Annotated in this window: 50 protein-coding genes and 3 tRNA genes (1 of these 53 only partly in view); 28 read left to right on the forward strand and 25 right to left on the reverse strand. The window is 66.0% G+C overall.

Annotated elements, in window-relative coordinates; genetic code table 11:
* Positions 1-687: 687 nt before the first annotated feature.
* Together AC1DQR_RS25355 and uraH are read right to left on the reverse strand one after the other, a co-directional pair.
* A complete protein-coding gene (locus AC1DQR_RS25355) occupies positions 688-1833 on the reverse strand; it encodes a urate hydroxylase PuuD (RefSeq protein WP_477134012.1) in 1146 nt (381 codons plus the stop codon).
* 31 nt (positions 1834-1864) lie between these two features.
* Complete coding sequence (gene uraH / locus AC1DQR_RS25360) at positions 1865-2218, reverse strand: hydroxyisourate hydrolase (protein WP_477134013.1); 354 nt, start codon at positions 2216-2218, stop codon at positions 1865-1867.
* 313 nt (positions 2219-2531) lie between these two features.
* Between uraH and AC1DQR_RS25365 the strand changes: the two genes are divergently transcribed.
* The 5 genes from AC1DQR_RS25365 (at position 2532) to AC1DQR_RS25385 (ending at position 7667) form a co-directional block, all read left to right on the forward strand.
* Positions 2532-3275, forward strand: a complete 744-nt coding sequence (locus tag AC1DQR_RS25365; protein WP_477134014.1) for a GntR family transcriptional regulator — start codon at positions 2532-2534, stop codon at positions 3273-3275.
* Positions 3276-3425: 150 nt separating this feature from the next.
* Complete coding sequence (locus AC1DQR_RS25370) at positions 3426-4832, forward strand: nucleobase:cation symporter-2 family protein (RefSeq protein ID WP_043344656.1); 1407 nt, start codon at positions 3426-3428, stop codon at positions 4830-4832.
* A 48-nt stretch (positions 4833-4880) separates the two neighbouring features.
* On the forward strand, positions 4881-5831 hold the full coding sequence (gene puuE / locus AC1DQR_RS25375) for an allantoinase PuuE (protein WP_477134038.1): 951 nt from the start codon (positions 4881-4883) through the stop codon (positions 5829-5831).
* A gap of 32 nt (positions 5832-5863) precedes the next feature.
* On the forward strand, positions 5864-6382 hold the full coding sequence (uraD, locus tag AC1DQR_RS25380; RefSeq protein ID WP_309408741.1) for a 2-oxo-4-hydroxy-4-carboxy-5-ureidoimidazoline decarboxylase: 519 nt from the start codon (positions 5864-5866) through the stop codon (positions 6380-6382).
* Positions 6383-6581: 199 nt separating this feature from the next.
* Positions 6582-7667, forward strand: a complete 1086-nt coding sequence (locus tag AC1DQR_RS25385) for a porin (RefSeq protein ID WP_477134015.1) — start codon at positions 6582-6584, stop codon at positions 7665-7667.
* 93 nt (positions 7668-7760) lie between these two features.
* Here the strand turns inward: AC1DQR_RS25385 and AC1DQR_RS25390 are convergent, their stop codons facing one another.
* Positions 7761-8654, reverse strand: a complete 894-nt coding sequence (locus AC1DQR_RS25390; protein ID WP_416047956.1) for a LysR family transcriptional regulator — start codon at positions 8652-8654, stop codon at positions 7761-7763.
* Positions 8655-8832: 178 nt separating this feature from the next.
* Here AC1DQR_RS25390 and AC1DQR_RS25395 point away from each other — a divergent pair, with 178 nt between their 5' ends.
* Positions 8833-10029 carry an MFS transporter gene (locus tag AC1DQR_RS25395; RefSeq protein ID WP_477134016.1) on the forward strand — a complete coding sequence of 399 codons (1197 nt, stop codon included), beginning with the start codon at positions 8833-8835 and terminating at the stop codon, positions 10027-10029.
* A gap of 18 nt (positions 10030-10047) precedes the next feature.
* Here AC1DQR_RS25395 and AC1DQR_RS25400 read toward each other — a convergent pair whose 3' ends face one another.
* Entirely contained in the window at positions 10048-10929 is an 882-nt protein-coding gene (locus tag AC1DQR_RS25400) for a LysR substrate-binding domain-containing protein (protein ID WP_477134017.1), read from the reverse strand.
* Positions 10930-11109: 180 nt separating this feature from the next.
* On the opposite strand from AC1DQR_RS25400, the gene AC1DQR_RS25405 reads away from it, so the two are divergent.
* Positions 11110-12639 carry an MFS transporter gene (locus tag AC1DQR_RS25405; RefSeq protein WP_416047953.1) on the forward strand — a complete coding sequence of 510 codons (1530 nt, stop codon included), beginning with the start codon at positions 11110-11112 and terminating at the stop codon, positions 12637-12639.
* 47 nt (positions 12640-12686) lie between these two features.
* Here the strand turns inward: AC1DQR_RS25405 and AC1DQR_RS25410 are convergent, their stop codons facing one another.
* Positions 12687-13799 (reverse strand): aromatic ring-hydroxylating dioxygenase subunit alpha, encoded by a 1113-nt coding sequence (locus tag AC1DQR_RS25410; protein ID WP_477134018.1) that lies wholly within the window; start codon positions 13797-13799, stop codon positions 12687-12689.
* Positions 13800-14108: 309 nt separating this feature from the next.
* Here AC1DQR_RS25410 and AC1DQR_RS25415 point away from each other — a divergent pair, with 309 nt between their 5' ends.
* Complete coding sequence (locus tag AC1DQR_RS25415; RefSeq protein WP_043344643.1) at positions 14109-14354, forward strand: hypothetical protein; 246 nt, start codon at positions 14109-14111, stop codon at positions 14352-14354.
* A gap of 447 nt (positions 14355-14801) precedes the next feature.
* Here AC1DQR_RS25415 and AC1DQR_RS25420 read toward each other — a convergent pair whose 3' ends face one another.
* Both AC1DQR_RS25420 and AC1DQR_RS25425 read right to left on the reverse strand, forming a co-directional pair.
* Positions 14802-17123, reverse strand: a complete 2322-nt coding sequence (locus tag AC1DQR_RS25420) for an NADP-dependent malic enzyme (protein ID WP_416047951.1) — start codon at positions 17121-17123, stop codon at positions 14802-14804.
* A gap of 273 nt (positions 17124-17396) precedes the next feature.
* Positions 17397-18023 (reverse strand): DUF4136 domain-containing protein, encoded by a 627-nt coding sequence (locus AC1DQR_RS25425; RefSeq protein ID WP_416050450.1) that lies wholly within the window; start codon positions 18021-18023, stop codon positions 17397-17399.
* Between the two features lie 330 nt (positions 18024-18353).
* Between AC1DQR_RS25425 and pepN the strand changes: the two genes are divergently transcribed.
* The 5 genes from pepN (at position 18354) to AC1DQR_RS25450 (ending at position 25098) form a co-directional block, all read left to right on the forward strand.
* Positions 18354-21053, forward strand: coding sequence for an aminopeptidase N (gene pepN, locus AC1DQR_RS25430; RefSeq protein WP_477134019.1), 2700 nt, complete (start codon positions 18354-18356; stop codon positions 21051-21053).
* Between the two features lie 134 nt (positions 21054-21187).
* Positions 21188-22204 carry a class 1 fructose-bisphosphatase gene (locus tag AC1DQR_RS25435; protein WP_416047949.1) on the forward strand — a complete coding sequence of 339 codons (1017 nt, stop codon included), beginning with the start codon at positions 21188-21190 and terminating at the stop codon, positions 22202-22204.
* 311 nt (positions 22205-22515) lie between these two features.
* A tRNA-Thr gene (locus tag AC1DQR_RS25440) sits at positions 22516-22591 on the forward strand.
* Between the two features lie 579 nt (positions 22592-23170).
* Positions 23171-24040, forward strand: a complete 870-nt coding sequence (locus tag AC1DQR_RS25445) for a transcriptional regulator (RefSeq protein WP_416047920.1) — start codon at positions 23171-23173, stop codon at positions 24038-24040.
* 494 nt (positions 24041-24534) lie between these two features.
* Complete coding sequence (locus tag AC1DQR_RS25450) at positions 24535-25098, forward strand: hypothetical protein (RefSeq protein WP_416047919.1); 564 nt, start codon at positions 24535-24537, stop codon at positions 25096-25098.
* Between the two features lie 279 nt (positions 25099-25377).
* Here AC1DQR_RS25450 and AC1DQR_RS25455 read toward each other — a convergent pair whose 3' ends face one another.
* From AC1DQR_RS25455 to AC1DQR_RS25465, 3 genes are all read right to left on the reverse strand, one after another.
* Positions 25378-27402: a gamma-glutamyltransferase family protein gene (locus AC1DQR_RS25455; RefSeq protein ID WP_416050449.1), complete on the reverse strand. Its 2025-nt coding sequence runs from the start codon at positions 27400-27402 to the stop codon at positions 25378-25380.
* Positions 27403-27696: 294 nt separating this feature from the next.
* Positions 27697-28206 (reverse strand): response regulator, encoded by a 510-nt coding sequence (locus AC1DQR_RS25460; RefSeq protein WP_416047918.1) that lies wholly within the window; start codon positions 28204-28206, stop codon positions 27697-27699.
* 291 nt (positions 28207-28497) lie between these two features.
* On the reverse strand, positions 28498-30165 hold the full coding sequence (locus AC1DQR_RS25465; protein WP_477134020.1) for a DUF342 domain-containing protein: 1668 nt from the start codon (positions 30163-30165) through the stop codon (positions 28498-28500).
* Positions 30166-30486: 321 nt separating this feature from the next.
* Between AC1DQR_RS25465 and AC1DQR_RS25470 the strand changes: the two genes are divergently transcribed.
* Together AC1DQR_RS25470 and AC1DQR_RS25475 are read left to right on the forward strand one after the other, a co-directional pair.
* Complete coding sequence (locus AC1DQR_RS25470) at positions 30487-31440, forward strand: bestrophin family protein (RefSeq protein WP_477134021.1); 954 nt, start codon at positions 30487-30489, stop codon at positions 31438-31440.
* Positions 31441-31628: 188 nt separating this feature from the next.
* Positions 31629-32516: a class I SAM-dependent methyltransferase gene (locus AC1DQR_RS25475; RefSeq protein ID WP_416047915.1), complete on the forward strand. Its 888-nt coding sequence runs from the start codon at positions 31629-31631 to the stop codon at positions 32514-32516.
* 72 nt (positions 32517-32588) lie between these two features.
* On the opposite strand, the gene AC1DQR_RS25480 is transcribed toward AC1DQR_RS25475, so the two are convergent.
* Positions 32589-33155: a DUF1415 domain-containing protein gene (locus AC1DQR_RS25480; protein ID WP_416047914.1), complete on the reverse strand. Its 567-nt coding sequence runs from the start codon at positions 33153-33155 to the stop codon at positions 32589-32591.
* Positions 33156-33234: 79 nt separating this feature from the next.
* Complete coding sequence (locus tag AC1DQR_RS25485) at positions 33235-33618, reverse strand: hypothetical protein (protein WP_416047913.1); 384 nt, start codon at positions 33616-33618, stop codon at positions 33235-33237.
* Positions 33619-33751: 133 nt separating this feature from the next.
* Here AC1DQR_RS25485 and AC1DQR_RS25490 point away from each other — a divergent pair, with 133 nt between their 5' ends.
* Positions 33752-35020: a TIGR03862 family flavoprotein gene (locus AC1DQR_RS25490; RefSeq protein WP_416047912.1), complete on the forward strand. Its 1269-nt coding sequence runs from the start codon at positions 33752-33754 to the stop codon at positions 35018-35020.
* 16 nt (positions 35021-35036) lie between these two features.
* On the opposite strand, the gene AC1DQR_RS25495 is transcribed toward AC1DQR_RS25490, so the two are convergent.
* Positions 35037-36659, reverse strand: coding sequence for an NAD(P)/FAD-dependent oxidoreductase (locus tag AC1DQR_RS25495; RefSeq protein WP_416047911.1), 1623 nt, complete (start codon positions 36657-36659; stop codon positions 35037-35039).
* Positions 36660-36846: 187 nt separating this feature from the next.
* Between AC1DQR_RS25495 and AC1DQR_RS25500 the strand changes: the two genes are divergently transcribed.
* Positions 36847-37152, forward strand: coding sequence for a single-stranded DNA-binding protein (locus AC1DQR_RS25500; protein WP_416047910.1), 306 nt, complete (start codon positions 36847-36849; stop codon positions 37150-37152).
* Between the two features lie 34 nt (positions 37153-37186).
* On the opposite strand, the gene AC1DQR_RS25505 is transcribed toward AC1DQR_RS25500, so the two are convergent.
* Positions 37187-37552 carry a hypothetical protein gene (locus tag AC1DQR_RS25505; RefSeq protein WP_416047909.1) on the reverse strand — a complete coding sequence of 122 codons (366 nt, stop codon included), beginning with the start codon at positions 37550-37552 and terminating at the stop codon, positions 37187-37189.
* Positions 37553-37726: 174 nt separating this feature from the next.
* Between AC1DQR_RS25505 and AC1DQR_RS25510 the strand changes: the two genes are divergently transcribed.
* From AC1DQR_RS25510 to AC1DQR_RS25520, 3 genes are all read left to right on the forward strand, one after another.
* Positions 37727-39169, forward strand: coding sequence for an aminotransferase-like domain-containing protein (locus AC1DQR_RS25510; protein WP_477134022.1), 1443 nt, complete (start codon positions 37727-37729; stop codon positions 39167-39169).
* A 174-nt stretch (positions 39170-39343) separates the two neighbouring features.
* On the forward strand, positions 39344-39745 hold the full coding sequence (locus AC1DQR_RS25515; protein ID WP_416047907.1) for a hypothetical protein: 402 nt from the start codon (positions 39344-39346) through the stop codon (positions 39743-39745).
* 206 nt (positions 39746-39951) lie between these two features.
* Entirely contained in the window at positions 39952-41427 is a 1476-nt protein-coding gene (locus tag AC1DQR_RS25520) for a sensor domain-containing diguanylate cyclase (RefSeq protein ID WP_416047906.1), read from the forward strand.
* 82 nt (positions 41428-41509) lie between these two features.
* On the opposite strand, the gene lpxO is transcribed toward AC1DQR_RS25520, so the two are convergent.
* On the reverse strand, positions 41510-42412 hold the full coding sequence (gene lpxO / locus AC1DQR_RS25525; protein WP_416047905.1) for a lipid A hydroxylase LpxO: 903 nt from the start codon (positions 42410-42412) through the stop codon (positions 41510-41512).
* Between the two features lie 188 nt (positions 42413-42600).
* A complete protein-coding gene (locus tag AC1DQR_RS25530) occupies positions 42601-42912 on the reverse strand; it encodes a hypothetical protein (RefSeq protein ID WP_150986268.1) in 312 nt (103 codons plus the stop codon).
* Positions 42913-43179: 267 nt separating this feature from the next.
* Here AC1DQR_RS25530 and AC1DQR_RS25535 point away from each other — a divergent pair, with 267 nt between their 5' ends.
* A complete protein-coding gene (locus AC1DQR_RS25535) occupies positions 43180-43482 on the forward strand; it encodes a hypothetical protein (RefSeq protein WP_082054800.1) in 303 nt (100 codons plus the stop codon).
* A 146-nt stretch (positions 43483-43628) separates the two neighbouring features.
* Here AC1DQR_RS25535 and AC1DQR_RS25540 read toward each other — a convergent pair whose 3' ends face one another.
* Positions 43629-44312, reverse strand: a complete 684-nt coding sequence (locus AC1DQR_RS25540) for a Fe2+-dependent dioxygenase (RefSeq protein ID WP_416047904.1) — start codon at positions 44310-44312, stop codon at positions 43629-43631.
* Between the two features lie 239 nt (positions 44313-44551).
* Between AC1DQR_RS25540 and AC1DQR_RS25545 the strand changes: the two genes are divergently transcribed.
* Positions 44552-44839, forward strand: coding sequence for a hypothetical protein (locus AC1DQR_RS25545; RefSeq protein ID WP_183036083.1), 288 nt, complete (start codon positions 44552-44554; stop codon positions 44837-44839).
* Positions 44840-44962: 123 nt separating this feature from the next.
* A complete protein-coding gene (locus tag AC1DQR_RS25550) occupies positions 44963-45382 on the forward strand; it encodes a hypothetical protein (protein WP_416047903.1) in 420 nt (139 codons plus the stop codon).
* 129 nt (positions 45383-45511) lie between these two features.
* Here AC1DQR_RS25550 and AC1DQR_RS25555 read toward each other — a convergent pair.
* The 4 genes from AC1DQR_RS25555 to AC1DQR_RS25570 form a co-directional block, all read right to left on the reverse strand.
* A tRNA-Met gene (locus tag AC1DQR_RS25555) sits at positions 45512-45587 on the reverse strand.
* A 219-nt stretch (positions 45588-45806) separates the two neighbouring features.
* On the reverse strand, positions 45807-46088 hold the full coding sequence (locus tag AC1DQR_RS25560) for a hypothetical protein (RefSeq protein WP_174427993.1): 282 nt from the start codon (positions 46086-46088) through the stop codon (positions 45807-45809).
* Positions 46089-46196: 108 nt separating this feature from the next.
* On the reverse strand, positions 46197-47042 hold the full coding sequence (locus tag AC1DQR_RS25565; protein ID WP_416047902.1) for a DUF1266 domain-containing protein: 846 nt from the start codon (positions 47040-47042) through the stop codon (positions 46197-46199).
* Between the two features lie 274 nt (positions 47043-47316).
* Positions 47317-47393, reverse strand: a tRNA-Arg gene (locus AC1DQR_RS25570).
* Positions 47394-47516: 123 nt separating this feature from the next.
* Here AC1DQR_RS25570 and greB point away from each other — a divergent pair.
* Positions 47517-48113 (forward strand): transcription elongation factor GreB, encoded by a 597-nt coding sequence (gene greB / locus AC1DQR_RS25575; protein ID WP_416047901.1) that lies wholly within the window; start codon positions 47517-47519, stop codon positions 48111-48113.
* Between the two features lie 44 nt (positions 48114-48157).
* Here greB and AC1DQR_RS25580 read toward each other — a convergent pair whose 3' ends face one another.
* The 4 genes from AC1DQR_RS25580 to AC1DQR_RS25595 form a co-directional block, all read right to left on the reverse strand.
* Complete coding sequence (locus tag AC1DQR_RS25580; RefSeq protein ID WP_477134039.1) at positions 48158-50575, reverse strand: RelA/SpoT family protein; 2418 nt, start codon at positions 50573-50575, stop codon at positions 48158-48160.
* A gap of 257 nt (positions 50576-50832) precedes the next feature.
* Complete coding sequence (rpoZ, locus tag AC1DQR_RS25585; protein ID WP_006162413.1) at positions 50833-51036, reverse strand: DNA-directed RNA polymerase subunit omega; 204 nt, start codon at positions 51034-51036, stop codon at positions 50833-50835.
* An 84-nt stretch (positions 51037-51120) separates the two neighbouring features.
* A complete protein-coding gene (gene gmk, locus AC1DQR_RS25590) occupies positions 51121-51774 on the reverse strand; it encodes a guanylate kinase (RefSeq protein ID WP_043344606.1) in 654 nt (217 codons plus the stop codon).
* A 5-nt stretch (positions 51775-51779) separates the two neighbouring features.
* Complete coding sequence (locus AC1DQR_RS25595) at positions 51780-52721, reverse strand: YicC/YloC family endoribonuclease (protein WP_150986275.1); 942 nt, start codon at positions 52719-52721, stop codon at positions 51780-51782.
* Positions 52722-52900: 179 nt separating this feature from the next.
* Between AC1DQR_RS25595 and AC1DQR_RS25600 the strand changes: the two genes are divergently transcribed.
* The 4 genes from AC1DQR_RS25600 to rdgB form a co-directional block, all read left to right on the forward strand.
* Complete coding sequence (locus tag AC1DQR_RS25600; RefSeq protein ID WP_416047900.1) at positions 52901-53953, forward strand: serine/threonine protein kinase; 1053 nt, start codon at positions 52901-52903, stop codon at positions 53951-53953.
* Positions 53954-54125: 172 nt separating this feature from the next.
* The gene (locus AC1DQR_RS25605; protein WP_477134023.1) at positions 54126-55040 is read left to right on the forward strand and encodes a PP2C family protein-serine/threonine phosphatase; all 915 of its coding nucleotides are present in this window, start codon (positions 54126-54128) and stop codon (positions 55038-55040) included.
* A gap of 140 nt (positions 55041-55180) precedes the next feature.
* On the forward strand, positions 55181-55900 hold the full coding sequence (gene rph, locus AC1DQR_RS25610) for a ribonuclease PH (RefSeq protein WP_416047898.1): 720 nt from the start codon (positions 55181-55183) through the stop codon (positions 55898-55900).
* Positions 55901-55913: 13 nt separating this feature from the next.
* Positions 55914-56178 carry the start of an RdgB/HAM1 family non-canonical purine NTP pyrophosphatase gene (gene rdgB, locus AC1DQR_RS25615; RefSeq protein WP_416047897.1) on the forward strand. Its footprint extends 353 nt past the window's final position, so the window shows 265 of its 618 coding nt (coding positions 1-265); the start codon lies at positions 55914-55916; its stop codon lies beyond the right edge, outside the window.

Raw genomic sequence — 56178 nt, forward strand, 5'->3', positions numbered from 1 at the left:
ATACGACATCCCCCTGCGGGGGCTGCCGGTCACTCTTCTTTGCGTCGGCAAAGAAGACTAACGAGAAGAAAGCCGACCCTGCCGGGGGCAGAGCAATCAGGCTTATGTGGGGCGGTGGTTTCGTCGTACGGCCCGGAGTGTTGGCTAGCGTATCCTACCGGCCCGAAGGACATCACTTCTGCATGACCCATGGGTTACGTCGTGCAGCCCCTGACCTCGCTTGCGGTGCCCGTTCCCACATCTGCCGTTCGCGGGGCGAAGTGCTGCGCCGTTTCGGGTGTGGCTGGTTCCGTGGTTTTGTCTCGGAGGGCAAGCGTCGTGGGTGTGAGCACGGCCCTGCAAACCGGGCCACGGTGCCCACCACGAAGCCGGAGGAGTTGATAGCAAGGCGCCGCTCGCGCCGGTACGGCAGGGCATCAACTGGCCGGGCGCCCGCCGCCAGAGACAAAACCACGAAACCACCAAGGCAGGCGGGATCGTGGTGCTGCGCACCGCGAACGGCAGATGCCCGAACGCGCACCGCGCAAAGCGATCAGGGGCACCACCACGTGACCATCGGGTCATGCATTTACGATGCCCTCCAAGCCGGTATGGCAAAGGCTAGCCAACACTCCGGGCCGTACGACGAAACCACCGCCCCACATAAGCCTGATTGCTCTGCCCCCGGCAGGGTCGGCTTTCTTCTCGTTAGTCTTCTTTGCCGACGCAAAGAAGAGTGACCGGCAGCCCCCGCAGGGGGATGTCGTATATCTGCGCATGCGCCTTGATCTCGTCGGCGGTATCGAGCTTGATACCCTTGGCGGCGCTCGGCATCATCTTTGGCGCCGCGGCATGGCACTGGATGCAGCGCGAATTGATGACTTCCTGCACCTGGGTGAAGCTCACCTGCACGGGAGCCGCACCGTCCTTGCTGGCGACCACCTCACGCGGCACCGGCGCGATCATCACCGCGACCACCGCCAGCACGGCCACGCCGGCAGCCGGCCACGCGACGTTGATCTTGCCCTTGTGCTTGAGGATGAAGAACTGGCGAATCAGCACGCCGGCCAGCATGATCAGCACCAGCACGGCCCAGTTGTACTTGTAGCTGTAGGTCATGCTGTAGTGGTTCGACAGCATGGCGAACAGCACCGGCAGCGTGAAGTACGTGTTGTGCACGCTGCGCTGCTTGGCGTTCTTGCCATGCACCGGATCCACCGGATCGCCCGCGCGCAGCGCGGCAACCACCTTGCGCTGCCCCGGGATGATCCACACCAGCACGTTGGCGCTCATGATGGTCGCGATCATCGCGCCGGTCAGCAGGAATGCCGCGCGGCCCGAGAACACGTGGCAGGCCACGAACGCGGCCAGCGCCACGTAGATCGCCACCAGGATGCCGACGGTGCGGTCGCTCTTGCCGAACACGCGGCAGATGCAGTCGTACACCAGCCAGCCCACGCCAAGATACGACAGCGCAAACCCGATCGCCGCGCCCGGCGACATGTCCATCACGTTCTTGTCGATCAGGAACGTGCTGGCGTTGAACAGGTACAGCACCACCAGCAGGCCGAAGCCAGTCATCCAGGTGGAATACGACTCCCAGTAGAACCAGTGCAGGTTCTCCGGCAGCGTCTTGGGCGCGCTCAGGTATTTCTGCGGGTTGTAGAACCCGCCGCCATGCACCGCCCACAGTTCACCGCCCACGCCCTTCTCCTGCAGGTCGGGGTCGTCGGGACGGGTCAGGCTGTTGTCCAGCCAGACGAAATAGAACGAGGAACCGATCCACGCGATCGCTGTGATGACGTGCACCCAGCGCAGCAGCAGATTGGCCCAGTCGAGAATATAGCCTTCCATGTCTTGTCTCCTTTATTGCCCGTTGCCGCGCTTAGCTGCCACGGTAGGTCGAGTACGACCAGGGGGAGACCAGCAGCGGCACGTGGTAATGCGCGCTGGTGTCGGCAATGCCGAAACGCAGCGTCACCACGTCGAGGAAAGCCGGCTCGGGCAGCTTGGTGCCCTGGGTGCGGAAGTAATCGCCGGCGCCGAATTCGAGTTCGTACACCCCGACCGCCATGGTGTCGCCTTCCAGCAGGGGCTGGTCGCAACGGCCATCGTGGTTGGTGACGACTGTCTTCAGCGTCTCCTTACGATTGTCGACAATTTTATGCAGGGTAATCGACATGCCGGCGCCGGGCGTGCCGGCTGCGGTGTCGAGTACATGTGTGGTCAAGCGTCCCATCCTGTTATTCCTTAGGGCTTTGGGTTGTGAGAGGCGCCGCTGCCTTCACTAGCACCATTTGTGGGAATGGTGCCCGCTCGGTACGTATTTCTAACGCATCCCGGCGCTGGACTGATGCATGGCGACAATGCTTCGCACCACTCCGGATGGCAACTCAGGAATTACCCTGAGTTGTCGAAAACCTAGCTCGGTTTTGTTGACAATATTGCCGTGCTAACCAAATAATTGTCAACAATTTTTGGGGCGCGCCACCTTGCTTCACCCCGCTTACACGGCGCGCTGCTCCCCTCCTCACCGATACGCTGGTGCCAAGATGTCCAAGAGTCTCAAGCTGATCGCCGGTGCCGATGACACCGCCGCCCCGACCGAAATCAAGCCCGCGCGCAAGGGTTCCGTCGAGGAGCGCATGTATCACGAGATCTATGACGCGATCATGGAGCACCGTCTGCCCCCGCGCACCAAGCTGACCGAGCACTCGCTGTGCGAAATCTATGCCACCGCGCGCCACACAGTGCGCAAGGTGCTGGCGCACCTTGCCGCCGACGGCATGGTGGACCTGGAGCCTAACCGCGGCGCCTTCATCGCCAGCCCCTCCACCGACGAGGCGCACGACATGTTCGAGCTGCGCCAGATGCTGGAGCGCGCGGTGCTGGAGAAGCTCGCCGGCATGCGCGACGTCAAGCGCGTGATCGCGCCGCTGCGCAAGATGGTGCAGGCCGAGCGCCAGGCCTTCCTCACCAATGAGCGGCCCAAGTGGATCCGCCTGTCGGCCGAGTTCCATACCGCGCTGGCCGAGCTTTCGGGCAACGCGCTGCTGGTCACCATGATGCGCCGGCTGGTGTCGCGCACCACGCTGATGATCGCCAGCGTCGAGGCGCCGGGCAATAACGCCTGCTCCTTCGACGAACACGAAGAGATCCTCGACGCACTGGAACAGGGCGATGCCGCCCTGGCCCAGAGCCGCATGGCGCACCATCTCGGCGCTTGCGCCGACCGCGTGCAGCCCGATGAACYGGGCAATTTCGATCTTCGCAGCGTGCTGGGTCACTCCACCTAGCAGGTTGTTCCCGCTGCCAACCTGCGGCCAAGGCCCGATTCCTGCTCATGAGAAACGCGTCCCCGACGATGCGCGAAGCCGGAGTCACATACCGAGAGCCACCCCGCCCGGCAGCGTTCCCATCAAATCCAAAGGAGAGGAGACACATCCATGACTAGCGCTAGCACCACGGTCACAACGGACCAAACCAACGAGCGGCTGCCTTCGGGCCGGCTGCTTGCGCTCGGCCTGCAGCACGTGCTGGTGATGTATGCCGGTACCGTCGCGGTGCCGCTGATCATCGGCGGCGCGCTCAAGCTGCCCAAGGATCAGCTCGCCTTCCTGATCAATGCCGACCTGTTCGCGGCGGGCCTGGCCACGCTGATCCAGGCTTTCGGCTTCTGGAAGTTCGGCATCCGCATGCCGGTCATGATGGGAGTGACCTTTGCCTCGGTGGCGCCGATGATTGCCATCGGCTCCGACCCCAACGTGGGCCTGCTGGGCATCTACGGCGCGGTGATTGCCGCAGGGGTGTTCGGCATCCTGGTGGCGCCGCTGATGGGACGCATGCTGGGGCTGTTCCCGCCTGTCGTCACCGGCACGGTGATCACGCTGATCGGGGTGTCGCTGATGCGGGTGGGCATCAACTGGGCGGCCGGCGGCCAGCCCACCACCCGTGCCGTGATCGACGGCGTGGTCAAGGATGTGCCAAACCTCGCCTATGGCGACCTGGGCAACCTGGGCATCGCGGCGCTGGTGCTGGTGGCGATCCTGTTGCTGAGCAAGTATGGCCGCGGCCTGATCTCCAACTGCGCGGTGCTGCTTGGCATCGTGATCGGCACCCTGGTGGCGATGGCGCTGGGCAAGGTTTCCTTCGAAGGCCTTAGCGACGCCAGCGCGATCGCGCTGATCACGCCGCTGCACTTCGGCATCCCGACCTTCGACCTTCCGGCCATCCTGTCGATGTGCGTGGTGATGCTGATCACGCTGGTGGAATCCACCGGCATGTTCCTCGCGCTGGCCGACATCACCGGCAAGCGCCTGTCCAACGAGGACCTGACCCGCGGCCTGCGCGCGGACGGCCTTGGCACCGTGATCGGCGGCGTGTTCAACACCTTCCCCTACACCTCGTTCTCGCAGAACGTGGGCCTGGTGACGGTGACCGGCGTGCGCTCGCGCTATGTGGCGGTGGCCGGCGGCATCATCCTGATCGGGCTGGGCCTGTTCCCGAAGATGGCGCACATCGTGGCCTCGGTGCCGCAGTTCGTGCTCGGCGGCGCGGGCATCGTGATGTTCGGCATGGTGGCCGCCACCGGCATCCGCATCCTGGGCTCGTGCGATTTCAACCGCAACCGTTTCAACCTGTTCATCGTCGCCATCTCGATCGGCTTTGGCATGATCCCGACGCTGGCGCCGACCTTCTTCCAGTACCTGCCCAAGTGGACCGACCCGTTCACCCACAGCGGCATCGTGCTGGGCACCATCGTGGCAGTCGTGCTCAACGTCTTCTTCAACGGCATCCAGTCGCGTGAAGAAGCCATGCGCAACGCCGCGGCCAACTCGCACGGCACGGAATAAGTCCAGCCGGCGGCGGCCGGCGCAGTTTCCTGAAGAACCATGACCCTGATGACAAGCCACAACTATCCACGCGATCTGATCGGTTACGGCAGCCAGCCGCCGCACGCCCGCTGGCCGGGCGGCGCGCGCATTGCGCTGCAGTTCGTCCTCAACTACGAAGAGGGCGGCGAAAACAACGTGCTGCACGGCGATGCCGGCTCCGAGCAGTTCCTCTCCGAGATCATCGGCGCGGCGGCTTACCCCGACCGCCACATGAGCATGGAGGGCGTGTACGAGTACGGCTCGCGCGCCGGCGTCTGGCGCATCCTGCGCGAGTTCGAGCAGCGCGGGCTGCCGCTGACCATCTTCGGCGTGTCAATGGCGCTGCAGCGCCATCCCGAGCTGACCCGGGCGTTCGTCGAACTCGGCCATGAGATCGCCTGCCACGGCTGGCGCTGGATCCATTACCAAGGCATGGATGAAGCCACCGAGCGCGAGCACATGCGCATCGGCATGCAGATCATCAAGGAACTGACCGGCTCGCTGCCGCTGGGCTGGTACACCGGCCGCGACAGCCCCAACACGCGCCGCCTGGTGGTGGAGCACGGCGGGCTGCTGTACGACTCGGACTACTACGGCGACGACCTGCCCTTCTGGACCGAGGTGGAAGTCACCGGCGGCGAAAAGAAGCCCCACCTGGTGGTGCCCTATACGCTCGACTCCAACGACATGCGCTTTGCCACGCCGCAAGGCTTCAACACCGGCGAGCAGTTCTTCCAGTACCTCAAGGACGCCTTCGACGTGCTCTACGCCGAGGGCGATCCGCAGGGGCTGGACCGCCCCAAGATGCTGTCGGTCGGCATGCACTGCCGCCTGCTGGGCCGCCCGGGCCGCATGCGCGGGCTGCAGCGCTTTCTCGACTACGTGCAGGGACACGACAAGGTCTGGATCAGCCGGCGCGTGGATATCGCGCGCCACTGGGCCGAAACCCATCCCTACTCCGCACAGAACCACGCATAAGCCGAACGATAAGCCGAACCATAAGCCGAACCATGAGCCAGACCTACACCCTCGACCAACTCAACGCCATGCCGGCCGCCGACTTCATCCAGGCGCTCGGCGGCATCTATGAACACTCCGCGTGGGTGGCGCAAGCCGCCGCCACGCAGCGCCCCTTCGCCCATGCTGCCGCACTGGCCGACGCCATGCGCGCCATCGTGGACGGCGCGGGCGATGCCGCCCAGATCAAGCTGGTGCGCGCCCACCCGGAGCTGGCCGGCAAGGCCGCCGTGCGCGGCGAGCTGACCGCCGAATCCACCCGCGAGCAAAGCGGCGCCGGCCTGGACCAGTGCTCCGCGGCGCAGTTCGAGCAACTGCAGTCGCTCAACCGCCAGTACAACGAGAAATTCGGCTTCCCCTTCATCCTGGCGGTGCGCGGCTACGACCGCGCCGGCATCATCGGCGAGTTCGCAAGGCGCGTGAACAACGAACCGGCCGCAGAGTTGCAAACTTGCATCAACCAGATCCACCGCATTGCGCAATTCCGCCTGAACGACTTAGTATCCGGCTGAGCCAAAAAAGCAGCGGGTTCGTTAGCCCTGCCATACCTCTGATTTACCGCTGACTTACCCACGCTGCTGTAACGGGCATTGCCCGGACCGAGCCCAGGTCCGGCGCCTGCCCGGCACGAAAAAAACACCAGAGCTAATAGAACCCGTCAGGGACCCAGTACACAGAGAACGCAACGGATCAACCACGGAGAAACCCACAATGCATAAGCAGATCAAGCCGGCCCTCAAGCTGGCAGCGATGGCGGCAGCCCTTTTCAGCGGCGCGGCCATGGCGCAATCCAGCGTCACGCTGTACGGCCAGGCCGACATGTTCGTCGGCGGTGTCAAGAACGTCGGCGCTGCCAACCGCGCCTATGTCGCCAATTCGGGCGGCATGCAGACCTCGTACTGGGGCATCAAGGGCACCGAAGACCTCGGCGGCGGCACCAAGGCCATCTTCGACCTGAACGGCTTCTTCCGCACCGACAGTGGCTCCTCGGGCCGCTTCAACGGCGACTCGATGTTCAGCCGCAATGCATTCGTGGGCCTGCAGAACGACAAGCTGGGCACCATCAAGCTGGGCCGCAACACCACGCCTTACTTCGTGTCGACCATCCTGTTCAACCCGCTGGTCGACTCCTACGTGTTCTCGCCGATGGTGTTCCACACCTATTTCGGCGCCTCCACGGCCCGCGTGAACGACCCGGGCATCATCGGCGATTCGGGCTGGAACAACTCGCTGCTGTACTCCACGCCGAACTTCGGCGGCCTGACCGCCAACGTGATCTACTCGTTCGGCGAGAAAGCTGGCGCCACCGGCCAGAACAAGTGGGGCGGCAACCTGATGTACTTCAACGGCCCGTTCGCTGCCACGCTGGCCTTCCAGCAAGTCAAGTTCGACAGCACGCCGGGTGACGTGACCGCATCGACCAGCCCGCTGCTGGTCGGCTTCAGCAAGCAAAATGCGGTGCAGGGCGGCGTGAGCTACGACTTCAAGATCGTCAAGCTGTTCGCGCAAGGCCAGTACATCAAGTCGGACATCAACAACAACGTCAACGGCGACATCAAGCACACCAACGGCCAGGTCGGCGTTTCGGTGCCGGTCGGCAATGGCAATATCCTGGCGTCCTACGCCTACGACAAGACCAAGAACTCGGTCGCGGACTTCAAGCGCAACACGGTGGCGGTCGCTTACGACTACAACCTGTCCAAGCGCACCGACGTCTACGCCGCTTACTTCTACGACAAGATCACCGACCTGTCGCACGGCGACACCTTCGGTGTGGGCCTGCGCCACAAGTTCTGACGCTTTCCCCTTGTCAGCGGGAACGGCTACCCGCCCAACCCGCCCAACCCGCCCTTGTGGCGGGTTTTTTCATGCCCCGCCAACGCGCCGTGCTCAGGCGGCAAGCGGGCTCCCGGCGATGAAGTCCACAAAGGCCCGGAGCTTGGGTGACAGCTGGCGGCTGGACGGCCACAGCACCCGCAGCATCGTGCGGTCCTGGTTGTAGTCGTCCAGCACGCTGACAAGCGTGCCATCGTCGAGCTGGCGCCGGATGGAAATATCCGGCACGCAGGCGATGCCCAGGCCCTGCTCGGCGAAGCACACCTGCGGCTCCAGCGTGTTGGTCACCATGCTGGCCTGCCGCTCGACCCCGATCCCGGCCGGCTGCCCATCGCGGCACAGCGGCCACGGCTGCAGCTTGCCGGTGGTGGGGTAGCGATACAGCAGGCGGTCATGGCGGGCGAGATCCTCGGGCTCCCGCGGCAGCCCCGCTCGCCGGAAATAATCCGGCGAGCCGACCATCACCAGCCGGAACGAGCCGATGGTGCGCGACATCAAGCGGGAATCGTTGGGCTCTCCCGTGCGGATCACCGCATCGAAGCCCTCCTCGATCACCTCCACCAGCCGGTCCGTGCAATCGATCTCCAGTTCGACCTCGGGATAAAGCCGCTTGAATTCGGCGAGCCGGTTCATGAACGGGGTGCCGATCGACGGCAGGCTGATCCTCAGCTTGCCGCGCGGCGCGCTCTGCGTCTGCGAGAGTTCCATTTCCGCCGCCTCGACCTCGCCAAGGATGCGCCGGCAGCGCTCGAGAAACAGCGCGCCCTCCGGGGTCAGGCTGACGTTACGGGTGGAGCGATGGAACAGCCGCACGCCGAGGCGCGCCTCCAGCCGCACGATTGCCTTGCTGACCGCCGAGGACGAGATGCCCAGCTGCTGGCCCGCCACGGTGAAGCTGCGGGCTTCCCCGGCCCTGACGAACACGCCAAGCGAACCCAGGCTATCCATTGCCGACCTCCCGATGATGGCTTCGATGGCTTCGATGTCTTCGATGACTGACAGATTTGATTGCTGACTTATCTGTCAGATATGTTTGGAACTATAGCCCATTGTTCATTAGTCCCGCACAGACAATACTCGCCCCATTCTGTTGCCCGGGAAATGGGAAGAAATGAGAAGAATCAACATGCTGACAATGAACAACACCGCGGCCGCAGGCACGGACCGCCTGCCGCTGCCGGCCCTGCTTGCGCTTGCCATGGCGGGATKCCTGACGCTGCTCACGGARACCATCCCCGCCGGCATGCTCTCCCGCATCAGCGARGGGMTGGGSGTATCCGAGGCGCTCGCGGGCCAGTTCGTGAGCCTCTACGCCATCGGCTCGCTGGTGGCGGCCATCCCGCTCACGGCGGCCACGCAAGGCTGGCGCCGCCGGCCTTTGCTGCTGGCCGCGCTGGCCGGGCTGCTGGTCTTCAATACGCTCACCGCGCTGGCACCCGGCTACGTGGTGGCACTGGCGGCGCGCTTCCTGGCAGGCATGGCGGGCGGCCTGATCTGGGGCATGCTCGCGGGCTATGCGCGGCGCATGGTGCCGGATCACCTCAAGGGCCGCGCACTGGCCGTGGCCGGCGTCGGCGCGCCGCTGGCGCTGTGCCTGGGCATGCCGTTCGGCACGCTGCTGGGCAACACGCTGGGCTGGCGCGCCGCGTTTGGCGCGATGTCGGTCCTGGCGCTGGCCGTGATGGCGTGGGTCGCGCTGAGAGCGCCGGATTACCCTGGCCAGGCGGCGGGCAAGCGCATGCCGGTGCGCCGGGTGTTCTCGACCCCGGGCGTACGGCCAGTCCTGGCCGTACTGGCCTTGTGGGTAATGGCCCACAACATTCTCTACACCTATGTCATGCCCTTTCTTGTGCCAGCCGGGCTGGCCGGGCAGGTGGATATCGTGCTGCTGGTGTTCGGCGTGGCGTCGCTGGGCGGCGTGTGGGTCAGCGGCCTGCTGATCGACCGCATGCTGCGCGTGCTGGTGCTGGCAAGCCTTGCGCTGTTCGCCATGGCCTCGCTGGCGCTCGCCATCGGCGGCAGCCATCCGGTCGTGGTCTATCTGGCCGTCGTGACCTGGGGCCTGACCTTCGGCGGCGCCCCCGCCTTGCTGCAGACCGCATCCGCCGAGGCGGCAGGGCCCGGCGCCGATGTCGCGCAATCGATGCTCGTCACCACCTGGAACCTCGCCATCGCAGCCGGCGGCATCGTCGGCGGCGTCCTGCTGGAAACGCACGGCGTCGGCGCGTTCCCGTGGGCGCTGCTTGTCTTGCTGGTTGTGGGGCTGTTGATTGCGTGGGCCTCGCGCGGGCATGGGTTCCCGGCGCGGCCCGGCGTAGCCTAGCGCGCGGCGCTGAGAGCGCTAGGGATTCTTGAGCCGTCGCCCGGGCTTGGGCGGCGGCGCCTGCAGGCTCACCAGCAACCGCCCGAACTCGCGCGCGGCCGGCGTCTTCTCGCCGTCGCTCCAGATCAGCGCAAAATCCGCTGCCGGCAGCGCCGGCAAGCCGTACTGGCCATCGACCACCTTCATCCCCGGCTTCAGGTCGCCGCGGATTTGCACCGAGGCGCCGAGCCCCGCCAGTACCGCAGTGCGGATGCCCTCCTGGCTTGGCGACGTAAACGCCACGTGCCACGGTATGGAGGTGCCCTCCAGTGCCGCCACGCCCACCTGCCGGTTGACGCACGGCGAGGGCGACAGCGCGAGCGGCAACGACGCACCCGGGGCGATCTCGAAGGCCTGGGCGGCGGCCCACACGAACTGCGTGTGCTGCAACACCGTGCCGCCCTCCCCGCCTGGCGCCGCCAACACCACGGCAAGATCCAGTTCGCCGGCCTTGATCATCGCGCGCAAGTCCAGGTACGTGCCCACGTTCACATCGAGACGCACCGCGGGGAATGCCCGGGCGAACCGCGACAGCAGTTGCGGCAGCCGCTCGCCCAGGAAGGTTTCCGGCACGCCGAAGCGCACCACGCCGCAAACGGGAGAGGGCTGGAACCGGCGCGAAAGTGCATCGAGCGAGGCCAGGATCTGCTCCGCGTGCTGGAGAAAATCGTTGCCGTCCTCGGTCAGGGTCAGGGTGCGCGTCGTGCGGTGCAGCAGCGGCCGGCCCACCTGCTCTTCGAGCCGCCGGATCTGATGGCTGACCGCGGACTGCGTCAGGTGCAGCCGCTGCGCCGCGCGCGTGAAGCCGCCGGTTTCCTTGACGGCGACAAAGGCCCGCAGCAGTGTCGGATCGAAATCCATGGTCCCTTATTTATGATGAACGCTAATGAATTGGAAGAAATTAGATCATTTCTATCATAGCGAGGACTCGCCCACAATGTGCGCCAAGACCGGCGTCGAGCACGACGCCATCCGTTCCCCGCAACCGGATTCGCCTGGAAAGCACCCTCGATGCACCTCACTCATTCCCGTAAAAACCAAATGGCATTGGCCGCCGTCTGCCTGGCCGCGCTGATGTTCGGCCTGGAGATTTCCAGTGTGCCGGTCATTCTGCCCACCCTTGAGCACGTCCTGCACGGCGGCTTCGGGGACATGCAATGGATCATGAATGCCTACACCATCGCCTGCACCACGGTGCTGATGGCGGCCGGCACGCTGGCCGACCGCTTTGGCCGCAAGCGCATGTTCATCCTCGGCATTGCCTTGTTCGGCATCGCCTCCCTGATCTGCGGCCTGGCGCAAAGCGCCGCCTTGCTGATTGCCAGCCGGTTCCTCCAGGGCATGGCCGGCGGCGCGATGCTGATCTGCCTGGTGGCGATCCTGTCGCATCAGTTCCAGGAAGGCAAGGAGCGCAGCAAGGCCTTTGGCGCATGGGGCATCGTGTTCGGGATCGGCCTGGGTTTCGGGCCCATCGTGGGCGGCATGATCGTTGCCGTATCCAGCTGGCAATGGGTGTTTCTGGTTCACGTGCTGCTGGCCATCCTGACCCTGGCGCTGGTCTTCGCGGGCGTGGAAGAGTCGCGCGATCCGCAGGCGGGCAAGCTCGATATCGCGGGCATCGTCACGCTGTCGCTGGCCGTTTTCGGCCTGGCCTACCTGATCACGCAGGGGCCGGAGGCCGGGGTTTCCCGCGCCGCCGCGATCGGCATGACGGCCGCGACGGCGGCCAGCTTCGTGGCTTTCCTGATTGCGGAAAAACGCAATCCGCATCCGATGTTCGATGTTTCGGTGTTCCACAGCCGGGACTTCTCGGGCGCACTGCTTGGCTCCATGGGCATGAACTTCAGCTTCTGGCCGTTCATGATTTACCTGCCGCTTTATTTCCACGGCGGCCTGGGCTACGGCAGCGTGGCCGCCGGTTTGTCCTTGCTGGCTTACACGCTGCCCACGCTGTTGTTTCCGCCGCTGGGAGAGCGGCTTGCGTTGCGCTACGGGGCCGGCAGGGTCATTCCCCTGGGCTTGTTCACGATCGGGCTGGGCTTCATGCTGATGAAGCTCGGCAGCAGCCTGGCGCAGGCAAGCTGGCTGACCCTGCTGCCGGGTTCGCTGCTGGCCGGCATTGGCCTGGGCATCACCAACACGCCGGTGACCAACACCACCACCGGCTCGGTCCCCAGCAGCCGCGCCGGCATGGCCTCCGGCATCGACATGAGCGCGCGGATGATCTCGCTGGCGGTCAATATCGCGTTGATGGGATTCATCCTGATCGCAGGGATCTCTGCGTATCTGAAGCGTGCCTTTCCGGGGGCGTTCGATGCATTGCAGTTGCGCGTGCTGGCGCAGCGCATCGCCGCGGGCAACCTGGATGCGCCCGGTGACGCCTTCGCGCAACTGCCCGCCCTGGACGCGTCCGGCGCCGCGCTGCATGCGGCGCTGGTCCATGGCTTTGGCTGGGTGATGCTGTACGGCGGGATTGGCGCCTGGGTCCTCGCCTTGCTCAGCCTGATGATGTTCGCCCCCGGCAAACGAGGGCGTCAGGCGGTTGCCGATTCCGCGGGCCGCTGCGCCTAGAAGTCCCCCTGCGGCGGCTACCTGACGCAGGGGGATGCCCAGTACGCTCAGCCGCCGCCCCGGGTTGGCACGCCGGCGATGGCCCAGGCCGACGATTCACGCCGTGCCGGGCATGGAATCGCACACGCCTTGCGCCCCGCGAACTCGCTGGCCACGCGGGCCAGGTCGATCTCCCAGCCGCGCGCTTCGAGCGCCTTGAGCGTCTTGCGAAAGGCGATCTGCAAGCCGTCCGAGCGCACCGACACTTCCTCCTGCCAGTCGTCGGGCGTGTGCTGGGGGCAAACCCGGGACAGCACGGCATGGTCCTGCTCGAAGATGCGCAGATTGCTGCGGCGGGTGCGCGCGTCAAGCAGCGCGCTCTTCATGAAGGTACGTCCCATCATCCACAGGGTGCGCGTGCGTTTGGCGTCGACCGGCAGGTGCGCCGAGACGATGCGGATCTCCCAGCCGGGACGGGGCTCAAGCCGCAGCGTGGTGCACGGCCCGGAGAAGTGGTAGCCCGGCGTGGTGTAGACCGGCACCCGGCCACCCGCTGCCCCGCGGGCGAGCCACGCCGGCCATGAGCGGCGCCGCGGGCGGTACATGCGCATGCGCGCCTCGCCCTGCCACTCGCCTGCCTCCACCGTGAAGTCGTCGATCTCGGGATGCGCGGGGTCGCCGAAAGCCGTGCCATGCACGAATGGCGCGTGGGCAAAATCCAGGCCGTTCTCCATCACGCGGTCCCAGCTGGCTTCCCAGTCGAAATGCCCGCGCACCAGCCGGAAACGGGGATCCTCGGCCCAGGACAGATCCGGCAGCGGTGGCCGCTCCGCCGGCGGCAGGTCACCCAGGAAGGCCCAGACCCAGCCAAAACGCTCCACCGTCGGGTAAGCGTCCACCCGTGCCCGGGTGGGCACCCGCAGTCCCGGCTGGGCCGGGATATGCGTGCAGATGCCGTTGCCGTCGTAGCGCCAGCCGTGGTACGGGCACGCCACGTCGCCGGCCACCACGCGGCCATGGCTGAGCGAGCCCCCCCGGTGCGCGCAAACGTCGGACAGCACACAGGCCAGGCCGGCGCTATCGCGAAACAGCACCAGCTTCTGGCCAAGCGCGGTCACCATGACAGGCTCGGCACGCACATCCGTTGAATGGCCCAGCACATACCAGAGATTCTCTAGCATCGGGATTGCCTTGAGGATGGCATTGAGGATGGCCCCGGGGTCGCCAGGTTCGCGGGACTGCCCTGGCGCCGAGGGGAGCCTCGCCGCCGGATCGCGGCGCGCCGCACCATGGCGGTTCGACCGGATTGGGCGCCGCTGGTTTCGGCAGTGCCGCGACGCAGCATGGATTTGCTGCGGTGCGATAGAGGCAAACTACCGGAATTCGGGATCGAAAGCCGCTGCTTAATAGGGCGATTCAATTGGCGGGCTTGCGCCTGCGTGCCTAGATTTAGGTTCCAGGCAACAAGACGGCAACGGACGAGGTGACTCATGCGGCGTGATGCAAAGACCCGGTCGGAGTTGATGGCCATCCTGAACCAGTTCCTCAACAACAACCCGGAGTGCGGCGAGTGCGAACTGCATGCCATGCGAGTTCACCAGCCTGACCACACCGGTTGCAACTGGAGCGCGGAAGTCGATTTCCCGCGCGAAGAGGAGGACCATTTGCCAACCCGGCTGGCCGCGGCCAAATCCATCATCGTCGTGATGCGCGAGCAGTACAACATGCTGCAATAGCGGCGATAGCGGCAATAGCGGCAACGGAATCAGGGCAGGACAGGTTTTCCGGGCCGGCGGAACTGCTTCACAAGCCGGTCAAAAAAAACGGGGCTCCAAAGGAGCCCCGTTTGCTTGCTGACAAGGCTGGATCTGCGTTGCCGTGCTCCCTGCCGTGCTCCCCTCTCCCGCGTGCGGGAGAGGGGCTGGGGGAGAGGGCGGGCGCTCGTTTCGCCTGCGTGCTGAAAACACCACGGGCTTTGCTTGAAGCGGCTCCTAGCTAAGCCACCCCTCTCCCCGGCCCTCTCCCCCTGAGGGGAGAGGGAGAGACAGCCGTCGTCATGGCGCGCGGCCTTGGCCTGTCCAGCTGCTTCGGCTAATACCCCAGGTTTGTCATCAGTCTGACGGGGCTCCAAAGGAGCCCCGTTTTCATTGGGCGGCGGCCGGCAAGCCGGCCGCGCCGCCGGATCAGCGCACCGCGTTGGCTTCGGCCACCGCTACCGCCGTCATGTTGACGATGCGGCGGGTGGTAGCTTGCGGGTTGAGAATGTGCACCGGCTTGGCCGCGCCCAGCAGGATCGGGCCAATGGTGACGCCTTGCCCGCCCGTGATCTTGAGCAGGTTAAAAGCGATATTGGCCGCATCCAGCGTCGGCATGACCAGCAGGTTGGCGCTGCCGGCCAGCTTGGTGCCCGGCAGGAAGTGACGGCGCACGTCCTCGACCAGGGCGGCGTCGCCCTGCATCTCGCCTTCCACTTCCAGGTGCGGCGCCTCGCGGGCCAGGATCTCATGGGCCGCGCGCATCTTCTTGGCCGACGGGCGGTCCGACGAGCCGAACATCGAGTGCGACATCAGCGCCACCTTCGGATGCTGGCCAAAACGCGCGATTTCCTCGGCGGCCAGCTGCGTGATGGCGGCGAGTTCCTCGGCGGTGGGATCGTCGTTGACGAAGGTGTCGGTGATGAACAGCGTGTACTTCTCGAGCATCAGCGCGTTCATCGCGGCGAACACCTTGGCGCCCGGCGCCAGGCCAATCACGTCCCGCACATGCTCCAGGTGGGCTTCGAAGCGGCCCACGGTGCCGCACAGCATCGCGTCGGCGTCGCCCATATGCATCAGCATGGTGCCGATCAGCGTATTGGAGCGGCGCAGCATCACCTTAGCCACGTCCGGCGTGACGCCGTCGCGGCCGCGCAGGGCGTGGTAGGCCTCGTGGTAGGCACGGTAGCGCGGGTCGTCTTCCGGGTTGATCAGCTCGAAGTCCGTGCCGGCCTTCAGGCGCAGGCCTGCCTTGTCGATGCGCATCTGGATCACGTGCGGGCGGCCGATCAGGATCGGACGGGCCAGGCCTTCGTCCACCACGGTCTGCACCGCGCGCAGCACGCGCTCTTCTTCACCCTCGGCATAGACCACGCGCTTGGGCGCGGCCTTGGCTGCCGTGAACACCGGCTTCATGATCAGGCCGGTGTGGTAGACGTACTGGGTGAGCTGCTGGCGGTAGGCTTCCAGGTCCTTGATCGGACGGGTGGCCACGCCGGACTCCTCGGCGGCCTTGGCCACCGCCGGCGCGATCTTCTCGATCAGGCGCTGGTCGAACGGCGTCGGGATGATGTAGTCCGGGCCGAACTTCAGTTCCTGGCCACCGTAGGCGGCGGCAACGGCGTCGTTCAGCTCGGCTTCAGCCAGGTCTGCGATAGCCTTGACGCAGGCCAGCTTCATGGCTTCCGTGATCTTGGTGGCGCCGCAATCCAGCGCGCCACGGAAGATGTACGGGAAGCACAGCACGTTGTTGACCTGATTCGGGTAGTCCGAGCGGCCGGTGGCGATGATGCAGTCCGGGCGCGCGGCCTTGGCCACTTCCGGGCGGATTTCCGGCTCGGGGTTGGCCAGCGCCAGGATGATGGGCTTGTCGGCCATGGTCTTGACCATCTCGGCGGTCAGCACGCCGGCGGTCGAGCAGCCCAGGAACACGTCGGCGCCGTTGACGATGTCGGCCAGGGTGCGGTTCGAGGTGTCTTGCGCGTAGCGCGCCTTGTTGGGTTCCATGTTGGCGTCGCGGCCCACATAGATCACGCCCTTGGAGTCCACCACCGAGATGTTCGAGCGGGTCACGCCCAGGCTCACCATGGTGTCCAGGCAGGCGATGGCCGCGGCGCCAGCGCCGGAGACCGCCAGCTTGACCTTGGCGATATCCTTGCCGACCACCTTCAGGCCGTTGAGCAGCGCCGCGCCCGAGATGATGGCGGTGCCGTGCTGGTCATCGTGGAAGACGGGGATGTTCATGCGCTCGCGCAGCTTCTTCTCGATGTAGAAGCACTCGGGCGCCTTGATGTCTTCGAGGTTCACGCCGCCGATCGTCGGCTCCAGCGCGGCCACGATCTCGACGATCTTGTCCGGGTCGTGCGCATCGAGCTCGATGTCGAACACGTCGATGCCGGCGAACTTCTTGAACAGGCAGCCCTTGCCCTCCATCACCGGCTTGCCGGCCAGGGGACCGATGTCGCCCATGCCGAGCACGGCGGTACCGTTGGTGATCACTGCCACCAGGTTGCCACGCGAGGTGTACTCGGCGGCCATCGCGGGATCCTTGGCGATCTCCTCGCAGGCGTAGGCCACGCCCGGGGAGTAGGCCAGGGACAAGTCGCGCTGGTTGGACAGCGCCTTGGTCGCGTTTACCTGGATCTTGCCCTTGGTCGGGCTGCGGTGGTATTCCAGCGCGGCCAGGCGCAATTGCGCTTCAGGACTGTTGGGGGCATGTTGCGGTGCATCACCGCCGGTCTTGCTGGTCATTATGCTCGTCCAGGAAGTGGCCCTGCCAGTGCCCGCCGAGGCTGCGCCGGTCGTATCCGGCGTGGCTTGCCGGAATCTTCCATTGCAGCTTTCAAAGACGGGCTCCGGCGGCTCGGGCCGAAAAATCGAGCCGTCATTCTAGCTCACCCAAGCCCGGCGCGAAGCCCCTCCCACTGGGGCATCCGGGGATTTAAGGCTTTTCGCCGGGCAATTCAGTTTTTACCGCCGCACAGGCAATGTCTTGCTTGTGGCTTGCTTGTGGCTCTCCACCTGCTACTTGTCATTCGGGTCCAGCGGCAATGTCACCCGCCTTGGCCGGCCACTCTCCGCAGGGAACTGCACGAAGGCGCTGCGGATCAGGTAAGGCATCGCTGCCTGCAGGGACGCCCCCTCTGCGCGGTGGTTCGCCGTGACCTGGTAGACCCGGCGGCCGCTGGCGGCATCCTTGAAGAACACGCGCAGCGTGGACTGGGTGACCGGCACATCGCGCACCGTGGTCACCGGCGGCCAGTATCCCGGGCCACCCCAGCCGTACGGGCCCCAGGGGCGGTAGTAAGGCCCCCAGTAAGGGCCGGGATAAAAGCCGGGGCCCCACGGGTCAACGTAGTTGGTCTCCTGGATCCGCATCAGCCGCGAGTTGCTGTCGTATTCCATGCTGACCAGGTAATGCGCCTGTGGCCGGGCCACCTGCTCGAAGCCGATTCCGGAGAGCGCCTGCGCCAGCCACTGCTCATAGGTCTGGTCCTCGAGCTGCGTCTCCTGGCCGCCGGTGCGATCGAAGGCATAGGTGCGTGGCGGATCGTTCTGCCAGTCGCCCTGGCGGAAGGCCGTCACCTCGGTGGTGACGGTGCTGGCGCAGCCGGACAGCAGCGCCACGCCGAGCAGCGCCGCGCTCGCCATCAGGCGGCCGCCGCGCCAGCCTTCGCCGGCTATCCGGCCCCAATCCTTACCAAGCTTCGCCAGCTTCCCGAGCGTCGCCAGCCATCGTTTCGGCATCATGCCCCTCATCGATTCGTTGTCCATTGTGTGACTCAGACCGTGCCGGGACGGCGGAATTCCGCCGCGATCCGCCACCGGCGCCGCGCGCCCGAGCCGGGGCGCCCGCGCTTGGCTACAATGGGTTCTTCAGTGCCGTGGCACGCGGCCCGGCAGCGGCTCCCACCCTGCCCGCCTGCCGTGACCATGGCGACCTTGCCGCCCCAAGTGGCCCTCAGAGGACAGGATTCCTTCATGCTGCGCACCGACACGCCCGTTACCGTCCATCGCAAAGACTATACTCCGCCGGCCTTCGCTTTTGAGCACGTCGACCTCACGCTCGAGCTCGACCCGGCGCGCACGGTGGTCACCAATATCCTGCGCTTCACGCGCCAGGCACCCGGCCCGCTGGTGCTGGCGGGCGAGGCACTGGAGCTCGTCGGGGTCCGCCTCGACGGCAAGCCGCTGGAAGGTGCGCAGCAGACGCCCGACAGCCTGACGCTGCCCGAGCTGCCCGCGCAAGGCACGCTGGAAATCGTCACCGCCTGCCAGCCGGCCGCCAACACGTCGCTGTCCGGCCTCTACGTTTCCAACGGCAACTTCTTTACCCAGTGCGAGGCCGAGGGCTTCCGCAAGATTACCTATTACCTGGATCGCCCCGACGTGATGTCGACCTTCCGGGTCACGTTGCGCGCGCAGCGCGCGGCCTATCCGGTGCTGCTGTCCAACGGCAACCTGATCAGCGAGCGCGAGCTGCCGGACGGCCGCTTTGAGGCAGTCTGGGAAGACCCGTTCAAGAAGCCCGCTTACCTGTTCGCGCTGGTGGCCGGCAAGCTGGAATGCATCGAGGAGCGGATCCTGTCCGCTTCCGGCAAGGAGAAATTGCTGCAGGTCTGGGTGGAGCCGCAGGACCTGCCCAAGACCCGCCACGCCATGGATTCGCTGATCCACTCGATCCGCTGGGACGAGCAGCGCTTCGGCCTGGAGCTGGACCTCGACCGCTTCATGATCGTCGCCGTGGGCGACTTCAACATGGGCGCGATGGAGAACAAGGGCCTCAACATCTTCAACACCAAGTACGTGCTGGCCAACGCCCAGACCGCCACCGATGCCGATTTCGGCAATATCGAATCCGTGGTCGGGCATGAGTACTTCCACAACTGGACCGGCAACCGCGTGACCTGCCGCGACTGGTTCCAGCTCTCGCTCAAGGAAGGCCTGACGGTGTTCCGCGACCAGGAATTCTCGGCCGACATGATGGGCTCCGAATCCGGGCGCGCGGTCAAGCGCATTGAGGACGTGCGCATGCTGCGCCAGGTACAGTTCCCCGAGGATGCCGGCCCCATGGCGCATCCGGTGCGCCCCGACAACTACGAGGAAATCAACAACTTCTACACGGTGACGGTGTACGAGAAAGGCGCCGAGGTCGTGCGCATGTACCAGACCCTGCTAGGCCGCGACGGTTTCCGCAAGGGCATGGACCTGTACTTCCAGCGCCACGACGGCCAGGCCGTGACCTGCGACGACTTCCGCGCCGCCATGGCCGACGCCAACGGCCGCGACCTGACCCAGTTCGGCCGCTGGTACAGCCAGGCCGGCACGCCGGTGGTCGCGGTGCGCACCGCGTGGGATGCAGCCACCGGCACCCTGGCGCTGACGCTGTCGCAAACGAGTCCCAAGGTCGGCATCGAAACCCGCCCCGGCACGCCGGACAAGCTGCCCTTCCATATCCCCTTCGCACTGGGCCTGATCGACGCCAGCGGCACCGACCTTGCGCTGCAGCTCGAAGGCGAGAGCCAACCCGGCGCCACCACGCGCGTGCTGGATTTCACCGAGGCCGAGCAGACCTTCCGCTTCATCAACCTGCCGCGCGGTGCCAAGCCGCCGCTGGCGTCGCTGCTGCGCGACTTCTCCGCGCCGGTCATCATCGATGCCGAGTACAGCGAAGCGCAGCTGACCTTCCTGCTCGCGCACGACAGCGATCCGTTCAACCGCTGGGAGGCCGGCCAGCGCCTGACCACGCGCGCGCTGCTGCAACTGGTGGCCCAGAGCCAGGCCGGCCGCGAGCTCCAGCTCGACCCGGCGCTGGTGGCCGCGCTGCGCACCGTGCTCAACGACCAGCAGCTCAGCCCCGCCTTCCGCGAGCAGGCCCTGACGCTGCCGGCCGAGGCTTACCTCGCCGAGCGCATGGGCGTGGCCGATCCGGCCGCCATCCATCGCGCCCGCCAGTTCATGCGCGAGGCGCTGGCGCGCGCGCTCAAGGCCGACTGGCTGGCCGCGTTCGAGGCCAACGCCACGCCGGGCGCCTACAGCCCCGATGCGGTGTCCGCCGGCAAGCGCGCGCTGCGCAACCTGGCGCTGAGCTACCTGGCCGACAGCGGCGACGCCGCCATGCAGGCGCTGGCAGAAGCGCAATACAAGGCCGCCGACAACATGACGGACCGCTTCGCCGCGCTCAGCGCCATGGTCAACACCTTTGCCCCCGGCCGCGAGGCCGCGCTGGCCGATTTCTACCAGCGCTTCGAGCAAGACCCGCTGGTGATCGACAAATGGTTCTCGCTGCAAGGCACGCAGCGCGGCACCATGGGGCCGCAAAGCGCCGGCCACAAAGGCAAGCACACCATCGACACGGTGCGCGCGCTGATGCAGCACCCCGCTTTCAACCTGCGCAACCCCAACCGCGCGCGCTCGCTGATCTTCAGCTTCTGCGCGGCCAACCCGGCCCAGTTCCATGCCGAGGATGGCTCGGGCTACGCCTTCTGGGCCGAGCAGGTGCTGGCGCTGGACGCCATCAACCCGCAAGTGGCGTCCCGCCTGGCGCGGGTGATGGATCGCTGGCAGAAGTACGCCCTGCCGCTGCGCGACCGCATGCGCGCCGCGCTGGAACAGGTGGCGGCGGCCAGCGAGCTGTCCCGCGATGTGCGCGAGATCGTGAGCAAGGCGCTGGCGCCGTAAGGCAGCGCCGGGCTGGCCGGGGCGCGGCTGGCAGCACCGCGCCCAGGCCAGCCCGACAGTACCCCACAGGCCGGTGGCATTGGCCTGGCGGGCTGGCGCCCATGTAGAATTGCGGCCATTCAAGGAGAATCCCCATGAGTCGCATCAGCCTCACCCGCTACCTGGTCGAGGAGCAGCGCAAGCACAACACGATCGAGCCCGAACTGCGGCTGCTGATCGAAGTCGTGGCGCGCGCCTGCAAGGCCATTTCCAACTCCGTCAGCAAGGGCGCCCTTGCCGGCATCCTCGGCTCGGCCGGCACCGGCAACGTGCAAGGCGAGACCCAGCAAAAGCTGGACGTGATCGCCAATGAAGTCCTGCTCGACGCCAATGAGTGGGGCGGCCACCTCGCCGCCATGGCGTCCGAGGAAATGGACAGCTTCTACGAGATCCCGAACCGCTATCCCAAGGGCGAATACCTGCTGCTGTTCGACCCGCTCGACGGCTCGTCCAACATCGACGTGAACGTGTCGATCGGCACCATCTTCTCGGTGCTGCACATGCCCAAGCCGGGCCAGACCGTCACTGAAGCCGACTTCATGCAGGCCGGCAGCCGCCAGGTCGCCGCCGGCTACGCCGTGTACGGCCCGCAGACCACGCTGGTGCTGACCGTTGGCAACGGCGTGCACATGTTCACGCTGGACCGCGAAGCCGGCAGCTTCGTGCTGACGCAATCCGACGTGATGATCCCGGAAGACACCAAGGAATTCGCGATCAACATGTCCAACATGCGCCACTGGGCCCCGCCCGTGCGCCGCTATATCGACGAATGCCTGGCCGGCGACGAAGGCCCGCGCGGCAAGAACTTCAACATGCGCTGGATCGCCTCGATGGTGGCCGACGTGCACCGCATCCTCACGCGCGGCGGCATCTTCATGTACCCGTGGGACAAGCGCGAACCGGAGAAACCCGGCAAGCTGCGCCTGATGTATGAAGCCAACCCCATGGCCATGCTGATCGAGCAGGCCGGCGGCGCGGCCACCAACGGCCATGAGCGCATTCTCGACATCCAGCCGGAAAAACTGCACCAGCGCGTGTCGGTGATCCTCGGCTCGAAGAACGAAGTGGAACGCGCCACGCGCTACCACCAGGAAGAGAAAGCGGCCGGCTGATCGCGGGCGGCTTCATCGATCCGACGAAAAAGGGACGCCGCGGCGTCCCTTTTTCTATTGCGTCTATTGCGGTTTCGTCGGCGTCGAGGAACATGCGCTCGGCGGCCAGGTTTGCCTGTGCTCCGAGCGTGTGTTTGTCGAGCCGCCGGCAGCCGCCCCCAAGCCTTGCGCATGACGCCGCCTGAATGACCGCGCCGCCACCCGGCGGCGCGCCTGCAGGGACCCCCGGCAAAAAATTTGCACCGGGACTTCACAGCAAAAAAAAACGCTGCTATGATTGCGGGCTTCATCCAGTTGTTGACGGATGATGGGCCGAAGTAGCTCAGTCGGTAGAGCAGCTCATTCGTAATGAGAAGGTCGGGGGTTCGATTCCTCTCTTCGGCACCATAAGAATTCCAAAGTTTGACCCGCATTGTTAAAAACCCGGACAGCCCCAAAGGCTCTCCGGGTTTTTTGTTTCCGGCGATGCGGGGACCACGCATCCGGCACAAGCCCCGGATCCGGCTACCCTGCGGCACCTGTCTCTGCGACGCCAGAAAATACCCGGTCGCCACCACCAGCTCCACCAACGCACAGCCATAAAACCCCGGCCATCCCGTGCCGGGCGACGATGCGTTCGTGCGGTACGCAAGATACCCTCCGCGTTCCCCCACACCCCCCACGTTACGTAACGCGTAACACCGCCGCGCCACCTCCCCGCGTGGCGGCCCACAGCACCCGCCCCCTTCCCGCCCCCGGCAGATCGCCCGTAATCCCTTATCTGGCGCCGCTTCCAGCCTGATCGCATCCGCCCCGCGCCACCACTACGCCGCGTCGGCAAGCGCCATCGGCCAGATGGCACGGCGATTGCGCTAGTCCTTGTCATTCACGCGCGAGCGCGCAGCGCCATGCCGCTGCCACTCGAGGAGCCCTGCCGCGCGCATCGACAGGGACTTGCATGACGGGCCACGACGAATGAGAGAGCAAATGACATCAGTTTTCAGCAGCGAGGAATTGGACATGTATTTCTCTTCGTACGCCGGCATGGAAGGGGGGAACATCGGCGCGGCTGTCTGGATATGTGATAAGGAGCCGCACCTGCTTGCGTTTTCGCCGGGCACCTCGCTGGCGCCGGTGCATGAGCCGCCCGCCTGGGACAGCGCATTCCGCGAGCGCCACCGGCATGACATGCCGCGCTGGCAAACGCACCAGCGCCTCGCCCGCATCATGGCGGCGACGCGCGCGGCAACGCTGCGTGAAACCATGCCGGAGCTGGACTGGCGCGGCTACTTCGACCAGTATCTTTACGCGCCGCGCGGCTGGGAGTTCAAGATCAATCTCTACCCCCTGCCCAAGCCGCAGCAGATGGACCTGTCGCAGATCGAGACCTTTCGCCGCAACCCGTGCCTCAGCCCGAACTGGCGCTATGTGGAATTCTGCCGCCAGGGTGGGCGCTTCCGCTTTATCGCGGAGCAGCGCCGGCGCATGCGTCCCAAGGTGATTCTCTGCACGGGGCAGGCCGAGGAAGAGGAGTTCCTGCTGGCGTTCGGCTTCCAGGGCGTGCCCTGCTCGGAGCATCACCTGCAGCCGGCAGACCTGGTCAAGACGCTGCGCGTGTATTCGCACGAGGGCACCCACTTGGTCATCTGCCCGAAGGTGGGCGGGCCGACCGGCATCAACTCGGACACGCTGCTCGATGCGATGGGCGCCTTCCTGTCGGTCTGGCTCGACGCAGCGGATTTTCCGGATGTGCGCACGCAAGCCATGCGTGCGGAGGCGCCCGCCGGCACCGCGCACCTGGCCTGGCGCGCGATGACGCACAGCCAGGCTGGTTCCGCCAGCGCGTCTGCCGTATGACCCAAGCGCCGCGGCCACTGCCGCGACGCCCGCCTGCGCGCATCGTCAAACGCGTGTTTGCCTGATTGCGCCATGCCCTGGCGCTGCCGCCTGGCAGCCGCCAGCGGCATATCAACCCTCCCCCTGCCTGCCCGCGCAAGCTCGCGGAATGTCCCGCTTAACCGGAAGGTTGACATCCGCTTGCCCTCCAATCCCCTCCATAGGCTTACGGCTTTCGATTGATTGAATCCCTCGCGCCGAAGCACCAGACTGGTAACACGATAAATACAAAACCGGCTGGCCGATCCAATTGGCCGCCGGGACCGATGACGAAGCGGCCGCGCAGCACGCGGTACGCGTTCGCACTTGCCACGCAACCGGGGAACATCATGCACATCGCCGCCACCTAGGGCCGCCGGCGCCACGCCGGACTCGCGCAGGATGGCTGCGCCCGCACGCCAATTCGCGTCGCGTCCAGCCAGCTCCCAGCCAAGACAATCGACAAGGAAGCGGCCATGGATGCTTATCCAGTTCCTGGCGCGGCGAGGTATCGCCTTTTTCCGCGCAAGCTCCTGATGGTGTTTGCGCTAGGCGCATCTCTGTGGGCCGTCGCCGCCCGCGCGGATGACAGCACGCCGCCAGACACCCCGGCAGATTCGGCGCAGGCTACGCCGGCGCCCGCCTTCAGCCCGCAGGTCTGGCTGAACGCCGGGTTTTTCTCTTACCACTTCAATCACGCGGCGCACTACAACGCGGCCAACTGGGGCATCGGCGCGGATGTCCGCATTACCGAGGATTTCACCTTGTCGGCCGGCGAGTACCGCAACAGCATGCGCGATCACTCCACCTATGCGACCGTCACCTGGCAGCCTCTGCATCTTGGCCCAGTGCGGATCGGCGCCACGGCGGGCGCGGTGCGCGGGTATCCGGATGTCAATCACGGTGGCTGGTCGCCGATGGCGGCGCCCGTCATCAGCATCGAGTATGGGCGCGTGGGTGCGAACCTGATCTACGTGCCGACGATGCGGGGGAAGGTGGATGGCTGCATCTCGCTGCAGCTCAAGATCCGGGTCTGGTAGGCGATTTCCGTGGCGGGAAGGCAGGGGGGAAAGGTAAGGGGGAAGGCGAGAAAAAAAGGCGCCGCATGCTAGAGCATGCAGCGCCACGGAAGGAGGGCCAAGGGATTAGGCCCTCTCGGGAAAACCACCCCCGGGGAGAGAGCGGTAAGTGACTACTGTAGCGAGCGGAGCCGCATCAACCTATCAGCCACTTCCCAATGCATGCAGAGAAATTTCCGCAAACTTTTCCGTTCCGGCTCATGGCTCATGGCTCATGGCTTATGGCTTATGGCTTATGGCTTATGGCTTGAACGTATCGCCCAGCACCACGCCTTCACGACGCGGATCGGCCCCGCCGACCAGCGCCGTCGACCCGCCCACGGTGGTGCGGATGATGGCGCTCAAGCCGCTCGACTGCGCCGTCACGTTGACCACATGGCCAAGCCCGCGCAGGCCCTTGACCAGCGGATCGTTGTCGCCGGCCAGGCCGCCGGCCGGCTTGGTGGCATCCACGTTGGGATGCTCGCCGCCGACCATCATGCCGCTGGCGGCGCTGTTTGAGCCACCGAAGTCGATCATCGACACGGCCTGCTGCGCGTCCATCTTCCAGTCCAGCACGCCCACCAGGGTCTTGGCCACGTACTGGATGATGCTGGCGCCGCCCGGCGAACCGGTGGTCATGTAGAAGTCGCCGCGCGAGCCGTCGGCATTGCGCTTGAACACCAGCGTGGGCGCCATCGAGCTGCGCGGGCGCTTGCCCGGCTGCACGCGGTTGGCGATCGGCACGCCGCCGGCATCGGCAGGTGCCGCGTTGAAGTCGGTCAGCTGGTTATTGAGCAGGAAGCCGTTGGTGAAGTGATACGAGCCGAGGCCCGCCTCGATGGTGGTGGTCATCGAGACGACGTTGCCATACTTGTCGGTCAGCGACAGGTGCGTGGTACCGTGCTCGTTGATGACCGACGGGGCCAGCGGCACGGCACCGAGGTCGCCCGCCGCGACCGGCAACGTCATGGAGCCCACCGTGCTGATCAGGTCCGCCCGCTTGCGCAGGTAAGGCTTGTTCAGCATGCTTTCCCAGCTGCCGCCCGGCAGGCCGATGAAGTCGGTATCCGCCACGTACTTGTTGCGGTCGGCATACGCCAGGTTGCCTGCCTCGGCCATCAGGTGGACGCCGAGCACGTTCGGGCGGCCGCCGTTCTTGTCCATGTTCGACGGCGCATAGCGCGACATCTCGTAGTTCTCAACGATACCCATGATCTGCGCCACCGCGATGCCGCCGGAGGACGGCGGCGGCATGCCGCAGATCTCGTACTCGCGATACGTCGTGCAAACCGCCGTGCGCTTCTTGGCGACGTAGCTCTCCAGGTCGGCCAGCGTGGTCAGGCCCGGCGTGGCGGTGCCGCCGTACGTGTTCTGGATCTTGGCGACGATCGCTTGGGCAATCGGGCCGTTCTTGTAGAACGCATCCGCGCCGCCGCTGGCGACCGAGGTAAACACGTTGGCCAGCGCCGGGTTCTTGATGATGGTGTTGACCGCGCGCGGGGTGCCGTCGGCATTGAGGAAGTATCCGGCCATCTCGGCGTCGCGCTTGATGCTGGGGGCCGTCACCGGGTTGCTGACCGCCGAGGCGATCGCGGCAGCCATGCGGGGCGGAATCGGGAACCCATCGGTCGCCAGCTTGATGGCGGGAGAGAACAAGTCCTTCCAGGCCAGCTTGCCGTGCTCGCCGTGCGCCAGCTCCAGCACGCGCAACGTGCCGGGCGTACCGATGGAGCGGCCGCTGTGCGTCGCGTTAGGCGCGGGCGTAGTCTGGTCGGCGGCGGACTTCCATTGGATATAGTTGCCGTCGGCGGCGGCCGGCGCCATCTCGCGCCCGTCGTAGGCGGTGACCTGCTTGGTGGCCGCGTCGTAATACATGATGAAGGAGCCGCCGCCGATGCCGGAGGATTGCGGCTCGACCAGGTTCAGCACCATCTGCGCCGCTACCGCGGCATCCACCGCCGTGCCGCCGTTCTTCAGCACGTCGCAGGCGGCCTTGGTCGAGACCGGGTTGTTGGTCACCGCCATATAGGTCTTGGCGTAGACCGTATTCTTGGGCGCATAGCCGGTGGCGATCTCCGGCGCGTTGGGGTCGCCCGGCAGCACCACGGCTTCACCGCCGGTGGTGCCGTTCAGTTCGCAGCCCGCGACCACCGTCGGGGTGGTCGAAGCCGGGGTGGTAGCAACGGGATCGTCGCCGCCGCAGGCACCCAGGGTCAGCGCCAGGGAGGCGAGCGCGATGGCGCTGAGCCGGGTCGGCGTGAAGCGGGTGCCGGCCGGGTCCATAGGCGAGGTCACCGCTTCGTGAGCAGTTTGTGGCATGTTCTTCCTGTCTTATGTTGAGGCTTCAGAAAATCGACGCTTCCCTCGTCGATCGCCGCAACCGCTGCTGATGGGGGAGCGGTTGTGACGAAGGATCAACATAGACCTGCCATTCACGATTCTGAATAGCTACATGTCTGGATTTACAGACATGTGAACGTGGTTCATACTTGGGAGTGCTGCAAGATGCGCATCAGGCTGTCGGTGGCATGGACACGTCGACGCTCTGCCCCCTCGCCCCCTGGATTGAAGCGCGGCTCAGGCGGCGAGCACTTCGGCCTCGAGCATGCTGCTGATGGCGGCTTCCAGGGTCACAAGGGCTGCTGTCTTCGGCAGGCAGCAGCAGATGCCGTAGCCCATCTCCGGCGGCGGCATGTGCAGCCACATATTGTCCGACAGCAGCAGCACCCGCTGGGCGGGCAGCATGCTCCGCAGCTTGCGCAGCAGGCGCCAGCCGCTGGTCACGTCCTGCGGCATGCCAAACACCAGCAAGCCGGCCTCGCGGATCGTCGTCCCGTGCATGGAGAGATCGTCGGGATCCACGCCATCCACCTGTTCCACGCCGGGCATGCTCTCCAGCATGCGGGCCAGGCCGAGGCGCAGCAGCGCGCATTCGTCGATCACCACCGCCCTGAGCGGCGCCGTGCCGTGCGACGCTAGCGGCAGCCTGGCAACCTGCCGCGCCGACATGGCCGATGGCACGCCCGGCGAGACGCCTCGCGAGGTGATGCTGTCTACGCCTGCCCGGCTGGTGAGTGCCATGTCCATGATTCCTCCTTTTGCTTTTTTTCTGGAACGGCGCCAGCGGGGACGCCTGACAGGGTACGGTGCAAGGCACGTGCCAGCCGCCAACGCGGGCTCTCGCGCACAGCAGGGCAGGCCGCTCGGCCTTACGGCGCAAGGGATTGCCGCTTGCGCGAGACGCGGGTGGCGCGGCCCGGGCGGGGCCGGGGCATGTTACGCGTCACGTAACGTGTTCCGCATATTGTTCCGCACGGCACAAGCAAAACCGCCGCGCAAAAGCGCGGCGGCCGGCGTGCGACGGGAAGCGAGGGGGACTCAGACCAGCGCGATGCGGTCCTCCACCAGCCGGATATGGCCGCCCGGCTTGTCCTCCATGATCTTCATCGACTTCTGCCCGATGTGCAGGCTGCACCCCCCGTGGATGCGCCGGCTCACCTCGATCACCGCCTCGGGAGACGGCCGCAGCTGCTCGGCAAGCTTGGCGAGCCTGGCGTCGAGCGCAATCGAGTCGCGGGTGAGCTTGAACAGCGTGGCGCGCGCTTTCTCGCGCAGGTCGCCCACCGCTTTCTCCGGATTCTTGGCGAAGAAGCTGACCAGCTGCTGCACCTTGGCCTGCTCCGCCTCCAGTTGGCGGCGCTGGGCCTCGAGCTCGGCCTTCTCGGCTTCGGCGTAGGGATTGGTGCCCACCTGCACGATGGTGGCGGTGCCCGCGGAGGCGCCAAGGGTGGCGGTGCGCACAGCCAGTTGCGCACGGCAGCGCCCGCCGGTGATGTTGCCCTGGCCCCCCTTGGGGCTGCCGGCAATGATGCTGCGCCCGGCGGCGACGTCGCTCTGGCGGATGCCGCTTTCCACCTTGACCTCGGTGCCGGCCTCGACCACCGCGCTTTCGATGAAGCGCGCATGCAGCGAGCCCTTGCAGGTCACCCGCGCCAGCGCGACGCCCTCGGCGCCCTGTTGTGTGCCTTGATGCGCGCCTTGATGCGTGCCCTCGGCCTTGCCGATGATGCCGCCCTTCACCACCACATTGCCGCCCGCCTCCACATGGGCAGCCTCGATGGTACCGGTGACGATCACGTCGCCGGTCACGCGCACGGTCATGCCGGTCCTGATATCGCCGTTGACGCGCAGCGTGCCGTCGAAGGTGACGTTGCCGGAATGCATGTCCACCGCTTCCACATCGACCACCGGGCTCACCGATGCGCCCTGCGCCAACAAGGACGGCGAGCCCGAGATCGCCGCCACCAGTACCTCCGGATCGGCGGGATCCGGTGCCACGCCGGCCAAGCCTTCCGCAAATGGCGGATCGGCGGCCGGCACGGCGGGCACGACCTTGCCGAAGACATCGATGCCGTCGCTGCCCTGGCGGGCCGGGATGCGCCGCATCAGCGGCGTGCCGGGATTCACCAGCAACAGCGTGCCCAGGTCGCGCAGGTCGATGCGGCCGCTTTCATCCTCGGCCACCAGCGGCTTGGGAGAGGCCAGCAGGCTCTCGAAGCGCGCCGGCATGCCGGGCAGCGGCGCGCGTCCCGCGGCAATCTCGAGCGCGTCGCAATAGCCCGCCTCGACCGCACCACGCAGGGCCGCGTTGTCCGGCTCGGCTTTGACGCCGCGCTCGGCCAGCGCGGCACGGATATCGTCCCGTGTCACCTCGCGCCCGCCTTGCGGCGGCAGCAGGTTGAGCCGCACGCTCAGGTTGTCGCTGCTGACGCTGAGATCGAAGTAGCCGTCGGTCAGCTCGCCGATCAGCGCCTCCACAGGCGTCCCCTCGGTGGCGCGCTGGCATTGCGCGAGAAAGGCGCCGATTGCGGCGGTGTCCAGTTTCGCCTGCGCCCAGCCGCCCCTGGCCAGCGCCTCTTGCAGCGCGGCGCGGTCCGGCGCCATGCGGCCCGGCATGGCGGCATACCCCGCGCGCAGCTGCCGCGCGCTGTCGTCCAGGCTAACCCGTAAGCCGCCGGCCTCTGTGTCTTGTCCCCGGTTTTCCATTCGATTGTTCCATTGATGGATCATGTCCGGACGGCTCCGCCCCGTCCTCGGGGTCGTCCGCAATCCCGGCCTCGGCAGTGCCGCGCCGCCGCTGCGCCATGGCGCGGCCGCCCGGTGCCCGTGGCCTGCCAGGCAGGCCTTTGAAGCCGGGGATGTCATTGACGCGCCGCGGGATCTTGGTCCCTTCCGACGCACACAACACCATCGGCCGATTCGCCGAAAACTTGAGCCGCGGCACCGCCCGCAACCCACCGTCATGGCGAAAAATGTACACTTCTGCCCATCGACGGAACGCCGTGCCGCAATGCCAGGGGATCACAGATGATTGTGCGAGACCGCCCATCGGGACCGAGGTTGTTCCTGGTCCTGCGAGGCTCGATCCTGTCGCGCATCTGGCGCGTGCTGCTGGTGAACTTGCTGGTAGCCGTTGCCGTCACGCTCAGCCACGGCGCGTTCTTCCAGCACAAGGTCACGCTCACGGCCATCCCCTTCACGCTGATCGGCCTGCCGCTGGCCATCTTCCTGGGCTTTCGCAATACCGCCGCCTACGATCGCTTCTGGGAAGGGCGCAAGCTGTGGGGAGAGCTGGTGGTGCGCAGCCAGAACCTGGCACGGCAATGCCTCAGCCTGATCGCGGACAACGTGCCGGACAGCGCCGGCCATAAACCGACGGGCCTGAGCGACGCGCGCGTGCGCATGATCTCCCGCACCATTGCCTACGCGTACGTGCTGCGCAACCGTTTGCGCGGCGCCAGCGCCGCTACCGGCCTGGACCCCGCGTGGCTGCGCCCGGCGGAGCTCACCGACCTGCAGCGCACCGCCAATGCGCCCGCCTTGCTGATGATGCGCATGGGCGAAGACCTGGGCCAGTGCGTGCGGCAGCACCGCGTCGAGCCCTGCCTCGCCGCCGGCATCGACGACACCTTGTCGGCCATGATGGCCACGGCGGTGGCGTGCGACCGCATCCACAACACGCCCATCCCGTTCTCGTACACGCTGCTGCTGCACCGTACCGCCTACCTGTATTGTTTTTTGCTGCCGTTCGGGCTGGTGGATACCATCGGCTTCGTCACGCCCGCGGTGGTGGCCATCGTGGCCTACACCTTCTTCGGCCTGGATGCGCTGGGCGATGAGCTGGAAGAACCGTTCGGCACCAGCGCCAACGACCTGCCGCTCGATGCGCTCTGCCGCACCATCGAAATCGGCATGAAGGAAGCGCTGGGCGAGACCACGCTGCCGCCACCGCTCGTCCCCGTGGATTACTGCCTGCTTTAGCGGGCCTGTTCAGTGGGCCTGTTTAGTGGGCCTGTTTAGGGGACCCGGCAAGGCGGCACCGGCATGCGCCGGTTGCACCACTCGCCCCGGGCAAGCGCGACTTTCGGTAAACTGCCGCTGTACCGGCGCAGCGTCGTCCGGCTTTGGCGCACGCCTCACCGCTTTTCCCCAGGTTCCAGACATCCCAGATGGCCCAGAAGTCCCCGGCGTCCAAGACGCCCGCCGCACCGGCGCCCAGCCCCCACGAAATCCGCCCCGGCCAGTCCATCGAACTGCTCAAGGCGCTGCATATCCTCACGCGCGACGGCAAGATGAACCAGGACAGCCGCCGCAAGCTCAAGCAGGTCTACCACCTGTTCCAGTTCATCGAGCCGCTGCTGCAGGACCTCAAGCAGGATCACCCGGACGTGACGCTGGTCGACCACGGCGCCGGCAAGTCCTACCTCGGCTTCATCCTGTATGACCTGTTCTTCAAGGCGCAGCTCGACCAGTCGCACATCTACGGCATAGAGACGCGCGAAGAACTCGTGCGCAGCTCGCAGGAACTCGCCAGCCGGCTGGGCTTCAAGGGCATGTCGTTCCTGAACCTGTCGGTTGCGGATTCGATCACGTCCGATCAGCTTCCGCCCACCATCGACATCGTCACCGCGCTGCACGCCTGCAACACAGCCACGGACGATGCGATCCGTTTCGCGCTGGAAAAGCACGCCAAGTACATCGTGGTGGTGCCGTGCTGCCAGGCCGAGGTGGCCGGCGTGCTGCGCAAGAACAAGGGCAAGCTGCTGGCCGGCAATCCGCTGACCGAAATCTGGCGCCACCCGCTGCATACGCGTGAGTTCGGCAGCCAGGTGACCAACGTGCTGCGTTGCCTGCAGCTCGAGGCGCATGGCTACCAGGTCAGCGTGACCGAGCTGGTGGGCTGGGAGCACTCGATGAAGAACGAGCTCATCGTCGCGCAGTACAAGGACCTGCCGCGCCGCCGCCCGGCCGAGCGGCTGAACGAAGTGCTGCGCACGCTGGGACTGGAAGAGATGGAAGCGCGCTTCTATACGCAGGAGCCGGCTGCTGCCGGCTGAAGCTGACTCGCGCCAAGCCAATGGCGCGCTGCTGTGCGCAAGCTCAAACGCGCCGCGTCAACGGCGCGTTTTTTATGTTCCGCTGGCCTCGGTCATCAGCTTGCGCCAGCCGTCGTGGCCGAGCCGGCGCATGGTTTCCTGGTTGCGCTCGTAGATATCCGACGCGTCGGGAAAAGCCGCCACGGCTCGCGCGATGCTGTCCTCGCGCAGCAGGTGCAGGATGGGGTAAGGCGCGCGGTTGGTGTAGTTCTCGATGTCGTCCGGCTCGCTGCCGCCGAACTCGTAATGCGGATGGAAGCTGGCGATCTGCAGGATGCCCGCCAGGCGCAGGCTCTTGAGCAGACGCTCGGCGAAATAGAGGAAATCGTTGTAGTCGAGAAACTCGGCCAGCGCGTGTGGCACGATCAGCAGGGTCGTGTCGATCTCGGCAGGGTCGGCATCGGCGAGCGTGCGCAACTCGGTTTCGAGATCGGCGAGCACACCCTCGGTATCGGTGGCATCGCTCACCGTGTAGCGGATCTGCCGCTTCACGTGCACGGCCTTGGCGAAGGGGCACAGGTTGAGGCCGATCACTGCGCGTTCCAGCCATTGCTGGGTGGCGTCTACGATGAACTGGCTGGATGGCGAAGCGATGGGCATGGCGATGCGTGACGCAGGGAACGGCGCTAAACGCGCTAAACCGCTATTTTAGCCTCCCGCCCAGGCAGGCCAAAGGCGCTCAGCGCCGCGGCCCGTAGATTTGCCTGGCCAGCGCGTCCGCCTGGCGCATGGCCGCATCGCGCTCGGCCGTGCTCAGCTTTGCGCAGACGTACTCCAGGTTGGCGGTGTCCAGGTCGGTGACATGGCGCTCACCAGACAGCACGATCACCTTGCGCCACATGCAGGCCTTGACGCGGTCACGCTCCAGCCCGAGGCACCCGGACTGCAGGCAGTACGAGAGGTTGCGCTGGGACAGGAAATCGCCTTTCATCGCCTTTTCCTGCAGCCCCTGCGCGGTTTCCTGCGCGAGCGCCGGGTGCATGCCGGCCACAAGACCCAGCACGACCAGCACAAAGGCCCGCGCGGCGGGAAGAGGCAACGACAAGCGGGACGGCAAGGGCATGAGAAGCGCGGGAGACCCGTGGCACGAGGGAAGGGGCGATATTAGCAGTTGCCCCTGGCCTATATAATCCGATCCGCCGCACCCTGCCTTGCGCCCCTTTGCGCGATCGACCGCCTTGCCCCGGATTCAACCCATGTCTGCACCCACCGCCCCCCTCCCCGCCGCCAGCGTCGCCGTGATCGGCGGCGGCCCCGCAGGCCTGATGGCGGCAGAGGTGCTGGCCGCACGCGGATTGCGCGTGGACGTGTACGACGCCATGCCCTCGGTCGGCCGGAAGTTCCTGATGGCCGGGCGCGGCGGCATGAACCTCACGCATTCCGAAGCGGCGCAGCCCTTCCTCGGGCGCTATGGCAAGCGCAGCGCGCAAATGGCGCCGCTGCTGGCCGCCTTCGATCCGCAAGCGCTGCGCGGCTGGGTGCACGGCCTCGGCATCGAGACCTTCGTCGGCAGCTCGGGCCGCGTCTTCCCCACCGACATGAAAGCCGCGCCAATGCTGCGTGCGTGGCTGCACCGCCTGCGCGAGGCCGGCGTGCAGTTCCATATGCGCCATCGCTGGCTGGGCTGGGACGATGCATCGGGCCAGCTGCGCTTTGCCACGCCCGATGGCGAGCTGCCGGTCCGGCCCGATGCCACAGTGCTGGCGCTTGGCGGCGGCAGCTGGGCACGCCTGGGTTCCGACGGCGCATGGGTACCGCTGCTGGCCGCGCGCGGCGTGGACATCGCCCCTTTGCGCCCCGCCAATTGCGGCTTCGACGTAGCCTGGAGCGAGCACTTCCGCGCGCGTTTTGCCGGCCACCCGCTGAAGGCCGTGGCCATCGGGCTGCGCGAGCGCGATGGCGTGGAGCACTATCGCCAGGGCGAGTTCGTCATCACGGCCGGCGGCATCGAGGGGAGCCTGGTCTATGCGCTGAGCGCGCCAATGCGCGACCTGCTCGAAGCCACGGGCGAGGCCACGATCCATCTCGACCTTGCGCCCGGCCTGCCGGCCGACCGCGTGGCCGAAGCGGTGCAGCGCCCGCGCGGCGCGCGCTCGCTGTCGAGCCACCTGCAGAGCAAGCTGGGCATCACCGGCGTCAAGGCCGGCTTGCTGCGCGAATGCTTGTCAAAAGAAGAATTTGCCGACCCCGCGCGGCTGGCGGCGGCGCTCAAGGCGCTGCCCGTGCGCCTGCTGCGCGCGCGCCCGATCGATGAAGTGATCAGCAGCGCGGGCGGCGTCGCGTTCGAGGCGATGGACGCGCAATTGATGCTGCGCGCCGTGCCGGGCGTGTTCTGCGCCGGCGAGATGCTGGACTGGGAAGCGCCCACCGGCGGCTACCTGCTGACCGCCTGCTTTGCCAGCGGGCGCGCGGCCGGGCTGGGAGCCTCGGCCTGGCTGGAAGCGGCCGGGGCTGCCGGGCGCTAAGCCAGCCTGGGCTCGCTCAGGCCGCCTTGCCGCTGACGATGCTCAACGCCACGGCCTCGGCCACTTCGATGCCATCGATGGCCGCGGAGTAAATGCCGCCCGCATAGCCGGCGCCTTCGCCAGCCGGGTACAGCCCTTCCACGTTCATGCTCTGGTAGTTGTCCTTGCGGCGAATGCGCAGCGGCGACGACGTGCGCGTTTCCACGCCGGTCAGCACCGCGTCATGCATGGCAAAGCCGGCGATCTTCTTGTCCAGTTCGGGCAGCGCTTCGCGGATGGCTTCGATGATGTAGTCGGGCAGCGCGGTGGACAGGTCCGTCGGCGTGACACCCGGCTTGTAAGAGGGCTCGACCGCACCCATCGCCGTGGATGGCCGGCGCGCGATGAAGTCGCCCACCAACTGCGCCGGCGCGTTGTAGTTGCGCCCGCCAAGTTCGAACGCGCGCTCTTCCCAGTGGCGCTGGAAGGCGATGCCGGCCAGCGGGCCGCCGGGGAAATCCTCCGGCGTGATGCCCACCACGATGCCGGCATTGGCATTGCGCTCGGCGCGAACGTACTGGCTCATGCCGTTGGTCACCACGCGGCCCGGCTCCGAGGCCGCGGCCACCACCGTGCCGCCCGGGCACATGCAGAAGCTGTAGACCGCGCGCCCATTGCTGGCGTGGTGCACCACCTTGTAGTCCGCCGCGCCCAGCAGCTTGTTGCCGGCGAACTTGCCAAAGCGGCTGCTGTTGATCATGCCCTGCGGATGCTCGATGCGGAAACCCAGCGAGAACGGCTTGGCCTCCATGAACACGCCGCGCTCATGCAGCATCTCGAAGGTGTCGCGCGCGCTGTGGCCCACCGCCAGGACGACGTGGTCGGCCTGCAGGTACTCGCCGTTGGACAGCTTGAGGCCGCGCATCTTGCCGCCCTCGATATCCACGTCCTCGACGCGGGTCTCGAAGCGAACCTCGCCGCCCAGCGCGAAAATCTCGGCGCGCATCTTCTCCACCATGCTGACCAGGCGGAACGTGCCGATGTGCGGGCGCGCGAGGTAGAGAATGTCCTCCGGCGCGCCGGCCTTGACGAACTCGTCGAGCACCTTGCGGCCGTAGTGCTTCGGGTCCTTGATCTGGCTGTAGAGCTTGCCGTCGGAGAAAGTGCCCGCCCCGCCCTCGCCGAACTGCACGTTCGACTCGGGGTTCAGCACGCTCTTGCGCCACAGGCCGAAGGTGTCCTTGGTGCGCTCGCGCACTTCCTTGCCGCGCTCCAGGATGATGGGCTTGAAGCCCATCTGCGCCAGGATCAGGCCGGCGAGCAAACCGCACGGGCCCATGCCGATCACCACCGGGCGCAGCGTGGTGCCCGGTGCGCTCGCCTGGGCGACGAAACGGTAGGCCATGTCCGGCGTCACGCTCCAGTTCGGCTTGCCGGCCATGCGCTGGATCGCCGCGGCTTCGTCCCTCACCGCGATATCGAGGATGTAGGTGAGCTTGATATCGGAGCGCTTGCGGGCATCGTGCGCGCGGCGGTACACGGTGAACCCGGTCAGGCCATCGGCCTTGACGCCGAGCTCGGCGAGGCGGGCGAGGACCACGGCCTTGAGATCGCTCTCGGCGTGGTCGAGCGGGAGTTTGACTTCACTTAGACGTAGCATGGGAACCTGGAATTCTGCGGCCGGTGGGTCGGCCCTGGAAGGGGCGCGGACTGCACTCTGGTTGAGCGTCGGGCTGGCCGGACCGCAATTTTATCGTTTTTAGCGCCAGGGTCCGCATTCTCTGCCACGAGAGCGCGAAATTGTGAGATCTTCCGCACCCCGGCAAGATAACCAGCAAGGAAGAAAGATGATCGACGCACTAGTCAGCGGCCGGCTCCACGGCCACGCCAGCGAACGTTCCGGCCAGGGCGGCAGCCAGTACGTGACCGCCAAGCTCAAGGCTGCGATCAACGATGGCGACACCGTCATCGTCAATGTGATCGCATTTGCCGACAAGGTGCGCGCAGGGCTGCTGGCGCTGGAGGATGGCGAATCGGTCGCGCTGTCAGGCAGCCTCACGCCCAAGGTCTGGATCGACAAAAACGGCGACACGCGGCCCGCCCTGGACCTGGTGGCCCACGCCATGCTGAGCGTGCACGGCCAGCAGGACTGACCGCCTCAGGGCGGCTATCCCGGCCTGGTGCGCGTCAGGCCCGCGCCAGCCGCAGCCAGCGGGCCCACCAAGGCCCGGCCGCGGGTGCCTGCAGCCGCAGCGTGGCCGCCTGCCGGGCCAGCACTTCCACCCAGCCGGGCGACAGCGCCACCACGCTGCCGGCAGGCAGACGGCGCGGCTGCCTCCACACGGTGCCGGCCAGCCAGCGCGGCGCCTCGGTGAGCTCGATTTCGCCCTCCAGCACGCACAGGGTGGTGCCGGCCATGGCATGGAAGCGCAGCACGCGGCTGCTTTCCAGGTCGATTGCCTGTGCTTGCGGCTCGGCGCCAGCCGGCTTGGCGGGCGTGGGCTGCACGGGCTGGACATTGGGGATGATCGGGTCTGAACGATAGCTTTGCATGATGCCGGCTCCCTGGCTTTGACAGGGTTCCAGACTACCGATGCGGGCCGGCCCAAAACAGGCACACGCCCAAGGCTTGTGAACCGTAACAGAGGCATAACAGAGCATCTGTTACGATACAGAAGACCCTGATCTGTATCTGTTGCGCCGACCTCCGCCGCGCCACCATGCCGCATGGAATCCGCCCCCCTCTACCGCCAGCTTGCCCAGCACTACCTGCACGCCATTGAAACGGGCGTTTTGAAGCCGGGGGACCGCGTGCCCTCCGTGCGCACGCTGATGGAGCTGCACGGCGTGAGCCTGTCGACCGCGCTGCAGGCCTGCCGGCAGATGGAAAGCGATGGCCTGCTCGAGGCCAGGCCGCGCTCGGGCTACTTCGTGCGGCACCGCCGGCACAAGCCGCTGGCGCCGATCGAAGAGCCTGCCGCCACGCTGCCGGACCCCGCGCAATATGTGGGCATCCATGAGCGCATTTCCGCCATCACCGCGCGCGGGCGCCAGCAACCGGTCGCGGTGAACTTTGCCGGCGCCTGCGGCGCGCCCGCGCTGTACCCGGCGCAAGACCTGCGCAATGCGGCGGCGCGCGCGCTGCGCCTGCACCCGCAGCTGTTCGGCAGCGCGGCCGATTCCGGCGGCCATCCAGCCTTTCGCGCCGTGCTGGCGCGCAACGCGCTGCTCTCGCGCATCACGGTCGCGCCGGAAGATATCCTGGTGACCCACGGCTGCACCGAGGCGCTCAACCTCGCCCTGCGCGCGGTGGCACAGCCCGGCGACGTGATTGCCGTGGAGTCGCCCACCTACTACGGCCTGCTGCAGATCCTGGAGAGCCTGGGCATGCGCGCGCTGGAGATTCCCAGCAGCCCGCAGACCGGCATCTCGCTCGAAGCGCTGGAACTGGCGGCGCAGACCTACGACAACATCCGCGCGGTGGTGGTGGTGCCGAACCTGCAGAATCCGCTGGGCAGCATCATGCCAGACGCCAACAAGGCGCAGCTGGTGGCCTGGTGCGATGCGCGCGCCATCGCGCTGATCGAGGACGATTGCTTCTCCGCCCTGGCGGACGGGGACGCGCCGCTGGCCGCCCTCAAGGCCTGGGACCGCAGCGGCGGCGTGATCCATTGCGCCTCGCTGCACAAGATCCTGGCGCCCGGCATGCGGCTGGGATGGATCGCCGCGGGCAAGTGGCAGGCGCGCGTGGAAATGCTCAAGTACAGCCAGTCGCGGCCCAACGAGTTGCTGGCGCAGATGGCCGCGGCCGAGTTCATGGGTTCCGGCGCGTTCGAGCGGCACCTGCGGCGCCTGCGCGAGCAATTGCGCAGCCAGCGCGCGCAGGTGGCGCAGGCGATTGCCGCCGAATTTCCCGCCGGCACGCGTGCCTCCAACCCGAACGGCGGCCTGCACCTGTGGGTCGAGCTGCCGGGCTCGGTCCCGTCCGAGGCCGTGTTCGACCAGGCCATGGCGGCCGGCATCCGCGTCGTGCCCGGCGTGATGTTCTCCAACTCCAACCGCTTCGACCATTTCCTGCGGCTCAATTGCGGCACGCCGTTCACGCCTGAGATCGAGCGCGCGTTGCGCACGCTCRCCGCGGTGGTGGCGCGCCTGGCGGACCAGCCCTAGCGGCCGATGGTGGATGGCAAGCGGCGGGCATGGCGCGCCACATCCGTCGCCTCGCGCCACCATTCGCTCCTGGCATCGCGCCGTTCATCGCAGCGCGCTTGGCGGCGGCGGACCGGCCCGGCATCCTTGCGAGCATTGCCGAAACCGGCAGGCCGCGCTCCCAAGGAGAACCATATGCCGCACCCCTCCCTCCCGCTCGCCATCGATACCGTGGGCTCCGCCCTGCGCCTTTGCACCGCCCGCCGCGCCGACCCGGCGCATCGCCTGGCCCGCACCGATGCCCGGGCTGGCCAGGACACGAAAGACAACGCCGCGCGCACGGAGCATGACCAGGGACAAAGCAGCCCCCCCAGGCTTGCCGATACCATCGGCCGGGTTCCTGTCCAGACCTTGACTGAGATGACTCATGCCAACTCCGCTGCCAGCGGCAAGCTCGATGAGCTGCGCACCCTGGCCTCGCACCTGACCGCCGGCTCGCTGCTGCAGGCGGCCACGCTGCAATTGATCGCCGAGCAAGAGAACACGCAGCACCGGTACGCCCCCGCGCGCATCGCCGAGCTGTCCCGCCAGGGCTGACGCGCCGGCGGGCGCCATGTGTGGGTTTTTACGCCACACACTACCCATTCCCTCCCCTGCTGCCCTATGCTATCGCTCGTAGCGAGCATGGCGGCGGCCCCGGCAGATCCGAGGCGGCGCAAAGCCAGCCGTGCCACACGCGTGCCAGCTCTGGCCCGCGCCGAACAGGATTGGGATGGGGATCGGGATTGGGAAAAGACGCATTGATGGCAACGACCGAAACGTCGCGGATCGACAACGAGTACAAGGCCTTGTTCCAGTTGGCGCCAGTCTCGCTGTGGCTGGAAGACTTCAGCGCAGTGCGCGAGCACTTCCAGGCCCTGCGCGCACAGGGCGTGACCGACCTGCGCAGCCACCTGCGCGCCCATCCCGAGGAAGTCGCGCATTGCTCGGCACGGATCCGCGTGCTGGACGTGAACCAGCGCACGCTGGACCTCTTCCGCGCCGCCGACCTCACCGACCTCGTCAATAACCTCGACACCGTCTTTCGCGACGAAATGTTCGACCAGCACGTCGAGGAACTCGGCCAGCTGTGGGACGGCGGATTACGCTTTTCAAGCCAGACCGTCAACTACACGCTGGAAGGCAAGCGGCTGGACATCCGCCTGGATGCCACCGTCATGCCCGGCCATGAGGCCACCTGGGAACGCGTGCTGCTGTCGATCGAGGACATCACCGCGCGCGTGGCCACCGAACGCGAGCTGCGCCGCAGCGAGCAATACGCGCTGGGCCTGTTCGAGCATTCGCCGGTCTCGCTGTGGGTCGAGGATTTCAGCGCGGTCAAGGTGCTGCTCGATGAAGTCCGCGGCGCGGGCATCTCGGATTTCCGCACCTTCCTCAACGTGCATCCGGACTTCATTTCCCGCTGCATGCAGGAAATCCGCGTGCTCGACGTCAACCAGCAAACCCTGCTGATGTTCAGCGCGTCGACCAAGGAAGGGCTGCTCTCGCGCCTGGGCGACGTGTTCCGCGACAATATGCGCATCCAGTTCGCCGAGCAGCTGATCGACCTCTGGAACGAGAAACTCTGGCAGCAGCGCGAAGTCATCAACTACGCGCTCGATGGCCGGGCCGTGGACGTGTTCATGCAGTGGTCGGTGTTCCCCGGCCGCGAGGCGGAATGGGACCAGGTGCTGGTGTCGCTGACCGACATCACCGCGCGCAAGAAGGCCGAGGCCTATGTCGAATTCCTCGGCAAGCACGACGTGCTGACCAAGCTCTACAACCGCGCCTACTACGAAGACGAACTCGCGCGGCTGGGCCGCAAGGGCCCGTGGCCGGTGAGCGTGATCGCGGTCGACCTGAACGGCCTGAAGCAGGTCAACGACCAGCTCGGCCACGGTGACGGCGATGCGCTCCTGCGCCGCACCGGCGAGGCGCTGAAAAAGGCCGTGGGCGACCAGGCCTGCGTGGCCCGGGTCGGGGGCGACGAGTTCATGGTGCTGCTGCCGGCGCGCGACGAGCGCAGCGCGGCCACGGTGGTCGAGCAGATCCACCAGGTGGTGGAGCTCAACAACCAGTTCTATCCGGGCACCGCGCTCAGCCTGTCGATCGGCACGGCAAGCTGCGCCGCATCGGACCGCCTGAGCGACGCCGTCAAGCTGGCCGACGCCCGCATGTACCAGGCCAAGCGCGCCCACTACGAGGCGCTCGACGACGAGCGCGAGCGGCGGCGCCGATAGGCCATCGCCGATGGGCAAAAGAAAGGGCCGGCATCAGCCGGCCCTTTCTTCTTGCGCATTAACGCTTTCGAGCTTTCGAGCGTTACAGGTACACGATCAGCGCCACGCCGGCGGCGATCAGGCCAAACTTGACCACGTAGTAAGCCGGCCGGCTCCACGCCTTGAAACGCCGGCGATACTGGCCGCAAATCCAGACAAAGCGGAACAGGCGGTTGATCATGCCGGTCTGGTCGGAGTCGTCGTTGGGCGAGCTCGCCGCGGTCATGACCTTGCGGCCCAGCCAGCGGTTGATCTTGCCGGCCCAGCCGAAACGCATCGGACGCTCGATGTCGCAGAACAGGATCAGCCGGTTGCTGTCGCTCTTGTTCTCCGCCCAGTGCAGGTAGGTCTCGTCGAACACCACGCCCTCGCCATCACGCCAGCTATGGCGCTCGCCGTCGACCTCGATAAAGCAGCGGTCGTCGTTAGGCGTGGCCAGTCCCAGGTGATAGCGCAGCGAACCCGCGAACGGGTCGCGGTGCGGGTTCAGCTTGCCGCCGGGCGGCAGCTCGGCGAACATCGCCGCCTTCACGCTCGGCAGGCCGCGCAGCAACTCCACCGTGCGCGGGCACAGGACCTCGGCCGACGGATGGCGGGCTTCGTACCATTTCAGGTAGAAACGCTTCCAGCCGTACTTGAAGAACGAGTTGAAACCAGCATCGTTGTTCTTGTCCGCGGCCTTGATCTTGCGCATGGCGACCAGGGCCAGGCCTTCGTCGCGAATGTCCGGCCACGCAGCGCGGATCTTCTCCAGCTCGGGAAAACGCTCGACGGGGATGTAGGGCGTGCGCGGCACGCCGGAAAATATGTACATGAAGCAGTTGACCGGGGCCACCAGGGCCGAATGGTCGAGCAACTGGCGCCAGATGCGCAGCCTCACCTTGCCGCGGAAATGCACGTACAGGATCGCTCCCAGGTACGCCGCGACGATTATCCACTTGATCACCCGAAATCCTCCATATCAGCAGTACCGCGCGCAGTTGCATACGCGTAGCAACGCGACGGTGTCGGGGGCGAAAACCCGTAGTGTATCGAAATGGAACGCGCCCTGCTGGATGATAGCGATACGCCACACGCCGATCCATCGCTCAGGATCGGCGGCGCAAGCGGCCCAAGAGGCCGGAGGGCCTCGCCTCAGGGCGTGCCGCGGGATTGTCGGGCGATGCGCTCGATCAGCGCGTTGGCGTCGTCCGGCAAGCCCTGCAGCGTCAGCAGGCGCGCGTTGAGTACCATGTTCTCCAGCACCAGCTTGGCGGTGGAAGCCCACATGGTCGCCAGCAACGCGTCCACCGGCATGCCGGCCGTCTCCATGGCGCTGGAGCGCTGCGCCACCAGGCGGCACACCAGCGCGCGCAGCGTGGCGTCGTCGAAGGGCAGGTCGGCATAGTCGATGGGGTCTTCCTTCTCGACTTCCACCATCAGTTGCAGCAGCATGTCTTCGGTCATCGGCAAGCTCCCAGGAAGCCTTCAAGGGTCGGATGGTCCTGTTGATGACGCTAATCCTCGGCCCTTGCGTTGTCAATGTGGTGGCCGACCGGCACTAGCGCATTGACGCAATGCCGCGATGACAACAGGCGCCGGGCCCGGCACCCGCGGCAGGGACAGGGACATCCGATGACTCAGGGTAAGCGATAGACAGGTCCCATCAATCAGCACTGAACAAAGCGTGTAAGCTCCGGTCTGATCTTTACTTCCAACCAAACACCAGAGTTCATGACCGAGCGTTTGTTGTCAGCCATGCGTCAATACGCATGGTTCAGTGGTGTCAAGCACCACGTGGTCCAAGGTGTCGAAGCGCTGGCCACCTTGCTCAAATCTCCCGCAGTCGCAGCCCGCGCAGTGGCTGCCATCGTTGCAGAAACCGAACAGGGCGTGCAGGTGTGGGTGTCCTACTTCGGCAAGCCGATGGATCCGCATACCCAATACGTTTTCTGGCCAATGCAGCGCGCGCTCAAGCCCGCGCGACGACGCGTAGCCATGGTCCCGTTACCGCCGCAGCACCGGGATCGCCGTTAGCCTCGTTACACCATGTATCGCGAATGGCTGGCCGATGCCGGCGATTCGCGAGTATCAAGCCGATGCATCAAGACGAAGCATCCTGCCTCGACATCCCCTCCCCCGCTTCGCTCCCTCCCCCGTTCCCTCATTTCCCACGCCGCCGCTCAGGCGTCGGCCCAGCGCCGCAGCAGGTTGTGATACACGCCGGTAAGCCCCACCACGGCCGCGTCCTTGTGCCCCAGAGCCTGGCCGACCCGCTGGATCTGCGTATCGAGCTCAAACAGTACCGAGCGCTGGCCCTCGTCGCGCACCATGCTTTGAATCCAGAAGAATGACGACACGCGCGCGCCGCGCGTCACCGGGCTGACGTGGTGCAGGCTGGTGGCCGGGTACAGCACCATATGCCCCGCTGGCAGCTTCACGCGTTGCTGCCCGTAGGTATCCTCCACCTCCAGCTCGCCGCCGTCGTAGTCTTCCGGCTCCGTCAGGAACAGCGTTGCCGAGAGGTCGCTGCGCACGCGAAAGTTGGTGCCGCGCAGGTGGCGGATCGCGTTATCGATATGGTTGTCGAACGCGTGCCCGCCCTCGTAGCGGTTGAACAAGGGCGGATAGACCTTGAGCGGCAGCGCGGCCGAGATAAAGAGCGGATTGGCTCCCAGCGCATCCTGGATCAGGTCGCCTGCCTGGCGCGCTACCGGCGAGCCTTCGGGCAGCTGGAGGTTGCGCTTGGCCAATGCCGACTGATGCCCCGAAGTGGCGTTGCCGTCGGTCCACTCAGCTGCGTCCATCCAGGCGCGGCATTGGGCAACCTGCGCCTTTGTCAGCACATCCGGGATCTGCAGCATCATGATTTCAATTACCTCGGCAAGACGGTTGGCCCGGGCACCTTGCCGTGCCCCAGACGAGCGCCGATTGTAAGAGAAAGCCGCCGATCATACAAATGGGAATCATTATCAGTATCCACTGGCCTTGACCTGACGCAAGCCCTGCGCAGGAGAGCGGCCCTGTAGGCCTTGTGCCGACATGCGTCGGGCATGCGGCCTACTACAATGGATTGCACCCAGTCCATATTGCCAAGGAGACGGAAATGCCCGAACCGGTACACGACGAAGCGTTGGTCAACCTCTACCTCGAGCAGATTTCCGCCCTGTCGATCAGCGCCTTCGATGGCGCGGATGTCAACGAGGAACTCGGACAGGTAGTGCGGGAGGCCGTCGATCAGTGCGGCGCAAGCAAGACCGCCCCGCAGGGCAATAACCTGAGCGTGCTGATCGAGCGCTTGACGGCCCGGTCCGAGGCAGCGGCGCGCGAAGGCCAGCCGCAAGTGCGAGACACGTTTTCGCGCGCGGCCGAACTGGCCCGGGCGCCCGCCTGAATCCCTGGCAGGCGCTGTGCGGGCACAAGCCAGCGCGACACTGAACCTCTCGGCGGATCACAGTCTCTAATTGTTATCGCCCGGCGCCCGCCGGGCGCGATCCGTTGGCGAACCCGAAACCCCATGCACCGCGCCTTGCTCCGCTTGTTGTTAGCCATGACAGTGCTGTGCGTGGGCGCATGCGCCGGCTACCCTTACTACGATCCTTACGACAGCTACAACCCCTACGATCCCTACGGGCTCTACGAGGGCGGCGTAGCCTATCCCCCTGGCACTTACGCTTACGGATACGGGTACGACTACGCGCTGCCCTACTATGGCGGGTTCTACGGCCCGGCCTTCTACTACGGTTACGGCGGCTATCACGGCTATCGCGCCTATGGCTACTATCGCGGCCCCGGCTACCACGCGGGCGGGCCGCGATACTACGGCGGCTATCACTATCACTCCGGCATGGCGCACGGCTACTACCGTGGCGGCGGCTGGGGAGGGATGGGAGGCACGCGAGGCGGACGCAGCGGAGGCGGCCGCGGGCGGCACTGATCAGCGCGAACCCATGGCGCACGCCATGCAGACCGGTCGCGCGCAATGCTCGGGTTTCGTATCTTTGGGAATTTGCAGAACTTGGCCAGGACGGCCCGGAGACTAGCTTCGAAGACCAGAAAAGGTCTTTGGTTGCGGGGGCAGGACTTGAACCTGCGACCTTCGGGTTATGAGCCCGACGAGCTGCCAACTGCTCCACCCCGCGTCCGAGAGGCCGGATTATGGTGGATCCCGCCGCGCATTGCAATCGCTTTGTGACGTCATCGTGAAAAACCCGCCATCGGGCGCGCCAAGACATATCACAGCGTGATATGCGACGTTGCGCATTTCACAACAACCCGCAAAGCGGCCCCTTCGCCGGCACGCGGCAGCACGTGCTACGGCGCACTTCCGCATCTCCCGCACGGCAAGGACGATATGCCCGCTAGTCCGTCACCGGGCCCACGAGCTTATCCACAAGCTGGTAGGCCGCAGCGAACGCAGCGACCTCGGCAGCGTGCCGGGTAGCAAACTGCGCACCGTCGCCCGACAAGCGCTCGATGTCGCCGGCATCGGAGGGATCCGCCCCCTCCTGGCAGACGCGCACCTCGTACCCCCACTGGGCAACCTTGCCCAAAGCCGGGACGCCGCCGTCACCCGGCTTCGATACGAGGACATAGACGTCCATGCCCCGATACGCCTCCACCCGCCAGTCCGCATTGCTCATTGGATCCTCCCTGGTTCTTGCCGCAAGCATGAAGCATAGTCCCTCGCCCCCAACGCGCTCCTGAACCAGCCTATGCCGCCAGCACCGCCCCCGCAAGACGGCGCGCGCCTATACACCATGGCGCGCAGCGTGATAGCGCACCCCGCGCATGGGACTATTCGAATCGTCGAGGCAATGCCGGACAAACACCAGTTGCCGCTGCAGACCGGCGCCAGGCCCGGCCCACATTGCCCGGCCCAGCAGGTAGCTCACCGCAACCTCCTGCCAGGACGCCATCTGCGCGAAGACCTGCGACGCTGCCTGCTCGATCACGGCCCAGGCCTGCGCCTCGGTTTGCATGCCACAGTCGTAGGCGGCCCGCGCGACATGTATCGCCCGGCTCATGTCCCAGGCCAGCACGCCACGCGCAAGATCGACCCTGGAGCCGAGCAGGCGACTCGCGCGCAGGTCCGGCATGGCGCGCTCGAGATTGTCGATGCAATGGGCAAGGCGCACCGGATCGAAGCGATCATTGAGCAGCACGATCTCACGCTCGCGCGCTGTGCGCGGCACCGAGAACAGGATCCGGCAGACCTGCGGATACAGCGCGCGGTGCCCCTCCTCCAGCAGCCACGCCAGCGTGCCCCGCGCCTCGCCGGCCGTATGGATATGCCAGTCGGTAGCCAGCACGCCCGCCTGCATGCGTGGATCCACACCGGTGGCAAGGGTGCTGACGTTAAGGGTCAACCGCGCATCGTGCAAGAACCCCACCAGCAAACTGCACGTGCGCTCGCCGATGGCCAACGCAGCCTTGCCCTCGATCGCCCGGCTACAGACACGGTCTTGCAAGCCCGGCCCGTGCGCCGCCGCTGGCGGCAACGCGGCTGGCGGCACGCCCGGCTTACGCGAACGGCATGCGGCACTGGCTACAACGGCGAGCAAGGCGGCACAGACGAACCACGGCAACGATCGCATCGCAAGACGCTCCAGAGGAAAGCGCGATCGCTCGGCCCGGCAGAGCGGGAAGCAGCAGCAAGAGAGCGATCCGGTTATGAACGCGCGAGGATGCGCACCGGAATAGAGATTAGCGAAAGGAAGCTCGGCGCACGATGAGACAGGTCTCAATCGCGGCGATTACCGTCGACGCACGGCGGAACGCCGTAGAATGGCCAGACTAGGAACCGAGAGCGTTGGCGGAAGCCAAAATGAAAAAAGAGCTTCCATTTCTGGAAGCTCTTTTTGCAATGAGTGGTGCGGCTGGCAGGATTCGAACCCACGACCCCTTGGTTCGTAGCCAAGTACTCTATCCAACTGAGCTACAGCCGCACTCGAGAAAGAAATTATAACGTACTTTTGAAATTTGGGAACCCCCCTGCCCCACTTTTTTTGCTTTTCCCTCCGGCAGGCCGCCGCTTCCTATAATGACAGCCCCGCAGATGTGATCGGATCATGAACAAGGCATTTGTCAAAGAGTCACCCGGCGACGAGGATGACGACCTTCCCGAAGGCGCCACCCCGCTGCCGCCCGGCACCAAGAACTACATCTCGGCGCAAGGCTACCAGCGCTTGCGCGATGAACTGATGCACCTGATCGACACGGCTCGCCCAGAGGTGGTCCAGATCGTTTCGTGGGCCGCATCCAATGGCGATCGTTCCGAGAACGGCGATTATCACTACGGCAAGAAGCGCCTGCGCGAGATCGACCGCCGCATCCGCTTCCTGACCAAGCGCCTGGAGAAGGCCGAGGTGGTGGACCCATCCCTGCAGGGCGACAACGACCAGATCTTTTTCGGCGCCACCGTCACCTATGCCGACCAGGCTGGCGAGGAGACTACGGTGACGATTGTCGGCACCGACGAAGTGGACCTCGACAGCAACCACGTGAGCTGGATCTCACCGATCGCGCGCGCGCTGCTCAAGGCGCGCGAAGGCGATACGGTCCCACTGCGCACGCCGGCCGGGGTGGAGCAGATCGATATCCTGAAAGTCAGCTATCCCGGCAAGCAGGCGGAACCGATCGCCGCCGCGCAGCCGGAAAAGCACTGAGCCCGGCTAGGCCGGGCTCAGTGCTTGCGTGCGGGAAGACCGCCTCAGCCGTCGTTGCGGTCGCGGAAGATGCGGATGACGTCGGGGTTACGCCGGAGCGCCCGCATCACGTTGGCAAGATGGAGGCGGTTCTGCACCTGGATGATGAACTGCATGTAGGTGGCTTCCTGATGGCCGCCCTCCTGCTGCTCCATCGCCACGTGCGCGACGTTGGCGTCGGCCGAAGTCAGGTCGGCCGCCACGCGGGCGACGATGCCCTTGACGTTGCGCACCATCACCTTGATCGATACATCGAAGGAGCGCGTGGTCTTCTTCGCCCACATCACATCGATCCAGTGCTCCGGGTCCTTGCTGTGCAGGCGCTTGGCTATCTTGCAATCCTGGACGTGAATCTGCAAACCCTCGCCCTTGCCCAGGTAGCCGACGATGGAATCGCCGGGAATCGGCCGGCAGCATGACGAGAAGATCATCGACATGCCTTCATCGCCGGTGATCGGCACCGCGGGGGCTTCCTCGCCGGCGAAAGTCTGCACGGCCGCCAGCAGCGCACTGTCGACATCGCCGGAAAGCTCCTGCAGCAGGATCTCCATGCGCTTGGCCACCACGGCCGGCACGCGCCGCCCCAGCGCCAGGTCGGCGAAGATGTCTTCCTTGTGCTTGTTGCCGGTCCACTGCACCATGCGGTCCCACACCGACTGCGGCAGCGCCTTGAGCTCGATGCCAAGCTGTCGCGCCGACTGCTCCAGCAGGCGTTCGCCAAGCTGGATGGCTTCGTCGAGCCGGGTGGTCTTGAGATAGTGCCGGATGGCCGCGCGCGCCTTGCCGGTGCGCACGAACGCCAGCCACGCCGGATTGGGCTTGGAGTACGGCGCCGTCACCACCTCGACGATATCGCCGCTCTTGAGCTCCGTGCGCAGCGGCAGCAGCTCGTTGTTGATCTTGACTGCCACGCACTGGTTGCCGAGGTCGCTGTGCACGGCATAGGCGAAATCGAGCGCGGTGGCACCGCGCGGCAGCGCGCGGATATGCCCCTTGGGCGTGAACACATAGACCGCATCCGGGAACAGGTCGATCTTGACGTGCTCGAGGAATTCCTGCGAATCACCGGTCTGGCTCTGGATATCGAGCAGCGACTGCAGCCACTGGTGCGCCTGCTGCTGGATATCGTTGGCCTGGTCGGCCTGATGCTTGTACATCCAGTGTGCGGCCACGCCGGCTTCCGCGATCTGGTGCATGTCGCGGGTGCGGATCTGGAACTCCACCGGCGTGCCGAACGGGCCCACCAGCGTGGTATGCAAAGACTGGTAGCCGTTGATCTTGGGAATGGCGATGTAGTCCTTGAACTTGCCCGGCATGGGCTTGTACAGCCCGTGCAGCGCGCCCATCGCCATATAGGTGTGCATCTGGGTCTCCACGACCACGCGGAAACCATACACATCGAGCACCTGCGAGAACGACAGCTGCTTGTCGTGCATCTTGCGGTAGATGCTGTAGAGCGTCTTTTCACGCCCCGACAGCTCCGCCACAATGCCGGCGTCGCCCAGCGCCTTCTGCGCCGTTTCGAGAATGCGCTTGACCACCTCGCGCCGGTTGCCGCGCGCGGCCTTGACCGCTTTTTCCAGCGTGGCGTAGCGGAACGGCGAACCAACCTTGAAGGACAGCTCCTGCAGTTCGCGGTACGTGGTGTTGAGACCGAGCCGATGCGCGATCGGCGCGTAGATCTCCATGGTCTCGAGCGCGATCCGGCGCCGTTTTTCCGGCGGCACGAAATCGAGCGTGCGCATGTTGTGGGTGCGGTCGGCCAGCTTGACCAGGATCACSCGCASRTCGCGCGMCATCGCCAGCAGCATCTTGCGRAAGCTCTCCGCCTGCGCCTGCTCGCGGCTCTGGAATTCGAGCTTGTCCAGCTTGGTCAGGCCATCGACCAGCTCGGACACCTTGGGGCCGAATTTCTCTGCCAGCTCGCTCTTGGTGATGCCCTGGTCTTCCATCACATCGTGCAGCAACGCCGCCATGATGGATTGGACATCCAGCTTCCAGTCGGCGCACAGTTCCGCCACCGCTACCGGATGCGTGATGTAGGGCTCGCCGCTCTGGCGATACTGGCCAAGGTGAGCCTCGTCCGAGAACTGGAAGGCTTCGCGCACGTGCGCCTGGTCCGCTGGCTTGAGATAAGCGAGCTTCTCCATCAGCCGGGTGATCGAGATCACCTGCTGGCGCGGAGGCACTGCGGGTTGCGAGGTCGGGCCGAAGAAGTGACGATAGGACTGCGCCAGCACCGCGTCGATGAAGAGCGCATCGCCCGGCGCGGCACCCTGCGGCGCCTCGCTCAGCTCACTTTCGGCGGCGGCCTGGGCGGCTCTTGCCTTGCCTGCACCCATTGCGGGGGCAGCGGCACGCTCGCCAACGACATCGTTGCCAAGCGGATCGGGAAGATTGGGAGCGCCGGTACGCGCCGTCACGGTCGATTGACCGGGCACGGCGCGCTTGCGCTGAACGGGTGGCACTGCATCGCCACTCGCGTCACCAGTGGCTTCTCCGCGCGATCGCGCCGGCGTGGCCGTTGGGCTGGCCGTCGCGACAGGGGGGGAAGGCTGGGAGGAAGACATGGGGGCGGCTTCTGTGATCTGGCTGGTTAAGCAAGTACGCGAACAGGTACGTTAGCAGAGTCTCAATGCAAAGGTACGCGTTGCTAGGACTGGCCACCGCCGCCCGAAAATCAGGTCGGTACCTTCTTGAGCATCTCGATGCCGATCTGGCCCGAGGCGATCTCGCGCAGCGCCACAACCGTGGGCTTGTCCTTGGCCTCGACCTTGGGAGTGTGACCCTGCACCAGCTGACGGGCCCGGTACGTTGCCGCGAGCGCGAGCTCGAAGCGATTCGGGATGTGTTTCAGACAATCTTCGACGGTAATACGCGCCATATGTAATCCACCTCGGGACAAAACCTTATGCGATGCCGGCTATTTTACAGCACGCGGCAAGAAACGTTCCCGCCGCGCTCCGGATCAATGAATACCGAGCTCGATGAAGAGGTCGGCGTGACGCGCCTTTTGCGATGAAAACCGCAGACGGGTAGCGCGGATGACGCTGCGAAGCTGTTCGAGCGCCTGCTCGAAAACCTCGTTGATGATGACATAGTCCGACTCGGACGCGTGGGCCATCTCGCTGCCGGCTGCCAGCAGGCGGCGCACGATCACGTTCGGCTCATCCTGGCCGCGCTTGTTCAGGCGCTCTTCAAGCGCTTGCAGCGACGGCGGCAGGATGAAGATCTCCATGGCGTTGGAAAAACGCTGGTGCACCTGCTGCGCGCCCTGCCAGTCGATTTCCAGCAGCACATCGTTGCCCTGGGCCATCTGTTGCTCGATCCACACCCGCGAGGTGGCGTAGTAGTTGCCGTGCACTTCCGCCCACTCGAGGAATTCGCCGCGATCGCGTGCCGCGCGGAACGCGTCCACGGTGGTGAAGTGGTATTCGCGGCCATCCTGCTCGCCGGGACGCGGCGCGCGCGTGGTGTGCGAGATGGATAGGCGAATGGCCTGGTCCTGCGCCAGCAGCGCGTTGACCAGGGTGGACTTGCCGGCGCCGGAAGGCGCCACCACCATGAACAGGTTGCCAGGGTAGGCGGTGTCGATGGCGACGTGGGACGAGGTTTCACTCATGATGATTATTCTAGGTTCTGAATCTGTTCTCGCATCTGCTCGATCAGCAGTTTGAGTTCCATGGCGGCATCGGCCAGTTCTTTGGCCGCTGATTTGGAGCCCAGCGTGTTCGCTTCGCGGTTGAGCTCCTGCATCATGAAATCGAGCCGCTTGCCAACCTGCCCACCCTTCTTGAGGATATGGCGGGTTTCGTTCAGGTGGGCCTGCAGGCGCGACAGCTCTTCGGCGATGTCGATGCGGATGCCGTAGACCGTGGCTTCCTGGCGGATGCGCTCGCCGATTTCGTCTCGGCTCATCGAGGGCATGCCGCCGGGCGCTACCAGGTTGAAGGCTTCCTGCAGGCGCTCGGTGAGCTTGTCCTGGTGATGGGCGATCAGTTGCGGGATGGTGGGCGTGAGGCGCTCGACGATGGCCAGCATGGCTTCGATGCGCTCGTCCAGCGTGGCCTTGAGCGCGTCGCCCTCGCGGCGGCGCGCTTCCAGCAACTGGCCCAGCGCTTCCTTGGCCGCGCCCGTCACGGCCTCGCGCAGGGCGTCCTGCGACAACTCAGGTTCCACCAGCACGCCGGGCCAGCGCAGGATCTCGCCCATGCGCAGCGAGCCGGCTTGCGTGAAAGTGGCGGCTACCGTGGCCTCGATCGAGCGGATCTGCGCCAGCAAGGCATCGTTGAGCGCCAGCGTGGTGCCGCCAGCGCCGGCATCGGCGCGCTGCAGGTTGATGCGGCATTCCAGCTTGCCGCGCGACAGCTTCGCCATGAGCATTTCCCGCAGCGCCGGCTCGAAGGCGCGGCACTCTTCGGGAGCCCGGAAAAACAGGTCGAGGAATCGCGAATTGACTGTGCGGAACTCCACCGAAACGGATGCGGTCCTGCCGGTGGGCGCGCCTTGCGCGTCCGTCAGCGGCGCCTGGCGCGTCGCCAGGCCGTAGCCTGTCATGCTGTGGATCATTAAATAGTCTCGCGAAATGGCCATCTGGCCGCATGGGTTCAAACAGCCCCGGGGAGCCGGCAGCCCCGCAACCGCGCGGGTTGAACGCCGAAAAGAGAGGCCAAAATGGCCGCTATTGTGTTCTTTACAAGTCTTCGATTAGTCAGGACAATCCGGAGGCATTCAAGGTCCCGAATCCTATGACAGAGCCAAAGGGCGCATCACCTCCGAAGAGCGCACCGCTGCCCATCGGCACGCTGCTGTCCAACTATCGTATTGTAAAGAAGTTGGCCAGCGGGGGGTTCAGTTTCGTCTACCTCGCTACCGACGAGACCGGCTCCCCTGTCGCGATCAAGGAGTACCTGCCGTCGTCGCTGGCACGCCGCCAACCGGGCGAGCTGATCCCCGTGGTGCCCGAGGAAAGCGCGGCGTCGTTCCGGCTGGGGCTCAAGTATTTCTTCGAGGAAGGCCGCTCGCTGGCGAAGATTTCGCATCCCAGCGTGGTGCGCGTGGTGAATTTCTTCCGCGAGAATTCCACCGTCTACATGGTGATGAACTACGAGCTGGGCAAAACGCTGCAGGAACACATCCTGCACGCGCGCCAGCAAGGCCGCGCCAAGGTGCTGCGCGAACACTTCATCCGCAAGGTCTTCCACGACCTGATGAGCGGCCTGCGCGAGGTGCATATCCATAAGCTGCTGCACCTGGATATCAAGCCCGGCAACATCTACCTGCGCGAAGACGAATCGCCCATCCTGCTCGATTTTGGCGCCGCCCGCCAGATCCTGACCATGGAAGCGGCGCGCTTTCAGCCCATGTACACGCCGGGCTTTGCCGCGCCGGAGCTTTACGGCAAGCATTCCGAGCTGGGCCCGTGGACCGACATCTACAGCCTTGGCGCCACGCTCTACGCGTGCATGGCCGGCATGCCACCCCAGGAGGCCAACCAGCGCGAGAAGGACGACCGCATGGCGGACTCCATCACGCGGCTGCGCGCCAGCTATACCGACGGCCTGGTGGACCTGGTCGAATGGTGTCTGCGCCTGCCCCCTTCCGAGCGGCCGCAGAGCGTATTCCGGCTGCAGAAGGAGTTGCGCGAGCAAACCAATGCACTAGGCGAGCAGGCGGCCGCGCCCGCAGCCACGGCCGCCACCGAGCGCCCCCTGGCAAGCCGGTTCCTGACGCTGCTGCGCAAGCGCGAGGAACCAGCCGCGGCAATCCAGGCCAAGGAGGCCGGCACGAGCGGCGAATAAAGCACAAAATGGCGCCATCCCCGCGTCGTGCGCAGCCCCCTCTCCCTCCGCCCCCTCTGCTATCAATAACAACTATGATGAGAACCGTCGCCTCGCGGCCCGCCCGCACGCTGTGCCGGTGGAGCGCGCAGATGACGCCGCCCTCTCTCAAGAACTGACCCCTACAGCCACCATGCGATTCTCCGTCTACCAGGAAAGCAGAAAAGGCGGCCGCCGCATCAACCAGGACCGCATGGGCTATTGCTTCACGCGGGATGCCCTGCTGATGGTGCTGGCCGATGGCCTGGGCGGCCACGCGCTGGGCGAAGTCGCCGCGCAGCAAGCCCTGCAGACCCTGGCACGCCAGTTCCAGGCCCAGGCCCGGCCCTCGATCCGCAATCCTGCCGATTTCCTGCAGGACACCATCATGCTGGCACACCGGGAAATTCATCGCTACGCTGAAGCCAACCAGCTGGCCGACGTCCCGCGTACCACCGTGGTCTGCTGCCTGGTCCAGAACGGCCAGATCCACTGGGCCCACGCCGGCGACTCGCGCCTCTACCTGGTACGCAAGGGCAACCTGCTGACCCGCACGCGCGACCACTCCAAGATCGAGAACCTGCTGCAGCAGGAGCGCGTGCTGCCAATGGACGTGGCCAACCACCCCGAGCGCAACAAGCTCTACAACTGCCTGGGCTCGCCCAACCTGCCGCTGATCGATATCGGCGGCCCGCTGCGGCTTGAGCCGGGCGACGTGGCGCTGCTGTGCTCTGATGGGCTGTGGGGCAGCATCGAAGAGCAACTGCTGGTCGAGAAGGTCACCAACTTGTCCGTGGTGCATGCCATCCCGGACCTGATCGAGCAGGCGCTGCACAACGCCGGCGACGGCGCCGACAACACGACAGCCATCGCCATGATGTGGGAGCTCGACGCCCACCTGTCCAACGAGGACTCAGTCGCCACCGAAACCCTGCCGCTCAACACGTTCACCACCTCGATCCTGGAGAACAACGGCGGCGATACCGACCTGCTCTCCGAGGAGGAGATCGAGCGCTCCATCGCCGAGATCCGCGCGGCGATCGACAAGACCAGCAATTTCATGCGCTGAGCCCGGGCTAAAGTACCGCCCGCGCCGCAATGGCGCGGGAATTCGCGCTCCCCCACAGCGGGAGTTGGCGCAGGACGCGCACGCACAGCCCGGCGGCGTTAAAATCCGGGTCCTGAATCGATTTCCGAGAAAACTCCCACATGCGACCCAGCGGACGCGCAGCCGATGCGCTGCGCCCTATTGCTCTGACCCGCCACTACACCCGTCACGCCGAAGGTGCCGTCCTGAGTGCCTTTGGCGACACCAAGGTGCTGTGCACCGCCAGCGTGCTGGCCAAGGTGCCTCCCCACAAGAAGGGCAGCGGCGAAGGCTGGGTCACCGCCGAGTACGGCATGCTGCCGCGCGCTACCCACACGCGCTCGGACCGTGAAGCCGCCCGCGGCAAGCAGACCGGGCGCACCCAGGAAATCCAGCGCCTGATCGGCCGCGCGATGCGCTCGGTGTTCGATCTGTCCGCGCTGGGCGAATTCACCATCCACCTGGACTGCGACGTGCTGCAGGCCGATGGCGGCACCCGCACCGCGGCCATCACCGGCGCCTTCGTGGCCGCCCATGACGCTGTTTCCGCCATGCTGCGCGACGGCCAGATCAAGGCCAGCCCGATCCGCGACTTCGTTGCCGCCGTGTCGGTTGGCATGGTGGACGGCGTGGCCGTGCTCGACCTGGATTACGCCGAGGACAGCAACTGCGACACCGACATGAACGTGGTGATGACCGGCAGCGGCGGCTTTGTCGAAGTGCAAGGCACCGCCGAGGGCGTGCCGTTCAGCCGCACCGATCTCGATGCGATGACGCGCATCGCCGAGCAAGGCATCGCCGAACTGGTGGCGCACCAGCGCCGCGCGCTGGGCCTGGCCTGATACGGTGAACGCCATGCAACGCCTGGTCCTCGCCTCCAACAACCCCGGCAAGCTCGGCGAGTTTGGCGCGCTGCTGGCGCCGCTCGGCTTCGAGGTGATCCCGCAGGGGCAGCTCGGCATTGCCGAGGCCGAGGAGCCCTACGCCACCTTCGTCGAGAACGCCCTCACCAAGGCGCGCCACGCCAGCCGCCTGGCCGGCCTGCCCGCGCTGGCGGATGACTCCGGCATCTGCGTCGACGCGCTGGATGGCGCGCCGGGCGTCTACTCGGCGCGTTATG

The organism is Cupriavidus sp. 05L411 (assembly GCF_056398045.1).

Bases quoted from the DNA above. Each gene is read 5' to 3' on its own strand.
- AC1DQR_RS25355 (WP_477134012.1), bottom strand. From the start codon at position 1,833: ATGGAAGGCTATATTCTCGACTGGGCCAATCTGCTGCTGCGCTGGGTG.
- uraH (WP_477134013.1), bottom strand. From the start codon at position 2,218: ATGGGACGCTTGACCACACATGTACTCGACACCGCAGCCGGCACGCCC.
- AC1DQR_RS25370 (WP_043344656.1), top strand. From the start codon at position 3,426: ATGACTAGCGCTAGCACCACGGTCACAACGGACCAAACCAACGAGCGG.
- puuE (WP_477134038.1), top strand. From the start codon at position 4,881: ATGACAAGCCACAACTATCCACGCGATCTGATCGGTTACGGCAGCCAG.
- uraD (WP_309408741.1), top strand. From the start codon at position 5,864: ATGAGCCAGACCTACACCCTCGACCAACTCAACGCCATGCCGGCCGCC.
- AC1DQR_RS25385 (WP_477134015.1), top strand. From the start codon at position 6,582: ATGCATAAGCAGATCAAGCCGGCCCTCAAGCTGGCAGCGATGGCGGCA.
- AC1DQR_RS25390 (WP_416047956.1), bottom strand. From the start codon at position 8,654: ATGGATAGCCTGGGTTCGCTTGGCGTGTTCGTCAGGGCCGGGGAAGCC.
- AC1DQR_RS25400 (WP_477134017.1), bottom strand. From the start codon at position 10,929: ATGGATTTCGATCCGACACTGCTGCGGGCCTTTGTCGCCGTCAAGGAA.
- AC1DQR_RS25405 (WP_416047953.1), top strand. From the start codon at position 11,110: ATGGCATTGGCCGCCGTCTGCCTGGCCGCGCTGATGTTCGGCCTGGAG.
- AC1DQR_RS25410 (WP_477134018.1), bottom strand. From the start codon at position 13,799: ATGCTAGAGAATCTCTGGTATGTGCTGGGCCATTCAACGGATGTGCGT.
- AC1DQR_RS25415 (WP_043344643.1), top strand. From the start codon at position 14,109: ATGCGGCGTGATGCAAAGACCCGGTCGGAGTTGATGGCCATCCTGAAC.
- AC1DQR_RS25420 (WP_416047951.1), bottom strand. From the start codon at position 17,123: ATGACCAGCAAGACCGGCGGTGATGCACCGCAACATGCCCCCAACAGT.
- AC1DQR_RS25425 (WP_416050450.1), bottom strand. From the start codon at position 18,023: ATGGCGAGCGCGGCGCTGCTCGGCGTGGCGCTGCTGTCCGGCTGCGCC.
- pepN (WP_477134019.1), top strand. From the start codon at position 18,354: ATGCTGCGCACCGACACGCCCGTTACCGTCCATCGCAAAGACTATACT.
- AC1DQR_RS25435 (WP_416047949.1), top strand. From the start codon at position 21,188: ATGAGTCGCATCAGCCTCACCCGCTACCTGGTCGAGGAGCAGCGCAAG.
- AC1DQR_RS25445 (WP_416047920.1), top strand. From the start codon at position 23,171: ATGACATCAGTTTTCAGCAGCGAGGAATTGGACATGTATTTCTCTTCG.
- AC1DQR_RS25450 (WP_416047919.1), top strand. From the start codon at position 24,535: ATGGATGCTTATCCAGTTCCTGGCGCGGCGAGGTATCGCCTTTTTCCG.
- AC1DQR_RS25455 (WP_416050449.1), bottom strand. From the start codon at position 27,402: ATGGACCCGGCCGGCACCCGCTTCACGCCGACCCGGCTCAGCGCCATC.
- AC1DQR_RS25460 (WP_416047918.1), bottom strand. From the start codon at position 28,206: ATGGACATGGCACTCACCAGCCGGGCAGGCGTAGACAGCATCACCTCG.
- AC1DQR_RS25465 (WP_477134020.1), bottom strand. From the start codon at position 30,165: ATGGAAAACCGGGGACAAGACACAGAGGCCGGCGGCTTACGGGTTAGC.
- AC1DQR_RS25470 (WP_477134021.1), top strand. From the start codon at position 30,487: ATGATTGTGCGAGACCGCCCATCGGGACCGAGGTTGTTCCTGGTCCTG.
- AC1DQR_RS25475 (WP_416047915.1), top strand. From the start codon at position 31,629: ATGGCCCAGAAGTCCCCGGCGTCCAAGACGCCCGCCGCACCGGCGCCC.
- AC1DQR_RS25480 (WP_416047914.1), bottom strand. From the start codon at position 33,155: ATGCCCATCGCTTCGCCATCCAGCCAGTTCATCGTAGACGCCACCCAG.
- AC1DQR_RS25485 (WP_416047913.1), bottom strand. From the start codon at position 33,618: ATGCCCTTGCCGTCCCGCTTGTCGTTGCCTCTTCCCGCCGCGCGGGCC.
- AC1DQR_RS25490 (WP_416047912.1), top strand. From the start codon at position 33,752: ATGTCTGCACCCACCGCCCCCCTCCCCGCCGCCAGCGTCGCCGTGATC.
- AC1DQR_RS25495 (WP_416047911.1), bottom strand. From the start codon at position 36,659: ATGCTACGTCTAAGTGAAGTCAAACTCCCGCTCGACCACGCCGAGAGC.
- AC1DQR_RS25500 (WP_416047910.1), top strand. From the start codon at position 36,847: ATGATCGACGCACTAGTCAGCGGCCGGCTCCACGGCCACGCCAGCGAA.
- AC1DQR_RS25505 (WP_416047909.1), bottom strand. From the start codon at position 37,552: ATGCAAAGCTATCGTTCAGACCCGATCATCCCCAATGTCCAGCCCGTG.
- AC1DQR_RS25515 (WP_416047907.1), top strand. From the start codon at position 39,344: ATGCCGCACCCCTCCCTCCCGCTCGCCATCGATACCGTGGGCTCCGCC.
- AC1DQR_RS25520 (WP_416047906.1), top strand. From the start codon at position 39,952: ATGGCAACGACCGAAACGTCGCGGATCGACAACGAGTACAAGGCCTTG.
- AC1DQR_RS25530 (WP_150986268.1), bottom strand. From the start codon at position 42,912: ATGACCGAAGACATGCTGCTGCAACTGATGGTGGAAGTCGAGAAGGAA.
- AC1DQR_RS25535 (WP_082054800.1), top strand. From the start codon at position 43,180: ATGACCGAGCGTTTGTTGTCAGCCATGCGTCAATACGCATGGTTCAGT.
- AC1DQR_RS25540 (WP_416047904.1), bottom strand. From the start codon at position 44,312: ATGATGCTGCAGATCCCGGATGTGCTGACAAAGGCGCAGGTTGCCCAA.
- AC1DQR_RS25545 (WP_183036083.1), top strand. From the start codon at position 44,552: ATGCCCGAACCGGTACACGACGAAGCGTTGGTCAACCTCTACCTCGAG.
- AC1DQR_RS25550 (WP_416047903.1), top strand. From the start codon at position 44,963: ATGCACCGCGCCTTGCTCCGCTTGTTGTTAGCCATGACAGTGCTGTGC.
- AC1DQR_RS25560 (WP_174427993.1), bottom strand. From the start codon at position 46,088: ATGAGCAATGCGGACTGGCGGGTGGAGGCGTATCGGGGCATGGACGTC.
- AC1DQR_RS25565 (WP_416047902.1), bottom strand. From the start codon at position 47,042: ATGCGATCGTTGCCGTGGTTCGTCTGTGCCGCCTTGCTCGCCGTTGTA.
- greB (WP_416047901.1), top strand. From the start codon at position 47,517: ATGAACAAGGCATTTGTCAAAGAGTCACCCGGCGACGAGGATGACGAC.
- rpoZ (WP_006162413.1), bottom strand. From the start codon at position 51,036: ATGGCGCGTATTACCGTCGAAGATTGTCTGAAACACATCCCGAATCGC.
- gmk (WP_043344606.1), bottom strand. From the start codon at position 51,774: ATGAGTGAAACCTCGTCCCACGTCGCCATCGACACCGCCTACCCTGGC.
- AC1DQR_RS25595 (WP_150986275.1), bottom strand. From the start codon at position 52,721: ATGATCCACAGCATGACAGGCTACGGCCTGGCGACGCGCCAGGCGCCG.
- AC1DQR_RS25600 (WP_416047900.1), top strand. From the start codon at position 52,901: ATGACAGAGCCAAAGGGCGCATCACCTCCGAAGAGCGCACCGCTGCCC.
- AC1DQR_RS25605 (WP_477134023.1), top strand. From the start codon at position 54,126: ATGCGATTCTCCGTCTACCAGGAAAGCAGAAAAGGCGGCCGCCGCATC.
- rph (WP_416047898.1), top strand. From the start codon at position 55,181: ATGCGACCCAGCGGACGCGCAGCCGATGCGCTGCGCCCTATTGCTCTG.